This window comes from Shinella sp. 20P9.1.1, assembly GCF_057798995.1.
The window spans coordinates 170,189-227,859 of the sequence record NZ_JBYOLC010000008.1 but is presented as its reverse complement, the minus strand read 5'-3'; the positions used below and the strand labels follow the sequence as shown (position 1 = coordinate 227,859).

At 64.5% G+C, this 57,671-nt stretch carries 46 protein-coding genes and 1 riboswitch (2 of these 47 running past the window's edge); of the genes, 17 read left to right on the top strand and 29 right to left on the bottom strand.

What is annotated here, in order from left to right; translation table 11 throughout:
* The 3 genes from AC27VQ_RS15975 to AC27VQ_RS15965 form a co-directional block, all read right to left on the bottom strand.
* On the bottom strand, nt 1-47 hold the 5' end (the start) of the coding sequence (locus tag AC27VQ_RS15975; RefSeq protein ID WP_488717025.1) for a 4a-hydroxytetrahydrobiopterin dehydratase. The gene continues 262 nt to the left of window position 1, outside the view; 47 of the gene's 309 nt are visible here — the first part of the coding sequence; its start codon is at nt 45-47; its stop codon lies beyond the left edge, outside the window.
* Between the two features lie 77 nt (nt 48-124).
* Nucleotides 125-850: a beta-ketoacyl-ACP reductase gene (locus AC27VQ_RS15970; protein ID WP_313527479.1), complete on the bottom strand. Its 726-nt coding sequence runs from the start codon at nt 848-850 to the stop codon at nt 125-127.
* 132 nt (nt 851-982) lie between these two features.
* Nucleotides 983-2,164: an acetyl-CoA C-acetyltransferase gene (locus AC27VQ_RS15965; protein ID WP_488717024.1), complete on the bottom strand. Its 1,182-nt coding sequence runs from the start codon at nt 2,162-2,164 to the stop codon at nt 983-985.
* A gap of 289 nt (nt 2,165-2,453) precedes the next feature.
* On the opposite strand from AC27VQ_RS15965, the gene phaR reads away from it, so the two are divergent.
* Nucleotides 2,454-3,032, top strand: a complete 579-nt coding sequence (gene phaR / locus AC27VQ_RS15960; RefSeq protein WP_117371305.1) for a polyhydroxyalkanoate synthesis repressor PhaR — start codon at nt 2,454-2,456, stop codon at nt 3,030-3,032.
* Nucleotides 3,033-3,067: 35 nt separating this feature from the next.
* On the opposite strand, the gene AC27VQ_RS15955 is transcribed toward phaR, so the two are convergent.
* The 4 genes from AC27VQ_RS15955 to mtgA all read right to left on the bottom strand — a co-directional run bounded on the left by AC27VQ_RS15955 (nt 3,068) and on the right by mtgA (nt 5,438).
* The gene (locus tag AC27VQ_RS15955; RefSeq protein WP_313527472.1) at nt 3,068-3,475 is read right to left on the bottom strand and encodes a hypothetical protein; all 408 of its coding nucleotides are present in this window, start codon (nt 3,473-3,475) and stop codon (nt 3,068-3,070) included.
* Nucleotides 3,476-3,633: 158 nt separating this feature from the next.
* Nucleotides 3,634-3,819, bottom strand: a complete 186-nt coding sequence (gene rpmF, locus AC27VQ_RS15950) for a 50S ribosomal protein L32 (protein WP_024271259.1) — start codon at nt 3,817-3,819, stop codon at nt 3,634-3,636.
* A gap of 147 nt (nt 3,820-3,966) precedes the next feature.
* Nucleotides 3,967-4,614, bottom strand: coding sequence for a glutathione S-transferase family protein (locus tag AC27VQ_RS15945; RefSeq protein WP_488717023.1), 648 nt, complete (start codon nt 4,612-4,614; stop codon nt 3,967-3,969).
* Between the two features lie 68 nt (nt 4,615-4,682).
* Nucleotides 4,683-5,438, bottom strand: coding sequence for a monofunctional biosynthetic peptidoglycan transglycosylase (mtgA, locus tag AC27VQ_RS15940; protein ID WP_488717022.1), 756 nt, complete (start codon nt 5,436-5,438; stop codon nt 4,683-4,685).
* Nucleotides 5,439-5,574: 136 nt separating this feature from the next.
* Here mtgA and AC27VQ_RS15935 point away from each other — a divergent pair, with 136 nt between their 5' ends.
* The 3 genes from AC27VQ_RS15935 (at nt 5,575) to AC27VQ_RS15925 (ending at nt 8,323) form a co-directional block, all read left to right on the top strand.
* A complete protein-coding gene (locus tag AC27VQ_RS15935) occupies nt 5,575-6,492 on the top strand; it encodes a polyprenyl synthetase family protein (RefSeq protein ID WP_488717021.1) in 918 nt (305 codons plus the stop codon).
* Between the two features lie 4 nt (nt 6,493-6,496).
* Nucleotides 6,497-7,552, top strand: a complete 1,056-nt coding sequence (gene hisC / locus AC27VQ_RS15930; protein ID WP_488717020.1) for a histidinol-phosphate transaminase — start codon at nt 6,497-6,499, stop codon at nt 7,550-7,552.
* Nucleotides 7,553-7,678: 126 nt separating this feature from the next.
* Nucleotides 7,679-8,323: a LysE family translocator gene (locus tag AC27VQ_RS15925; RefSeq protein ID WP_488717019.1), complete on the top strand. Its 645-nt coding sequence runs from the start codon at nt 7,679-7,681 to the stop codon at nt 8,321-8,323.
* On the opposite strand, the gene ispG is transcribed toward AC27VQ_RS15925, so the two are convergent.
* The 6 genes from ispG to AC27VQ_RS15895 all read right to left on the bottom strand — a co-directional run bounded on the left by ispG (nt 8,324) and on the right by AC27VQ_RS15895 (nt 16,946).
* Nucleotides 8,324-9,577: a flavodoxin-dependent (E)-4-hydroxy-3-methylbut-2-enyl-diphosphate synthase gene (gene ispG, locus AC27VQ_RS15920; protein WP_488717018.1), complete on the bottom strand. Its 1,254-nt coding sequence runs from the start codon at nt 9,575-9,577 to the stop codon at nt 8,324-8,326.
* A 135-nt stretch (nt 9,578-9,712) separates the two neighbouring features.
* Nucleotides 9,713-10,903: an MFS transporter gene (locus tag AC27VQ_RS15915; RefSeq protein ID WP_488717017.1), complete on the bottom strand. Its 1,191-nt coding sequence runs from the start codon at nt 10,901-10,903 to the stop codon at nt 9,713-9,715.
* 26 nt (nt 10,904-10,929) lie between these two features.
* Entirely contained in the window at nt 10,930-11,694 is a 765-nt protein-coding gene (locus AC27VQ_RS15910) for a DeoR/GlpR family DNA-binding transcription regulator (RefSeq protein WP_488717066.1), read from the bottom strand.
* 169 nt (nt 11,695-11,863) lie between these two features.
* Nucleotides 11,864-12,415 carry a GNAT family N-acetyltransferase gene (locus AC27VQ_RS15905; protein WP_313527460.1) on the bottom strand — a complete coding sequence of 184 codons (552 nt, stop codon included), beginning with the start codon at nt 12,413-12,415 and terminating at the stop codon, nt 11,864-11,866.
* 124 nt (nt 12,416-12,539) lie between these two features.
* The gene (gene pyc / locus AC27VQ_RS15900) at nt 12,540-15,998 is read right to left on the bottom strand and encodes a pyruvate carboxylase (protein WP_488717016.1); all 3,459 of its coding nucleotides are present in this window, start codon (nt 15,996-15,998) and stop codon (nt 12,540-12,542) included.
* A gap of 207 nt (nt 15,999-16,205) precedes the next feature.
* Nucleotides 16,206-16,946, bottom strand: coding sequence for a helix-turn-helix transcriptional regulator (locus AC27VQ_RS15895; RefSeq protein ID WP_488717015.1), 741 nt, complete (start codon nt 16,944-16,946; stop codon nt 16,206-16,208).
* Between the two features lie 301 nt (nt 16,947-17,247).
* Between AC27VQ_RS15895 and AC27VQ_RS15890 the strand changes: the two genes are divergently transcribed.
* Entirely contained in the window at nt 17,248-19,005 is a 1,758-nt protein-coding gene (locus tag AC27VQ_RS15890) for a glucan ABC transporter ATP-binding protein/ permease (RefSeq protein WP_313527454.1), read from the top strand.
* A gap of 35 nt (nt 19,006-19,040) precedes the next feature.
* Here AC27VQ_RS15890 and AC27VQ_RS15885 read toward each other — a convergent pair whose 3' ends face one another.
* Nucleotides 19,041-20,192, bottom strand: coding sequence for an OpgC family protein (locus AC27VQ_RS15885; protein WP_488717014.1), 1,152 nt, complete (start codon nt 20,190-20,192; stop codon nt 19,041-19,043).
* 24 nt (nt 20,193-20,216) lie between these two features.
* Nucleotides 20,217-28,703: a glycoside hydrolase family 94 protein gene (locus AC27VQ_RS15880; protein ID WP_488717013.1), complete on the bottom strand. Its 8,487-nt coding sequence runs from the start codon at nt 28,701-28,703 to the stop codon at nt 20,217-20,219.
* A 408-nt stretch (nt 28,704-29,111) separates the two neighbouring features.
* Nucleotides 29,112-29,328: riboswitch (cobalamin riboswitch) on the top strand.
* A gap of 104 nt (nt 29,329-29,432) precedes the next feature.
* Between AC27VQ_RS15880 and AC27VQ_RS15875 the strand changes: the two genes are divergently transcribed.
* Both AC27VQ_RS15875 and metH read left to right on the top strand, forming a co-directional pair.
* Entirely contained in the window at nt 29,433-29,648 is a 216-nt protein-coding gene (locus AC27VQ_RS15875; RefSeq protein ID WP_488717012.1) for a hypothetical protein, read from the top strand.
* A gap of 85 nt (nt 29,649-29,733) precedes the next feature.
* Nucleotides 29,734-33,525 carry a methionine synthase gene (gene metH / locus AC27VQ_RS15870; RefSeq protein WP_488717011.1) on the top strand — a complete coding sequence of 1,264 codons (3,792 nt, stop codon included), beginning with the start codon at nt 29,734-29,736 and terminating at the stop codon, nt 33,523-33,525.
* Between the two features lie 5 nt (nt 33,526-33,530).
* Here metH and AC27VQ_RS15865 read toward each other — a convergent pair whose 3' ends face one another.
* Nucleotides 33,531-34,529 carry a YeiH family protein gene (locus tag AC27VQ_RS15865; protein ID WP_488717010.1) on the bottom strand — a complete coding sequence of 333 codons (999 nt, stop codon included), beginning with the start codon at nt 34,527-34,529 and terminating at the stop codon, nt 33,531-33,533.
* Between the two features lie 114 nt (nt 34,530-34,643).
* Here AC27VQ_RS15865 and AC27VQ_RS15860 point away from each other — a divergent pair, with 114 nt between their 5' ends.
* Nucleotides 34,644-35,516 carry a LysR family transcriptional regulator gene (locus AC27VQ_RS15860; RefSeq protein WP_488717065.1) on the top strand — a complete coding sequence of 291 codons (873 nt, stop codon included), beginning with the start codon at nt 34,644-34,646 and terminating at the stop codon, nt 35,514-35,516.
* On the opposite strand, the gene cobM is transcribed toward AC27VQ_RS15860, so the two are convergent.
* Together cobM and cbiE are read right to left on the bottom strand one after the other, a co-directional pair.
* Entirely contained in the window at nt 35,513-36,277 is a 765-nt protein-coding gene (gene cobM, locus AC27VQ_RS15855; protein ID WP_488717009.1) for a precorrin-4 C(11)-methyltransferase, read from the bottom strand. The genes AC27VQ_RS15860 and cobM overlap by 4 nt on opposite strands.
* 3 nt (nt 36,278-36,280) lie before the next feature.
* Nucleotides 36,281-37,540 carry a precorrin-6y C5,15-methyltransferase (decarboxylating) subunit CbiE gene (cbiE, locus tag AC27VQ_RS15850; protein WP_488717008.1) on the bottom strand — a complete coding sequence of 420 codons (1,260 nt, stop codon included), beginning with the start codon at nt 37,538-37,540 and terminating at the stop codon, nt 36,281-36,283.
* Between cbiE and AC27VQ_RS15845 the strand changes: the two genes are divergently transcribed.
* The gene (locus tag AC27VQ_RS15845) at nt 37,533-38,303 is read left to right on the top strand and encodes a cobalt-precorrin-6A reductase (protein WP_488717007.1); all 771 of its coding nucleotides are present in this window, start codon (nt 37,533-37,535) and stop codon (nt 38,301-38,303) included. The two genes, cbiE and AC27VQ_RS15845, sit on opposite strands and share 8 nt — an antisense overlap.
* Here AC27VQ_RS15845 and AC27VQ_RS15840 read toward each other — a convergent pair.
* The 6 genes from AC27VQ_RS15840 to AC27VQ_RS15815 form a co-directional block, all read right to left on the bottom strand.
* Nucleotides 38,267-39,031, bottom strand: coding sequence for a precorrin-3B C(17)-methyltransferase (locus AC27VQ_RS15840; protein ID WP_488717006.1), 765 nt, complete (start codon nt 39,029-39,031; stop codon nt 38,267-38,269). The two genes, AC27VQ_RS15845 and AC27VQ_RS15840, sit on opposite strands and share 37 nt — an antisense overlap.
* On the bottom strand, nt 39,028-39,756 hold the full coding sequence (locus AC27VQ_RS15835; protein WP_409530446.1) for a precorrin-2 C(20)-methyltransferase: 729 nt from the start codon (nt 39,754-39,756) through the stop codon (nt 39,028-39,030). Before AC27VQ_RS15835 ends, AC27VQ_RS15840 begins: the two co-directional genes overlap by 4 nt.
* A 2-nt stretch (nt 39,757-39,758) precedes the next feature.
* Nucleotides 39,759-40,391 carry a precorrin-8X methylmutase gene (locus AC27VQ_RS15830; protein ID WP_488717005.1) on the bottom strand — a complete coding sequence of 211 codons (633 nt, stop codon included), beginning with the start codon at nt 40,389-40,391 and terminating at the stop codon, nt 39,759-39,761.
* Entirely contained in the window at nt 40,388-41,728 is a 1,341-nt protein-coding gene (gene cobG / locus AC27VQ_RS15825; RefSeq protein ID WP_488717004.1) for a precorrin-3B synthase, read from the bottom strand. The genes AC27VQ_RS15830 and cobG overlap by 4 nt, the downstream gene beginning before the upstream one ends.
* Nucleotides 41,725-42,504: a precorrin-6A synthase (deacetylating) gene (gene cobF / locus AC27VQ_RS15820; protein WP_488717003.1), complete on the bottom strand. Its 780-nt coding sequence runs from the start codon at nt 42,502-42,504 to the stop codon at nt 41,725-41,727. Before cobF ends, cobG begins: the two co-directional genes overlap by 4 nt.
* Before the next feature lie 130 nt (nt 42,505-42,634).
* Nucleotides 42,635-43,456, bottom strand: coding sequence for an AraC family transcriptional regulator (locus AC27VQ_RS15815; RefSeq protein WP_488717002.1), 822 nt, complete (start codon nt 43,454-43,456; stop codon nt 42,635-42,637).
* Nucleotides 43,457-43,566: 110 nt separating this feature from the next.
* On the opposite strand from AC27VQ_RS15815, the gene AC27VQ_RS15810 reads away from it, so the two are divergent.
* Nucleotides 43,567-44,766, top strand: coding sequence for an MFS transporter (locus AC27VQ_RS15810; RefSeq protein ID WP_488717001.1), 1,200 nt, complete (start codon nt 43,567-43,569; stop codon nt 44,764-44,766).
* A gap of 70 nt (nt 44,767-44,836) precedes the next feature.
* Here the strand turns inward: AC27VQ_RS15810 and AC27VQ_RS15805 are convergent, their stop codons facing one another.
* Both AC27VQ_RS15805 and AC27VQ_RS15800 read right to left on the bottom strand, forming a co-directional pair.
* On the bottom strand, nt 44,837-46,120 hold the full coding sequence (locus tag AC27VQ_RS15805; protein WP_488717000.1) for an NAD(P)/FAD-dependent oxidoreductase: 1,284 nt from the start codon (nt 46,118-46,120) through the stop codon (nt 44,837-44,839).
* A gap of 121 nt (nt 46,121-46,241) precedes the next feature.
* Nucleotides 46,242-47,138: a LysR family transcriptional regulator gene (locus AC27VQ_RS15800; protein WP_117371334.1), complete on the bottom strand. Its 897-nt coding sequence runs from the start codon at nt 47,136-47,138 to the stop codon at nt 46,242-46,244.
* 117 nt (nt 47,139-47,255) lie between these two features.
* Between AC27VQ_RS15800 and hglS the strand changes: the two genes are divergently transcribed.
* From hglS to AC27VQ_RS15780, 4 genes are read left to right on the top strand one after another with little or no spacing between them, the layout of a single operon-like run.
* Entirely contained in the window at nt 47,256-48,653 is a 1,398-nt protein-coding gene (hglS, locus tag AC27VQ_RS15795; protein ID WP_488716999.1) for a 2-oxoadipate dioxygenase/decarboxylase HglS, read from the top strand.
* A 10-nt stretch (nt 48,654-48,663) separates the two neighbouring features.
* Nucleotides 48,664-50,082: an FAD-binding oxidoreductase gene (locus AC27VQ_RS15790; RefSeq protein ID WP_488716998.1), complete on the top strand. Its 1,419-nt coding sequence runs from the start codon at nt 48,664-48,666 to the stop codon at nt 50,080-50,082.
* Between the two features lie 21 nt (nt 50,083-50,103).
* The gene (gene amaB / locus AC27VQ_RS15785) at nt 50,104-51,627 is read left to right on the top strand and encodes an L-piperidine-6-carboxylate dehydrogenase (protein ID WP_488716997.1); all 1,524 of its coding nucleotides are present in this window, start codon (nt 50,104-50,106) and stop codon (nt 51,625-51,627) included.
* A 6-nt stretch (nt 51,628-51,633) separates the two neighbouring features.
* Nucleotides 51,634-52,866, top strand: coding sequence for a pyridoxal phosphate-dependent aminotransferase (locus AC27VQ_RS15780; protein WP_488716996.1), 1,233 nt, complete (start codon nt 51,634-51,636; stop codon nt 52,864-52,866).
* Between the two features lie 163 nt (nt 52,867-53,029).
* On the opposite strand, the gene AC27VQ_RS15775 is transcribed toward AC27VQ_RS15780, so the two are convergent.
* Nucleotides 53,030-54,130: a saccharopine dehydrogenase family protein gene (locus AC27VQ_RS15775; RefSeq protein ID WP_488716995.1), complete on the bottom strand. Its 1,101-nt coding sequence runs from the start codon at nt 54,128-54,130 to the stop codon at nt 53,030-53,032.
* 112 nt (nt 54,131-54,242) lie between these two features.
* Here AC27VQ_RS15775 and AC27VQ_RS15770 point away from each other — a divergent pair, with 112 nt between their 5' ends.
* A complete protein-coding gene (locus AC27VQ_RS15770) occupies nt 54,243-54,683 on the top strand; it encodes an Lrp/AsnC family transcriptional regulator (RefSeq protein WP_488716994.1) in 441 nt (146 codons plus the stop codon).
* Here AC27VQ_RS15770 and AC27VQ_RS15765 read toward each other — a convergent pair.
* Nucleotides 54,680-55,933 (bottom strand): NAD(P)/FAD-dependent oxidoreductase, encoded by a 1,254-nt coding sequence (locus tag AC27VQ_RS15765; RefSeq protein ID WP_488716993.1) that lies wholly within the window; start codon nt 55,931-55,933, stop codon nt 54,680-54,682. The two genes, AC27VQ_RS15770 and AC27VQ_RS15765, sit on opposite strands and share 4 nt — an antisense overlap.
* Before the next feature lie 160 nt (nt 55,934-56,093).
* Here AC27VQ_RS15765 and AC27VQ_RS15760 point away from each other — a divergent pair, with 160 nt between their 5' ends.
* Nucleotides 56,094-56,801, top strand: coding sequence for an MOSC domain-containing protein (locus AC27VQ_RS15760; RefSeq protein ID WP_488716992.1), 708 nt, complete (start codon nt 56,094-56,096; stop codon nt 56,799-56,801).
* Nucleotides 56,802-56,803: 2 nt separating this feature from the next.
* Here AC27VQ_RS15760 and AC27VQ_RS15755 read toward each other — a convergent pair whose 3' ends face one another.
* On the bottom strand, nt 56,804-57,457 hold the full coding sequence (locus AC27VQ_RS15755; RefSeq protein WP_199564248.1) for a GntR family transcriptional regulator: 654 nt from the start codon (nt 57,455-57,457) through the stop codon (nt 56,804-56,806).
* A 179-nt stretch (nt 57,458-57,636) separates the two neighbouring features.
* Between AC27VQ_RS15755 and AC27VQ_RS15750 the strand changes: the two genes are divergently transcribed.
* Nucleotides 57,637-57,671: the start of a glutamine synthetase family protein gene (locus tag AC27VQ_RS15750; protein ID WP_488716991.1), read on the top strand. 1,315 nt of this gene lie beyond the right edge of the window; 35 of the gene's 1,350 nt are visible here — the first part of the coding sequence; its start codon is at nt 57,637-57,639; its stop codon lies beyond the right edge, outside the window.

Here is a 57,671-nt window from a genome sequence, read left to right as displayed (position 1 = left end):
TCAAGCGCTTCGGAAATGGCGGCTTCGTCAAGCTTTTCCTGTTTCATGGCGCCCTCGCTTTTTCGCATCCTACCACATGAAAACGGCGCCCGAAGGCGCCGTGTTCCCTAGCCGGACAATGCGGTCAAACGAAGAACTGGCCGCCGTTTGCCGAAATCGTCGAGCCGGTGATGAAACCGGCATCGTCGGAGGCGAGGAAGACGACCACCCGGGCGATCTCTTCCGGTTCGCCGAGGCGGCCGACCGGGATCTGCGGGATGATCCGCTCGTTCAGCACCTTTTCCGGGATGGCGCGCACCATTTCCGTGCCGATATAGCCGGGGCAGATGGCGTTGACCGTAATGCCCTTGGCGGCACCCTCCTGGGCGAGCGCCTTGGTGAAACCGAGGTCGCCGGCCTTGGCGGCAGAATAGTTCGCCTGGCCCATCTGGCCCTTCTGGCCGTTGATCGAGGAGATGTTGATGACGCGGCCGAAGCTGCGGTCACGCATGCCGGACCAGACCGGATGGGTCATATTGAACAGACCGGTCAGGTTGGTGTTGATGACGGCGCCCCACTGGTCGGGCGTCATCTTGTGGAACATCGCATCCTTGGTAATGCCGGCATTGTTGACGAGGATTTCGACGGGGCCGAGATCGGCCTCCACCTTGGCGATACCCTCGACGCAGGATTCGTAGCTCGCCACGTCCCACTTGTAGACGGGGATGCCGGTCTCCGCCTTGAAGGCGTTGGCGGCGTCGTCATTGCCGGCATAACTTGCAGCTACCTTGTATCCCGCCGCCTTCAGCGCCACCGAAATGGCGGCACCGATGCCGCGCGATCCCCCAGTTACCAATGCTACCCTGCTCATGTGGCTCACTCCCCTAGTCTGTTTTTTTGAGTCGACCCGTCGCCCCGCCGGCGGCAGGTCATGGCAAAGCAGAATGTCAGTCGATGATCAGAGCGTTTCCGCAAAACCGCTAAGCGCTTTTGCGGGGGTTGCTCAGAGGCTCTCGACGCACATCGCCACGCCCATGCCACCGCCGATGCAGAGCGTGGCGAGGCCCTTCTTGGCGCCGCGACGCTTCATCTCGAAGAGGAGCGTGTTGAGGATGCGGGCGCCGGATGCACCGATCGGGTGACCGATGGCGATGGCGCCGCCGTTGACGTTGACGATATCGGGATTCCAGCCGAGATCCTTGTTGACCGCGCAGGCCTGCGCCGCGAAGGCCTCATTGGCTTCCACGAGGTCGAGATCGCCGATCTTCCAGCCGGCGCGCTCGAGCGCTTTGCGCGAGGCCGGGATCGGGCCGGTGCCCATGACCTTGGGATCGACGCCGACGGTCGCCCAGGACACGATGCGGCCGAGCGGCTGGATGCCGCGGCGCGAGGCCTCAGCCTCGCTCATCAGGAGGGCTGCTGCGGCACCGTCATTGAGGCCCGAGGCGTTGCCAGCCGTCACGGTGCCTTCCTTGTCGAAAGCCGGACGAAGCTTGGCCATGGAATCGAGCGTTGCGCCATGGCGGATATATTCGTCGGCGTCGACGCTCACGTCGCCCTTGCGGCCCTTGACGATGAAGGGAACGATCTCGTCCTTGAAGCGGCCGTCCTTCTGGGCGGCCTCGGCCTTGTTCTGCGAAGCGACGGCGAAGGCGTCCTGCTCGTCGCGCGACAGCTGCCACTGCTTGGCGACGTTTTCGGCCGTCGTGCCCATGTGGTAGCCGTAGAAGGCGTCGGTCAGGCCATCCTTGATCATCGTATCGACCATCTTGAAATCGCCCATCTTCACGCCGCCGCGCAGATGCGCGCAATGCGGCGCAAGCGACATGGATTCCATGCCGCCAGCCACGATGATGTCGGCGTCGCCGGTGGCGATCTGCTGCATGCCGAGCGCCACCGCGCGAAGCCCCGAGCCGCAGAGCTGGTTCATGCCCCAGGCCGTCGCTTCCTGCGACAGGCCGGCCTTCATGGCGGCCTGGCGGGCCGGGTTCTGGCCTTCGCCGGCCTGCAGCACCTGGCCGAGGATCACCTCGTTCACCTCGCCCGCCGCAACACCCGCGCGCTCCAGAACCGCCGAAATGACCGTCGCCCCGAGTTCGTGGGCGGGCGTATTGGCGAAGGCTCCGTTGAAGGACCCGACCGCGGTGCGGGCGGCGCTGGCGATGACGATGGACGGGGTGCTCATGGTGTGCTTCCTCAATTCTGCGACCGGGTGGTCGGTCTTGGAACCGGCCCGGCGCACGAACGGCGCGAGCCGGCGGTTCTCCCGAAATCAAAACTGGCAAAGCGAAGGGGGAGAGTCAAACAGGATATCCGGCCTCGCTAAAATTTCATGCCCGTGACATGCAGCATGAAAATCCATGTTGCGCAGCATTCCTCGCCGCATCGCACAATTCGATTGTCAGCCGCGGTCTTTTTGCGGATACTCTCGCCGACCAAAAAAGAAATGGAAATACGGGGATGAGGAGACCCTAATGGCCAGGAACGACGGTCAGATCGTCATCAAGAAATATGCGAACCGGCGCCTCTACAACACCGGTACGAGCACCTATGTGACGCTCGACGATCTCGCGGTCATGGTGAAGAAGGGCGAGGACTTCACCGTGCAGGACGCCAAATCCGGCGAGGACATCACCCATTCGGTGCTCACCCAGATCATTTTCGAGCAGGAATCCAAGACCGGCAACACGCTTCTGCCGATCTCGTTCCTGCGCCAGCTGATCTCCTACTACGGCGACCAGATGCAGATGGTCGTGCCGAGCTATCTCGAGCACTCCATGCAGGCCTTCACGGACCAGCAGGCGCAGATGCGCGAGCAGATCAACAAGACCCTGGGCGACACGCCGCTCGGCAAGAACCTGCAGGTGCCGATGGCGCTCATCGAGGAAACGACGCGGCGCAACACGGAACTCTTCCAGCAGGCGATGAAGATGTTCACGCCCTTCGCCGCAGCCGCGCCGCCGAAGGAAACGCGCAAGGCCGAGCCGAAGGACCTCGACGAACTGAAGGAACAGCTGCGCGCCCTCCAGACGAAGCTCGACAATCTGAGCTGAGAAGCCGGGATCGGCGCGGGGAAGCCCGCGCCGCCTCAAAGCCCGATGGAGACGTCGCGGCCCGCCGTGCGGATCGACACCGCAAAACCTGCGATGACGTCGATGAACGTGATCGTCATCAGGATGAAGAAGATCTGTGTCGCCGCGCCCTGCACCAGCAGGAATTCGACGAGAAACACCACGAACAGCACCATCGACAGCATGTGATCGAGCAGCGCGCGCGAGCCCGGCCGCGTGGCCTTGAGGATCTCCACGAACAGCAGCACCAGCGCGACGAGGATGAGCAGGTCGCCAAAGGCCATGGTCCAGGTCGTGCCGGAGAGCATGTTGACCGCCATCACCTCGCTGTCGAGCACGGCAACGCCGCCATCGCCGAAGAGACCGGTCATGGCAAGGTTGTAGAGGGCGAAGGGAATGATCAGCAGCGGAATGGCAAACAGCATCGGCAAAAAACTCCGAATAACCCGCCGGGCTGGCGGCCTTCGGATGGTCTTAGCCGAAGAATCGGCACAAGAAAATGTCGACGCACCGGAAAGGCCGGACCAAAAAGAAAAGGCCCGGGAAAATCCCAGGCCTTGATCTCAGCTGATGCCGAAAGCGCTTATGCGCTTTCCTTCGGCGTCAGAACCTGGCGACCGCGGTACATGCCGGTCTTCAGGTCGATATGGTGCGGACGGCGCAGTTCGCCCGAGTTCTTGTCTTCGACGTAGGTCGAACCCTTCAGAGCGTCTGCGGAACGGCGCATACCGCGCTTGGACGGGCTCGTTTTTCTTTTCGGTACAGCCATTTCACTAACTCCACTTATCGGGCAAACACATCCTCACGCCACCGAATGGCTGACAAGGACATGTCGTTATTTCGGAAATTTGGCCGGCTTATACACAGCAAAAGCCTGCTTGACCAGTCCTCGTGCTGTTTTTTTCGACTCGTGCCGTCAGACCTCGTCTTCCGGCACGATCCACGGCTCGGCTTCCGCCGCCGCCTGCCATTTCCGCCAGGCCGGATGCGCCTTCATGCGCGCCATATAGGCCAGTACCGTTTCGTCCGTCGTCAGGCAATACACTTCGAAACGGTTGACGACGGGCGCATACATCGCGTCTGCCGCCGAAAACCCGCCGAACAGGAAGGGGCCGCCGGAGCGGACCAGCGCATCCTTCCAGATCGTCTCGATCCGCGCGACGTCGTCCGTCACGCCGTCGGGCAGGTCGATGGCACTTGGCTTGCGGCGGATGTTCATCGGGCAGGCATTGCGGATGGCGCGGAAGCCCGAGAGCATTTCCATCGAGATCGACCGCGCCTCGGCGCGGGCCGCCGCATCCTGGGGCCAGAGGCCTTTTTCCGGGAAAAGCTCGGCGACATATTCGATGATGGCAAGCGATTCCCAGACCCTAGCCGCACCATGGTGCAACACGGGCACCTTGCCGGTCGGCGAAAGGTCGCGGAACTTTGGGTTGCCGGCGGCGAAGTCGAAGGGAATCACTCTGTCGGTGAAGGGCACGCCCGCTCCCTCCAGCGCGATCCACGGCCGGAAGGACCACGAGGAATAGTTCTTGTTGCCGACATAGAGGATGAGGTCTGACATTTTACGCTCCTTGCGAGCGCCGGACCCTACGGCTTCATCGAGGGCCGCACCAATGAAAAGGCCTGAACTCAGTCATAAAGGCATTTGATATAATCACCCGAACCGCTCGCCCGCCGCTCGATGAGCCGCGCCAGCCGTTGCAGCCCGCGCCCCGGCTTGCCAGCATTGCGCTCGATCGGATTGGGCAGCGAGACGGCAAGAAGGGCGGCCTGGCGGCGCGAGAGCTTTGCGGCCGGCACCTTGAAATGGTGCTGGGCGGCAGCCTCGATGCCGTAGATGCCCGGCCCCCATTCGGCGATGTTGAGATAGATCTCCATCAGCCGGCGTTTGCTCCAGACGAAATCCGCCGCCACCGCCAGTGGCAATTCCATCGCCTTGCGCACAAAGGAGCGGCCGTTCCACAGGAACAGGTTCTTGGCCGTCTGCATGGGAATGGTGCTTGCGCCGCGCGTCTGTTCGCCGGCCAGCGCCTCGTTGACAACGGCGCGCATCTGGCCCCAGTCGACGCCGGCATGGCGGCAATACTGCCCGTCCTCGGACATCATCACCGATTGCACGAGCGTGGGCGAGATATCCTCGAATTCCACCCATTGCCGGTCATAGCCGCGCAGCAGCACGAGATCGCGCAGCATCAGCGTGGAGACGGGGCGGATGAAATCGATCGCATAGAGCACGATCAGCACATAGGGCAGCGCAACGAGTGCGAGAACGGCAAGGACGATCCGTCGCCAGTTCCGGCGCAGGCGGGTCATCCAACCCTCCGTTTCGCCGGCGTCTGCCTCCGAATTATCCGTCTCTACCCGTGTTTCCGGTACGATGTCCAAGTGCCGGCGCCCATCCTTGCGTCGCTGCGCCTTCATACCGTCCCGGCTTGCCAAAAACCAGCGCTCCGCCGCGATTCTTTGCCGCCGTCCCGTCCTTCCCGTTGCCTCGGCCGGACACCCATGCCAAAGAGCGGCCATGAGCGCACGTCAACAGGAATTCCAGGCCCGCCTGAAGGGCAATGCCGAAGCGGTGGAAACGCTGCTGGCCGACCTGCTTTCCGGCGAAAGGCAGCCGGACGAGATCGCCCGCCCCGAACGCCTGATGGCCGCCATGCGCCATGGCGTGCTGAACGGCGGCAAGCGTCTGCGGCCCTTCCTCGTCATCGAATCGGCAGCGCTCTTTCCCGATGTTGCGCGCGAAACGGCGCTGCGCATCGGTGCGGCGCTCGAATGCATCCACTGCTATTCGCTCGTGCACGACGACCTGCCGGCGATGGACGACGACGACCTGCGCCGCGGCCAGCCGACCGTGCACATCGCCTTCGACGAGGCGGCGGCTATCCTTGCCGGCGACAGCCTGCTGACGCTCGCCTTCGATATCGTTGCGGCTCCAGAAACACGCCTGCCGGATGCCACCAAGACGGCGCTCATTCTGGCGCTGGCGCGCGCCGCTGGCATCGGCGGCATGGCCGGTGGCCAAGTGCTCGATCTGGCGGCGGAGAAAACGGCACCGGACGAGGACGGCATCGTCACGCTTCAGGCCATGAAGACCGGCGCGCTCCTGCGTTTCGCCTGCGAAGCCGGCGCGATCATCGCCGGCGCGTCCGAAGACGAACGGCAGGCGCTGCGCCGCTATGGCGAGACCGTGGGCCTCGCCTTCCAGATCGCCGACGATCTGCTCGATCTCACCGCCGATGCCGCAACCATGGGCAAGGCGACGGGCAAGGACGCCGAGCGCGGCAAGGCGACGCTCGTGTCGCGCCGCGGCCAGGCCTGGGCGGAAGATCGCCTTCAGGCGCTTGTGACGGAGGCCGAGGCGCTTCTTGCGCCGTTCAGCCATCGGGCCGGAATCCTGATAGAAACCGCCCATTTCATTGCCAATCGCAGGAACTGACGTCATGAGCAAATTCTGGTCGCCGATCGTCGCCACGCTCAAGCCCTATGTCGCAGGTGAACAGCCGCGCATTCAAAACCTCACCAAGCTCAACACCAACGAAAACCCCTATGGCCCCTCGCCCAAGGCGATCGCCGCCATGCAGGCCGCCGTCGCCGATAGCCTGAAGCTCTATCCCGACCCCTCGGCGCTGGCGCTGCGCCAATCGATCGCCCGTTTCTACGGCGTCGATGCAGACGAAGTCTTCGTCGGCAACGGTTCCGACGAGGTACTGGCACATGCCTTCGTAGCACTTCTCAAGCACGACAAGCCGCTCGCCTATCCCGATATCACCTACAGCTTCTACCCGACCTATTGCCGGCTGTTCGGCATCATGTCGGTCGAGATTCCGCTGAAGGACGATTTCACCATCGATCTCACGGACTATGACCGCCCCTGCGGCGCGATCATCATCCCGAACCCGAATGCGCCGACCGGCATCGGCCTGCCGCTTTCCGCCATCGAAAAGCTGGTCGCCGAGCATCCGGACCAGCCGGTCGTGATCGACGAGGCCTATATCGACTTCGGCGGCGAGAGCGCGATCCCGCTGACGAAAAAGTACGACAACCTGCTTGTCGTGCACACGCTGTCGAAATCCCGCTCGCTCGCCGGCCTGCGCGTCGGCTATGCCATCGGCCAGCGCCCGCTGATCGATGCGCTGGAGCGCGTCAAGGACAGCTTCAACTCCTATCCGCTCGACCGCGTCGCGCAGGCGGGTGCGGCGGCCGCCGTGGACGACCGCGCCTGGTTCGACGAGACGCGGGGCAAGGTCATCGAGACCCGCGAGCGCGTCACAGGCGCGTTGCGCCAGCGTGGCTTCGAGGTGCTGCCCTCGCAGGCGAACTTCGTCTTCGCCCGCCACCCGGCCCATAGCGGTGAGGCGCTCGCCAAGGGCCTGCGCGACCGCGCCGTGCTGGTGCGCCACTTCGCCAAGCCCCGCATCTCGGATTTCCTGCGCATCACCATCGGTACGCCTGACGAATGCGACCGGCTGATTGCGGCGATCGAAGAGATCGTCTGAGGTTTTTGGACAACTTCTTCTCATTCGGCCTGGGAAGGCCGGATGAGAGGGACATGTGGTGCAATTCTCCGGCTTGGAGCGGGAAAACCGATCGATTATCGTTCGCTGACATAGAAGCGGTGAACCATGACCGATCTTACACCCTATCTCCCGCAACTCGCCGTCGCCTGGACGGCCTATTTCATCGCGACGGCCTCGCCGGGGCCGGCGATCATCGCCATCATCGCCACCTCGATCAGTCAGGGACGACGCGCCGGTCTTGCGCTCGCCTCCGGCGTGCTGACCGGCTCCTATATCTGGGCGATCCTGACAGCCTCAGGCCTGTCCGCGCTCATCCGCACCTATGGCGAAGCGCTGATCGTGCTGAAGATCGTCGGCGGCTGCTATCTGCTATGGCTCGCCTGGAATGCCTGGCGCGCCGCCCGCAGGAGCGAGGAAACCTACCGCGCCCAGATGGCGGCGATGCCCACTCTTTCGCCGCGCCGGCAATACCTCAAGGGCCTCGGCATCCACATCACCAATCCCAAGGCGATCTTCAACTGGATCATGCTGACATCGCTCGGCATGCCGCCGGGCGCTCCGGGCGGCGTCATGGCGACCTTCATCGCCGGCTGCATGGTTTTGGGGGTCTGCGTCTTCCTCGGCTTCGCGCTCGTCTTCTCGCTTGGCCCTGTGCACCGCGCCTATCTGAAGTCGCGCCGCGCCATCGAAGGCGTCATGGCCGCCTTCTTCGCTTTCGCCGGGTTCAAACTTTTAACGACCCGCCTCTAATTATTCGGCAGCGGCCTGGCCCTGTCCGTAGCGCTTCTCGATATAGTCGTTGACCAGCGTCTCGAATTCACCGGCAATATTGGTGCCGCGCAGCGTCATCGCCTTCTTGCCGTCGACATAGACGGGCGCGATCGGCAGTTCCCCCGTGCCCGGAAGCGAAATGCCGATATCAGCATGTTTGCTCTCGCCCGGACCGTTGACGATGCAGCCCATGACCGCGACCTTGAGGCCTTCGACGCCGGGATATTTTTCCCGCCAGACCGGCATGTTCTTGCGGATATCGTCCTGAATTTTCTGCGCCAGTTCCTGGAAGACCGTCGAGGTCGTGCGTCCGCAACCCGGACAGGCAGCGACGACGGGAATGAACTGGCGAAAGCCCATGACCTGCAGCAGTTCCTGCGCGACCTGCACCTCGCGGGTGCGGTCGCCGCCGGGCTCCGGCGTCAGCGAGATGCGGATCGTATCGCCGATGCCCTGCTGCATGAGAATGCCGAGCGAGGCGGAGGAAGCGACGATGCCCTTGGTTCCCATGCCCGCCTCGGTGAGGCCGAGATGCAGCGCGTGATCGGAGCGGGAGGAGAGCATCGCATAGACGGCGATGAGGTCCTGCACGGCGGAGACCTTTGCCGAGAGGATGATGCGGCTCCTCGGCAAGCCGATCTCCTCTGCCATCTCCGCCGAGAGCAGCGCCGACTGGCAGATCGCCTCGCGCATCACCTGCTGGGCCGTCAGCGGAAAACCCTTGTCCTGGTTCTCGTCCATCAGCCGGGTCAGCAGTTCCTGGTCGAGCGAACCCCAGTTGACGCCGATGCGCACCGGCTTGTCGTAACGGATCGCCGTCTCGACGATGGCCGAGAACTGCCGGTCCTTCTTCTCCTTGAAGCCGACATTGCCGGGATTGATACGGTATTTCGCCAGCGCCTCGGCGCAGGCCGGGTGATCGGCGAGCAGCTTGTGGCCGATATAGTGGAAGTCGCCGACAAGCGGCACGTCGAGGCCGAGGCGCTCCAGGCGCTCGCGGATCTTCGGCACGGCCGCGGCACTCTCGTCACGGTCGACCGTGATGCGCACGATCTCGGAGCCGGCGCGATGCAGGGCGGCGACCTGCGCCACCGTGCCGTCGATATCGGCGGTATCCGTATTGGTCATCGACTGGACGACGACGGGCGCACCGCCGCCGACAAGCACGCCGCCGACATCGACGCCGACGGATTGACGCCGTGGCTTCGGTTCAAAGTCGAAGGAAAAGGACATTTTGGAGCCTCTTGCTCGAAAAGCGGCCAGCGCCCGAAAAGGCGCGGCCTTTGCCCTCAGGTGGATCAGGACGCGGGGCTTGTCAACAGCAAGAGCCGGCACGCGCGACGATTTGATCGCCGCGCGTGGTTCGTCTCAATCGTGCTCGCGCACATCCGCATGGATCGCGTGACGCGACAGGAGAAGCACGACGATGAACAGCACCGGCAGGAGCGTGAAGATGATAGCAAAGCCGGTGTGCTCGGCGATGAAGCCGATGACCGAAGGCGCGAAGAGCGAGCCGGAATACCCCATGACGGTCGCGACCGACAACGCCACGCCCTGCGCGAAGCCCGGCAGGTTGCCGGCCGCGGAAAAAGCGATCGGCACCATATTGGAAATGCCCACACCGCAGAGCGCGAAACCGACCATCGCGATATAGGCATTGGGTGCCTGACCGGCGATGATCATGCCGATGATCGCCATCACCGTGCAGAACCGCAGTGTCTTGACCGCACCAAAACGGTCGCGCACATGGTCGCCGGCAAAGCGCATGACGGCCATGGTGAGCGAGAAGGCGCCGAAGGCGAAGCCGGAAAGCGCCAGCGACGCGCCGAGTTCGTCGCGCATATAGAGCGCGCCCCAATCAAGGATCGCGCCTTCCGGCACCATGGAAAAAAGCGCCATGATGCCGATCAGCCAGGGCAACAGGGTCATCGGCAGGCGCACCTTCTGGCGTTCCTCGCTTGGATGCGGCGCATCGTGCAGCACGAAGGGCCAGATGACGACGAGCGCGACGATGCCGAGCCCCGTCAGCAGCAGGGCATGCCCCATGACGCCCATCGTCTCGATGAGGAAACCGCCGGTGGACGCACCGATGAAGGCGCCGAGGCTCCAGAAGGCATGGCAGGACGACATGATCGCCCGGCGCATCGATTTTTCCACCTCGACGGCATTGCCGTTCATCGAGACGTCCATCGCACCCATCAGGCCGCCGAAGAAGAAGATCGCGACGGCACCGACAGGAATGGTCGGCGCAATCGAGAGCAGCAGCATGGTCGTGAGAAAAAGGATCGTCGCACCCTTCACCGTGCGCGTCGTTCCGAAATGCGCAATCAGAATGCCGGCGATCGGCATCAGCACCAGCGAGCCGATGCCGAAACACATGATCATCAGGCCGAGGCCCGATTCGGAGAGATCGAGACGGCTGGCGAATTCCGGGATCTTCGGCGCCCAGGCGCCGGCGAAGGTGCCATTCAGCAAGAACAGGCCGGAGACGGCGAGCCGCGTCGAGGGGAAATAGGTCTTGGCGAAGGATTTGCCGGAAACGGCATTTTCGGGCGTCATCTTGGGAGTTCCATTGCTTGGGAGGGCTAGCTGGCCCGGATGGTTTCGATGCCGGCGCCCGCAAGCGCTACGGCTTCCGCGTCATCCGCATCGGCCTCGATGACGGCGCGCGTGACGCGGGCGAGCGGCACGACCGAATAAGGAGCCGCGGTGGAAAGCTTGTCGTTGGTGACGGCGATGAGCACGGACTTGCTACGCGAGGCGAGGAAACGCTTGAACTCGGCATCCTCGAAGGAATAGGCGGTGACGCCGGCTTCCACATCGATGCCGCAGACGCCGAGCACCAGGATGTCGGGGCGGAAGGCCTCCGCATCGCGCAGCGCCTTGGCGCCGACCGCACCGCCGACGGCCGGATCGATCACGCCGCCGAGCTGGATCGTCCGGATATCGCGCTCGAGCACGGCCGCCGCGATGGCGGGCGCGTTGGTCACCACCGTCAGGTCGGCGCCGATGGGCAGCGCGCGGGCGAGGGCGAGATTGGTGCTGCCGGCATCGAGAAACACGTTGGAGCCGGATGGAATGAGCGCCGCCGCGGTCCGTGCCAGCGCCGCCTTGCGCTCGCCGCCGATCGCGATGCGCTCGTTCATCGAGACCTGCGACTGGGAAACGCGCAGGGCACCGCCATAGACCCGGCGGCAGAGGCCGGCCGAGGCCATCTCGCGCAGATCCCGCCGGATCGTGTCTTCCGACACGCCCAGTTCCTGCGCCAGCTCCGCCGCGATCACCCGACCCGAAAGGTCGAGCCGCGTGCGGATAAGCGCCTGCCGCTCGCCGAGAAGAAGATCCTGTATCGACACCGCATCACCAAATCATGCACGATTGCGCTACAATGCGCATAACCAGGCATAAACGTCAATGAATGCGGGCGATCACGTTTGCTTGCACGACGTCGCTCGACATTCATCCGAGCGCGATCACGACGACGCATGGGCAGACCTTGGAAGCTGCTCTTGCGAGCTTTTACGGCATTGTGCCGGGATAGTCCGTCGCCGACGGCTCGTTTTCCGCGCCGTCGCCCAGTGCGCGCTGCATGAACACCGTGTCCAGCCAGCGCCCGTGCTTGAAGCCCGTCGCGGTCATTCGGCCGGAATGCGCAAAGCCGGCGGCACTGTGCACGGCGATCGAGGCCGGATGCGCGCCGCCGATGACGGCCACCATCTGGCGGAAACCGAGGTCGGTCGCGCGGCGGATCAGTTCGGCGAGCAGCGCCTTGCCGACGCCCTTGCCGCGCGCTTCCGGCGCCAGATAGACCGAATCCTCGACGAGCCAGCGATAGGCCGGCCGTGTGCGGAAGGCCGAGACATAGGCGTAGCCGAGGATGAGGCCAGTCTGCTCGACGGCAACGATATAGGGGTAGCCCTTGCCGGTGATCGCAGTGAAGCGCGCCTCCATCTCATCGAGCGAAGGCGGATCGATCTCGTAGCTCGCAACCCCGTTCAGCACGGATTCACGATAGATCTCGGTAAAGGCGGCGATGTCGCCGAGGGCGGCGGTGCGAATGACGAAGCTCATGGAAGCCAACATTTGTTGAACAATTCCGCCGCGTTGTGCGTCCGCGCTTTCCGGAAAGCAAGACGAAAAAAGGGATGGGGTTAATCCCCATCCCTCTCGTTCACGTGTCGCGTCCGTGGGCCGGTCAGGCGCCGTAGACGACCAGCAGGTCCTTGGCGTCGATCTGGTCGCCAGCGCGCACCAGCACTTCCGAGATCATGCCGTCCTTTTCGGCATGCAGCGCCGTTTCCATCTTCATCGCCTCGATGGAGAGCAGCACGTCACCGGCCTTGACCGCCTGACCAGCGGAAACCGAGACCGTCGAGATAACGCCCGGCATCGGCGCACCGAGATGGGCAGCATTGCCGATGTCGGCCTTGCGTCGCACGGCGGAGGTGGCGGCGCGGTTGCGATCCGGTACCTTGATGAGGCGCGGCTGACCGTTCAGCTCGAAGAACACCTTGACCATGCCCTGCGCATCCGGCTCGCTGATCGCCTGATGCAGGATGACGAGGGAAACGCCCTTTTCCAGTTCAGGCTGAAGCTCCTCGCCCGGCGCAAGCCCGTAGAAATAGGCCGGCGTCGGCAGGACGCTGACGGGGCCGTAGGTATCGACTGCCAGCGCATAGTCGGTGAAGACTTTCGGATACATCAGGTAGGAGGCGAATTCGAAGTCATCGACCGGGCGCTCCAGCTTGTCCTCGATCGCCTTGCGTTCGGCAGCAAGATCGGCCGGCGGCAGAAGAGAGCCGGGAACGGCGGTATAGGGCTCTTCGCCCTTCAGCACCTTCTTCTGCAGGGCTGCCGGCCATCCGCCCGGAGGCTGGCCGAGGTCGCCCTTGAGCATGGAGACGACCGAATCCGGGAAGGCAATGTCGCGCGCCGGGTTCTCGACATCGGCGACGGTAAGGTCCTGGCTGACCATCATCAGCGCCATGTCGCCGACCACCTTGGAGGACGGCGTCACCTTGACGATATCGCCGAACATGTGGTTGGCATCGGCATAGGCCTGGGCGACCTTGTGCCACTTGGTCTCCAGACCGAGCGAGCGGGCCTGTTCCTTGAGATTGGTGAACTGGCCGCCCGGCATTTCATGCAGATAGACTTCCGAGGCCGGCCCCTTGAGGTCGCTTTCGAAGGCGGCGTACTGAAAGCGTACTGCCTCCCAGTAGAAGGAGATGCGACGGATCCATTCCGGATCGAGACCCGGATCGCGCTCGGAGCCCTTCAGCGCCTCGACGATCGAGCCGAGGCAGGGCTGGGACGTGTTGCCAGAGAGCGCATCCATCGCCGCATCCACGACATCGACACCGGCATCGACGGCGGCAAGCACGGTCGCCGCGGCAATGCCCGACGTGTCATGCGTGTGGAAATGGATCGGAAGATCGGTCGCCTCGCGCAGCGCCTTGAACAGCACGCGGGCGGCGGCCGGCTTCAGGAGACCCGCCATGTCCTTCAGCGCGATCATATGCGCGCCGGCCTTTTCCAGCTCGCCGGCAAGGTTGGTGTAGTATTTCAGGTCGTATTTCGGGCGGGCGGCATTCAGGAGATCGCCGGTGTAGCAGATCGTCGCCTCGCAGATGCGGCCCTCTTCCGCCACCGCGTCCATCGAGACGCGCATGTTGTCGACCCAGTTCAGGCAGTCGAAGACGCGGAAGACGTCGATGCCGCCCTTGGCCGCCTGGCGGACAAAATACTTCACGACATTGTCGGGATAGTTCTTGTAGCCGACGCCGTTGGCGCCGCGCAGCAGCATCTGAAGCAGCAGGTTGGGCGCATCCTCGCGAATGCGGGCGAGACGCTCCCACGGGTCTTCCGTCAGGAAGCGCATGGAGACGTCGAAGGTCGCCCCACCCCAGCACTCGAGCGAGAAGAGCTGCGGCAGCGCCCGCGCATAGGTGCCGGCGACGCGGGCGATGTCATGCGTGCGCATGCGGGTCGCCAGCAGTGACTGGTGCGCGTCGCGCATCGTCGTGTCGGTCAGCAGCACCTGGTTCTGCGCGCGCAGCCATTCGGCGAATTTCTTCGGGCCGAGCTCGTCGAGCTTCTGCTTGGTGCCGTCAGGGATATCGCCGTTGATATAGGGCACGACGGGCTTGGCGACGTCGGACGGCGGCTTCGGCCGGCCCTTGACCTCCGGATGACCGTTGACGGTAACGTCGGCGATATAGGTGAGCAGCTTCGTCGCGCGGTCCTGGCGCTTCACCTGCTGGAAGAGCTCCGGCGTCGTGTCGATAAAGCGCGTCGTATAGGTGTTGGTGCGGAACGCCTCGTGGCCGATGATCGCCTCGAGGAAGGTAAGGTTGGTCGCCACGCCGCGGATACGGAATTCGCGCAGCGCACGGTCCATGCGGGTGATCGCCTCCGCCGCCGTGCTGCCTGAAGCCGTGACCTTGACGAGCAGGGGATCGTAATAGCGGGTGATATAGGCGCCCGTGTAAGCCGTGCCGCCATCGAGACGGATGCCGAAGCCGGCGGCCGAACGGTAACCGGTGATGCGGCCATAGTCCGGGATGAAGTTCTGTTCCGGATCCTCGGTGGTGATGCGGCACTGCAGCGCGTGGCCGTTGAGGCGGATGTTTTCCTGTGCGGGAACGCCCGATTCCGGGGTGCCGATTGCCTCGCCGTCGAGGATATGGATCTGCGCCTTGACGATGTCGATGCCGGTCACGACTTCCGTGACGGTGTGCTCGACCTGGATGCGCGGGTTCACCTCGATGAAGTAGAACTTGCCGCTTTCGACATCCATCAGGTACTCGACCGTGCCGGCGCCGATATAGTTCGTCGCCTGGCCGATCTTCAGCGAATAGGCGGCCAGTTCCTGGCGCTGCGCTTCCGAGAGATAGGGGGCCGGTGCGCGCTCGACGACCTTCTGGTTGCGGCGCTGGATGGAGCAGTCACGCTCGAAGAGATGCACGACATTGCCGTGGGTATCGCCAAGAATCTGGCTCTCGACGTGGCGGGCGCGCTCGACGAGCTTTTCGAGATAGACCTCGTCCTTGCCAAAGGCGGCCTTGGCTTCGCGCTTGGCTTCCGTCACCTCGCGGATCAGGTCCTTCGGGTCGCGGATGGCGCGCATGCCGCGTCCGCCGCCGCCCCAGGAGGCTTTCAGCATGACGGGATAGCCGATCTCGGCGGCGAGACGATGGATTTCCGCCTCGTCGTCGGGCAGCGGTTCGGTGGCCGGCACGACCGGCACGCCGACGGAAATCGCCAGATTGCGTGCGGCGACCTTGTTGCCGAGCTGGCGCATGGTGGCCGGACGCGGGCCGATGAAGGTGATGCCGGCGGCGTCACAGGCATCGACGAATTCCGGGCTTTCCGACAGAAGGCCGTAACCGGGATGGATCGCATCCGCCCCGGAAAGCTTGGCAACGCGGATCACCTCCTCGATGGAGAGATAGCTCTCGATCGGCCCGAGGTCCCGGGCCAGATGCGGGCCGCGGCCGATCTGATAACTCTCGTCCGCCTTGAACCGGTGCAGCGCCAGTTTGTCCTCTTCCGCCCATATCGCAACTGTTTTCAGACCGAGTTCATTGGCCGCGCGGAACACGCGGATGGCGATTTCGGATCGGTTGGCGACAAGGATCTTGGAAATGGGCAAGTCGAACTCCTCAAGACTTGGAAAACGGGAAATGCTGCACCCGCGAAGAGAATTATTAGCGCCTAATTTCCAAAGTGCAATTTTGTAGTCGTCATGGAACAAAAGATTTGCGCCGCCGGAAACAATCCAGCCAGCCGCCGAGGGCCGTTCTCCGCCATAGGTTGTTTTAAAACAAACAGTTGATGTCCGGAGGCGAAGCGCTCGCCGTTACGAGACGAGGCCGAGCCGGAAGGCGATGGCGACGGCATGGTGGCGATTGCGCGCGCCGAGCTTCTCCTGGATGCCGTTCATGTACCAGTCGACCGTATGGCTGGAGATGCCGAGAACCCTGCCAATGTCCGGCGATGTCATGCCTTCGGCCAGCAGGCTCAGCGCCTCCATTTCGCGACGCGTCAATTCGACATCGACGATGGCCGAAAGGCGCGCCGCCATGTCGGGGTCGGCGATATGGATCAATTTCCAGTACAGCCGCCGGGCAATGCTGTCGAAAAGGCCGACCTCAACGCTTTCTAGCTCGACCGGCTTGCCGCCCAGGCTGAGGCTGCCGACAAGGCCGCGCCGGCCATGCACCGGAAAAATGTAACCATCCTCCAGCCCGTTCTGCCGCGCGTCGACCATCATGCGCTCCATGCGCTTGCGGTGCGGGCTGGTGCGGAAGGCGCTCAGCGTATCGCGCCAGCGGAAACCGGTCTGCGCATGGCCGAGATAGCGCACGGTCGGATCGACCTGCATATAGCGCTTCTGAAGATAGGTTTCCGGCCAGCCCTGCGGCCAGCGTCCCGCAAGAATGAGGCCCGACAGGGTCTCCACCGGCTTGGGCGCCTGGTTCAGCCAGTAATATTCGAAACCGTACAGCGTCAGCAGACGCTCGAATTCGGCCGTCGTCTCGTGACGACCGCGCAACTCGTCGATCAGTGCAAGGAACTGCACCAGCAAGTTGATCTTCATATACCCTGCGCTGGAAGCGCCCCAATCCGAATTCCAGGAAATAACCGGCCCTGTTGCGGCCAGTCATGTCCCATTCATGTTACCCCGCATACACTTGGCAGGATCGAATGATGAAAATCAATCGGATAAGGACGTTGCGACGCGCAAATCTCAAGTCATCACGCAACATTTCATTTGCGTCATGAAATTTGCGCGGCCGCGAAGAACTTTCGCCCCTTGCGCTGCTTAATGCCTGTAGCGGAGGGATCGAGGGTGCGTATATCGCACTGCACAAAAGGTTTTGCCCGGAAAGGCCGCATTCGTGTCTTTGTTTCAGGTCTATGCAAGGGCGCTCAGCTATCTGAGCGTCTATAAGCTGAGGGTTGGCTCGGTCGTTGCCGCCAACGTCGTGCTCGCCGTGATCGCCATTGCCGAACCGATCCTGTTCGGCCGTATCATCGATGCCATTTCGTCCCAAGGCAATGTCACGCCGATGTTGCTGATGTGGGCAGGTTTCGGCCTGTTCAACACCATCGCCTTCGTGCTCGTCGCCCGCGAGGCCGACCGGCTGGCCCATGGCCGCCGCGCCAGTCTTCTGACGGAAGCCTTCGGCCGCATCATTTCCATGCCGCTCGCCTGGCATAGCCAGCGCGGCACCTCCAATGCCCTGCACACGTTGCTGCGCGCCTGCGAAACGCTGTTCGGCCTCTGGCTCGAGTTCATGCGCACGCATCTGGCGACCGCCGTGGCGCTCGTCCTGCTCGTGCCCACCGCCTTCGTGATGGACTATCGTCTGTCACTGGTGCTCGTCGTGCTCGGCGCGCTCTATGTGCTGATCGGCAAGGTGGTGATGAACCGCACCCGCGAGGGCCAAGCCTCTGTCGAGAACCACTACCACACGGTGTTCTCGCACGTGTCCGATTCCATCAGCAACGTTTCGGTCGTCCATAGCTACAACCGCATCGAGGCTGAGACGCGCGAACTGAAGCGTTTCGCCGAGCGGCTGATCAACGCGCAGTATCCGGTGCTCGACTGGTGGGCGCTCGCCAGCGCGCTGAACCGCATCGCATCGACCATTTCGATGATGACAATCCTCGTCATCGGCACGGTTCTGGTGCAGCGCGGCGAGATCAAGGTGGGTGACGTCATCGCCTTCATCGGTTTTGCCGGCCTGCTCATCGGCCGCCTCGACCAGATGAAAGCCTTCGTCACGCAGATCTTCGAGGCGCGTTCGAAGCTCGAGGACTTCTTCTCGCTGGAAGACGCCGTCAAGGAGCGCGAGGAACCGGCGGGTGCGAGCGATCTCGGCGACGTCAAGGGCCGGGTCGAGTTCCGCAATATCAGCTTCGACTTCGCCAATGCCACGCAGGGCGTGCGCGACGTCTCGTTCACCGCCGAAGCTGGCCAGACGGTCGCCATCGTCGGCCCGACGGGTGCGGGCAAAACGACGCTGGTCAACCTGTTGCAGCGCGTCTACGAGCCGCAGTCCGGCCAAATCCTCATCGACGGCGTCGATATCGCGACGGTGACGCGCAAGTCGCTGCGCCATTCGATCGCCACGGTGTTCCAGGATGCCGGCCTGCTCAATCGCTCGATCTCCGACAATATCCGTCTCGGCCGCGAGGGCGCGACGGAGGACGAGGTCATGCTGGCTGCGGAAGCGGCGGCGGCAAACGACTTCATCGTCTCGCGCCAGAGCGGCTACGACACCCATGTCGGCGAGCGCGGCAACCGCCTGTCGGGCGGCGAGCGCCAGCGCATCGCGATTGCCCGCGCCATCCTCAAGAACGCGCCGATCCTGGTGCTCGACGAGGCGACCAGCGCGCTCGACGTGGAGACGGAAGCGCGCGTCAAGGCGGCGATCGACCAGCTGCGGCGCAACCGCACGACCTTCATCATCGCGCACCGCCTCTCGACGGTTCGCGAGGCCGATCTGGTGGTCTTCATGGATCACGGTCAGATCGCCGAGATGGGCACGTTCAACGACCTCAGCCACAGCAATGGCCGTTTCGCCGCCCTGCTGCGCGCCAGCGGCATCCTGACGGACGACGATGTGCGCAAGAGCCACACGGCCGCCTGAACCTCCGGCCAGCACTTCGGGCTTAACCGCCCCTTCTAACCGGCAGGGCCTCGCACGCCCTGCCGTTTTGCATTGGTGCTGGCAATCACGGCGGCCTGCCAATCGAGATAACGCGCATAGACGAAATGCAGCGCGATGCCGGCCAGCGCATAGAGCGTGCCGAGGATGGGGTTCTTGCCCGTGACGAACATCATCACCTGCCCGACCATCGCGAGGATCGTGCCGAAGATGAAGACGGCGAGCGAATGCCGGCCTACGGCCACCAGCGGATGGGAAAGCGGCAATGCCGCCCAGTTCGACAGAACCGGGATCGTCGCCACCAGATAGGCGCCGGCAAGCACATGCAGGAGGCGGGTGGTGGAGAGAAAGGTCTTGTCGAAGCCGGTCAGCACGGCCGGCAGGCCGTAGGAGAAATCGATGTTCCACCAGGAGAACACGACCCAGAGCATCGAGACAAAGAGATAGGCGGCGGACAGCACCGTCAGCAGGCTGCTGCGGGGAATGCCCACTCGTTTCGCCCTGAGCACGCCGACGAAACCGATGACGAAGAGGAACTGCCAGGACAGCGGATTGAGGAACCACTTGCCGTCGTCGAGGAAGTTCGACGGCGCGATCTGCCAGATGCCGGCACAGAGCCAAAGCGTGCCCGAGACGGCGAGCAACAGCAGCGCGCTCTGCCGGTAGAGCCAGAGGAAGCCCGGCAGCATCAGGAACAGTACGGCATACATCGAGAGGATGTTGTTGTAGCCGAACTGGTGGCCGAGCAGCACCATGCTGACGACGCCTTGCTCCGTGCGGTCGACGACGGCGCGCAGGTTGATTTCCGAGATCAGGTCCGGTCGCTCGAACCACAGGGCGCCGCCCGCGAAAATGGCGAAGGTCAGGATGCTCGTCATGATATGCGCGATATAGAGCGTCAGCGCCCGGCGCAGGATGCGCAGCGTCACCGCCAGCCGCTCACCGACGGCAAAGCGCGCGCCATAGGCAAGGCCCACCGACATGCCGGAGATCAGCACGAAGGCCTCAGCCGAATCGGAAAAGCCGAAATTCTTGTGCGTGAGGTGTTCCAGATACTGGCCCGGAACGTGATTGACGAAAATCGTCAGGAGGGCGATGGCCCTGAAGACATCGAGGCGCGTGTCGCGTTGCCGCGGCACGGCGCCCGTCAGTCCAGCTTTGTCTGTCATGTCAGTCTGATCCACATGTGTGGATCAGAGCAAATAACCCTCGTTTGAAGATTTGATGACAGTGCCGTTCACATTTGCCTGCCATCCACCATCGTCGCCGCGATCCACGCGAATCGTGACCTTCTTGCCATCGAGGTTGAGCGTCGCGCCATAGCCGTTCCACGCCGAAGGCAGGACCGGATTGACGAAGAGACGACCGCCTTCCTTGCGGATGCCGAGGATACCCTCGACGGCCGCGCGGTAGAGCAGGCCCGCCGAGCCGGTGTACCAGCTCCAGCCGCCCTGCCCGGTACGCTCGCCTTCGCCATAGACGTCGGCGGCGACCACATAGGGCTCGACGCGGTAACGTTCGGCCGCTTCAGGATCGAGCGAATGCTTGACCGGGTTGAGCAGGTCGAGGCACGCAAAGGCGTCGTCGGCCCGGCCTTGGCGCGCCAAGGCCAGCACGACCCAGGTCGCGGCATGGGTATATTGCCCGCCGTTTTCGCGAACACCCGGCGGATAGGCCTTGATGTAACCGGGATCCTGCGGCGTCTCGGCAAGCGGCGGGGTGAACAGGCGGATGATGCCGTTTTCCCGGTCGACGAGATTTTCCAGGACGGCATCCATCGCCTGCCGCGAGCGCTCGGCATCGCCCTCGCCGGAAAGCACGCTCCAGCTCTGCGCGATGGAATCGATCCGGCATTCGGCGCTCTCGGAAGAGCCGAGCGGCGTGCCGTCGTCGAAATAGCCACGGCGATAGTAACCGCCGTCCCAGCCCGCCGTTTCCAGCGCCTGCTTGAGGCGGCCGAGATGGCCTTCCCAGGCTTCGGCGCGACCATTGTCACCGCGCTCACGGGCGATGGCGCTGAAGCCGCGCAGCGTGCCGGCGAGGAACCAGCCGAGCCAGACGCTGGTGCCCCGGCCGGCTTCGCCGACCCGGTTCATGCCGTCGTTCCAGTCCCCGCCGAGGATGAGCGGCAGACCGTTTTCGCCGGTGCGCTTGATGGCAAGATCGAGCGCGCGGGCGCAATGTTCGTAGAGCGAGGCCTCTTCGGAAGAACGGCCCGGCTTGTAGAAGGAATCGTGCTGTCCCTCGGCAAGCGGCTGGCCCTCGATGAAGGCAAGCTTTTCGTCAAGCACCGCGCGGTCGCCCGAGGCGCGGCAGTAATACTCCACGGCATTGGCAAGCCAGACCACATCGTCGGAGATCATGGTGCGCACACCGGCGCCGCTGTCCGGCAGCCACCAATGCTGCACATCGCCCTCGATAAACTGGCGCGAGGCGGCGTTAAGGATCTGCCGGCGGGCAAGTTCCGGCCGGTGCAGCACGAAGGCGAGCGTATCCTGCAACTGGTCGCGGAAGCCATAGGCGCCGCTTGCCTGATAGAAGGCAGAGCGCGCCATGATGCGGCAGCCGAGCGCCTGATAGGGCAGCCAGTCATTGACCATGCGGTCGAGCGCGGCATCGGGCGTCTTGACCTGCAAGGAACCGGTGAAGTCTTCCCAGAAGGCCCGCACCGCCACCATGACGGCGTCGAAATCGGCCGCACGGCTCTTCTCGGCCAGCACCTTAGCGCTGTCCGCATCCGCGGTATCGCCGAGCACGAAGATGAGCTCGCGCTTCTCACCGGGCTTCAGCACGATATCGACGGACAGTGCTGCGCAGGGATCCCCCATGCCATCGGCCGCACCCGAAAGGGCAAGGCCCGTCGCAAGGGCCGCCGGCGACGCGATATCGCCCTTGCCGATGAAATCCCGGCGCTTGGCCGTGAAGCCCGCAAGCGGCGCATCGACGGCAAAGAAGCTGGTCCGGCCGGCGAAATCGAAGCTGTAGGGATTGGTGGCGAAAAGAGCGCTGGTCTCTTCGTCATGGCTGGTCAGGATGAACGGCGCCGTCTTGACGGGATTGTTGCCAAGCACCCATTCGACATAGCCAAAGACCGAGAGATTGCGTTCCGTGTCACCGGTGTTCTTCAAGACGAGGCGCGAATATTTGACCGGATCCTCAGGATCGACCGTCTGCACGAGATCGAGCTCGATACCGTCCTCCCAGCTGCGGAAGGCGGTATAGCCGAGGCCGTGCCAGGTCTCGAACTTCACCGACGGGCGCTGCGACAGCGCCGCAAAGGGCGTCATGACGGTACCGCGGTCGCGATCCCTGACATAGAAGGCCTCGCCCGGACGGTTAACGACCGGGTCGTTGGTCCAGGGCGTCAGCTGGAAATCGCGCGAATTGCGGCTCCAGGTGAAGCCAGCACCCTCAGCCGAAACGTGGAAGCCGAACTCCTTGTTGGCGATGACGTTGATCCACGGCTGGGGTGTGGCCGTGCCACCGCGCAGGCGCACGGCATATTCGCGGCGATCGGCGTTGAAGCCGCCGAAACCGTTCCAGAAGGTCAGACCCTCGCCATCGATCGTCACCGGCTCCGCGGCAGCAGGGGCCGGCAGCTTTGGAACAACGATCTCGGCCTTCACATCGTCTTCACCACGCGGCGTGGAGAAGAGCATCGCCATGCGGTTGATCTGGTCGGACAGCGTGCCGTTGCGCGCATGGAAGACGGCGCGGGCGGTGGCCAGCAGCGCCTGCCAGGTGGAGACCTCCATCAGGTCGCGGCGAACCGCGAAGATGTGCTGGCGCATGCCGTCGGACTGGCCGCGCAGGCGAAGATTCTCGCACATCTGGTCGAGCGTGTGCTGCATATCCTGCGCATAGGAGGAGGCGCGCTCGTTGAGGATGACCAGATCGGCCGTCACGCCGCGGTGGCGCAGATACTCCTGCGCGCGCAGCGCCTCGCGGGCAACGTCGAGATCGATCTCGTCGTTGATGCGCAGGACGAAGATCGGGAAATCGCCGGAAATCGCCAGCGGCCACAGCGCCGACTGGGCCGTCAGCCCCGTCTGGATCGTGCCGGCATCGGCACGCAGGTGCATGTCGGGATAGGTGAGGTAGCGGCCGAGCGTCTGGAAGCTCGCCGCCTCCTGCGAGGTCACGCCGATATGGCGCATATGCACCTGCGAGCGCGTCCAGGCATGGATCATTTCCTGATTGAAGCTCTCCGGATGACGATAGAGGTCGATGGCCGCATCCACCTCGGCGCGGCTCGGGGCCGCAATCGTCCAGAAGATGACCTTGACCTTCTTGCCGGCGGGCACGCGCACCACGCGGCGTAGCGCCAGAACCGGATCGAGCGTAAAACCATCCGTACCGGACAGCTGCGCGCCCGGATCGAAGGCGGCGGCGGTGGCGAGTGTGCGGCCACGGCCGATGAAGCGGCGGCGGTCGGTCTCGACCTCGGTGCGGCGCGACGGGCCGGCATTGTCGACGATCAGATGGGCGATCGCCATGTCCGGCTCGTTCGGATTGCGCTTGTTGCGCTCGGCCCGGATGACGTCGCCGCGCTTGCCGATCTCGGTGCGGACGAACATTTTCGAGAACAGCGGATGGGCGCTGTCGGCGTCGTCGGTCGAGATGACGGGCTCCATATAGGAGGTCACTTCGATGAAGCGGTCTTCCGTGCCGGTGTTGAGCAGCGTCAGACGACGCCCCTCGGCATCGTGCTCGGTGGCGACGATGACCTCGACCTCGCTGGTCAGCGAGCCGATGGTTTTCACGAATTCCGCCTTGTCGTCGCCGAACTGCGTCTTGGTCTTCTCGCCCTCGATGCGCTTGGGTTCCGCCGTGGCGGACCACCACTCGCCGGAGACGGTATCGCGCAGGAAGAGGAACGAACCCCAGCGGTCTTCCGTCGGATCGGGCTTCCAGCGCGTGACGGACTGGCTGTTCCATCGCGAATAACCCGAGCCGTTCGCCGTCAGCATCACCGAATAGTGGCCGTTCGACAAGAAGACGGTTTCCCGCTCCTTCGCGAAGGGGTTCTCGATGATGCGGATTTCCGGGCGCAGCAGGTCGGCCTGCGTGCTGCCGACGGTTTCCGGCTCGCGCTTGGCGTTGATGATGGGGATGTCGCGCGGCGCCTTTTCCTGCAGCAGCAGTTCAGCGGCCTCGATGACCGGGTCGGCATGGAAGCGTTCGCGCAGCGCGCCGTTGAAGACGACGTTGGCGACAGCGGCAATCGACATGCCGTGATGGTGCGCCATGTAGTTCTTCACAACGGCGCAGGTCTTGCCTTCCGGCACGCGGGTCGGCGTGAAGTCGACGGCGTCGTGGAAACCATAGACACCGAGCGCGCCGAGCTTGCGCAGGCGCTCGAGGTTTTCGAGCGCTTCCTTCGGCGCATATTGCGCGGCGAGCAGTGAAGCGTAGGGCGCAATGACGGCGTTCTGGCCGAGACCGCGCTTGAGGCCGAGCGTCGGCACGCCGAAATTGGTGTACTGGTAGGTGAGCTCATGGTCGCGGGCGTTGAAGGCCGCTTCCGAAATGCCCCAGGGCGTGCCGAGACGGCGGCCGTGGTTCATCTGTTCCTTCACCACCAGATTGTTGGTCTGGTTGAGGATGCCGCCCTGGCGCTCCTGCATGACGAGCGGGGGCATGAGATATTCGAACATCGAGCCGGACCAGGAGACCAGCGCGCCCCGCGAACCGACCGGCACGACCGGACGGCCGAGCTTGTACCAGTGCTCGGTGGGCAGGTCGCCCTTGGCGATGGCGAAGAGGCTGGTGAGACGGGCTTCGGACGCGAGAAGGTCGTAGCAGGCCTCGTCGAGTTCGTTGGTCTCGACGCGGTAGCCGATGGACAGCAGGCGCCGTTCCGGGCGGAACAGGAAGCCGAAATCCATCGAGAAGGCGATGTCGCGGGCGCGGTCGCGCAGCACGATGAGACGGTTGCGCAGGCCCTCGATCGAGCCGAGGTCGAAGACGCTGTCGGCAATATGCGCCTCGCAGGTCGCGACCAGCGCGCCCGCCCATTTGGCCAGCTCGCCGCTGTCGGCCGACTTGATCTCGTGGTCGAGATTGACGATCAGCTTGTTGACGTCGCGTGCCAGCACCGAGAGGTTGATGACGCGGATGGAGGCGAATTCGTGCTCGCGCTTGACGGCAGCGAGCGCGTTCTGGAAGCCGACGATGCGCTCCTCGATGAGGCGACGCAGCGGGCGCACGGTCTTGCGGTCGTCCGGCAGCTTCTTCAGCGTTTCAGAGAGGATCGAGGCGACGTCGCCGATGCCGTCGAGACTGCCCTGCAGATGCGCCGAGGGCGCTTCCGCCCATTCGCGGCACATGGAGGAGACGGCGATAAGATGGCCGGCGAGATTGCCGCTGTCGACCGCCGAGACGTAACGGGGACCGAGCGTTTCCAGCGTGTTGGTGCGGTACCAGTTGTAGAGATGGCCGCGATATTTCGGCATCCCGTCGATGGTGGCGATGGTCTGCTCGAGGCGGCGGACCGTTTCCTCGAAGCTGATCCAGCCGAAATCGCGCGCGGAAATCGCGGAAAGCAGGTAGACGCCGATATTGGTTGGTGACGTGCGTTCGGCGAGAACCGGCTGCGGCGTTTCCTGGAAATTGTCCGGCGGCAGATAATGCTGCTCGGCGGTGACGAAATCCTCGAAATAGCGCCAGGTGCGGCGGGCGTATTTGCGCAGTTCCATCGCGACATAGTCGGACACGACGAGCTGGTCTTCGGTTTCGGCCGTCTGGCTGACATACCAGGCAATGGCCGGAGAGAGCGCCCAGACGAGCGCGAAGGGCACGCCGATGAAGGGCAGGCCCGTATCCGAGATCGTAGCAAGCGCCACGGAAAGCACGGCGAGCGCCGGCGCCTGCCACATCGCCTTGTAATGGTCGAGAATGCCGCCGCGTGCGGCGCTGTCGGCCTGCGCGGCCGTGCGCCATTCCAGCATCAGCTTGCGGCTGACGAAGGTGCGGTAGATCGAGCGCACGATGGCGTCCGCCATCAGCGCCGCCGAATGGGCGATGAAGGCGATGCGCAGCGCGACCTGCGCATTGGAGGCGCGGATATCGGAGATGACCCGGTGCACATGGGCGCGCGCGACGATGTCGCCGCGGCGCGGCATGATGCCCGAGATCAGCGACAGGGTCGGCGCGACGAAGAGCAGGAAGATCAGCACGAGCTGCCAGATCAACGCCTGACGCGGTTCCATATAGTACCAGCCCATGACGGAGGCGACGAGCCAGCCGATGGGGATGAGGCTGCGGCGCAAGTTGTCGTACATCTTCCAGCGGCCGAGCATGGAAATGCCGTTGGCCGGGTTGAAAAGGTAGGGCAGGAGCTGCCAGTCGCCACGCGCCCAGCGATGCTGGCGCGAGGTTTCCGTGCCGTAGCGGGTCGGGAAGTCCTCGATGAGTTCGACGTCGGTAACCAGCGCGCAATGCGACAGCGAGCCTTCAAGCAGATCGTGGCTGAGCACTTCGTTTTCGCCGATGCGGCCCTTCACGGCCGCCTCGAAGGCGTCGACATGGTAGAGGCCCTTGCCGGTAAACGTGCCTTCTCCGGCGAAGTCCTGATAGACGTCCGAGACGGTGAAGACGTAAGGGTCGACGCCGCGGTCGGCGGAGAAGATGCGCTGGAAGGTCGAGGCTTCCTTGCCGGTCGTCAGCGACGGCGTGACGCGCGGCTGGAGAATGCTGTAGCCGGCGGTGACCTTGCCTTTTTCGGCATCGATGACCGGGCGGTTGATCGGGTGGTGCAGCTTGCCGACGAGCTTCGTCACGGCATCGCGCATCAGGCGCGTGTCGGAATCGAGCGTCATGACGTATTTGACGTCAGGCGGCACCACATTGGCGCCTGGCAGGAAGGTTGTGTCGCCGTCGCCGCGCAAAAGCAGGTTCAGTTCGTGCAGCTTGCCGCGCTTGCGCTCCCAGCCCATCCAGGCGCCCTCGGAGGGATTGTAGAGGCGGCGGCGGTGCAGGAGGTAGAAGCGCGTGCGGCCGTCATAGGCATAACGCGCCGAAAGCGCCGCGATCTCGCGCTTGGCGTATTCCAGCACTTCGAGGTCTGCGGGGGTTTCCTCGACTTGGGCGTCCGTCCAGTCGCTGACCAGCGAGAAATAGATCTCGCCGCGCGGGTTGGCGAGGTAGTGCACCTCGAGATTGCGCACGAGTTCGTCGACATGGTCGCGCTTGGCGATCAGACAGGGCACGACGACGAGCGTGCGCGCATCGTCCGGAATGCCGTCCTTGAATTCGTAGCCGACGAGCCGCGAGGGCGTGACGAAGAAGGTGACGAGCGTGTTGAACAGGCCCGACGCGCCTTCCGAGGCCGGCAGCGCGAAGAGCACCAGCATGATCAGCCAGGCGCCGTTCGGGATATCGAGCTGATCGAGGAAATAGAAGACCGCGATCATCGCCAGAAGCGTCAAGAGGATGTTCGGCCCGGCAATGGCGAACCAGTCGAGCTTGCGGCCGAAGCGCACGATGCGCTGCACGATGGAGGGACGGTAGCCGATACGCTTTTCAAGCTGCTTGCGCTTCTTGCCGACGAGGAAGGCGGCGACATTGGCCTTGTAGTCGAGATCTTCGACATGGGCGGTCGCATCTTCCGCCGTCATGGCGAGCGCGATCTCCGTGACTTCAAGCTCCGTCTTGCCGGAGCGGCGGGCGAAACGCTCGATCGTGTTGCGGTATTTGTTGCGCGAGCCGAAATCGAGGTCGGAATAATCCGAGCCCTGGCGCAGCGCCTCGTCGAGGCGGCTGACACTCTCGAACCAGACGGGCCATTCCGTATCGTCGACGGTGCGCAGGCTCTTGATGAGCGAGCTCATCGTCGCGTTGCCGGAGGACAGGCGGTTGTTTTCCGAGACGATCAGTTCTTCGAGATCACTGCCGCGGCTCTCGATCTTGCGCTCCAGCCACTGGATCACCACACCGGACGCCTGCAGGCCATCCCGCAGCCGGTAGAGCAGCTGCGTGACGAAGGTGTTGTCCTCGACGAAGTTCTCGATCGAGCGCAGATACTGGATGCTCTTTTCGGGATCGTTCAGGCGCACCAGCTCGTCGGCGACGTCATTGGCCTTGAAGCGCATCTTGCGGGAGCGCTCGACACGGCTGGAGATGCGGCGCAGGTTTTCGAGCAGCACGAAGCGGATGAAGGACGGCAGCGCCCAGAGTTCACCGATCTTCAGCGCATCGATCTTCTGGAAACCCTGCACGAAGGCCGTCAAGCTTTCATGCGAGATGTTGCTCTGGGTATGGGCGACGTAGAGCCAGGCCAGCACCAGCGTGCGCGGCACCGCCTGCCCGTCGATCTCGACGGTCGGCAGCTGGCGATAGAAACGGCGCGGGAAGTCGCGGCGGACCTCCTGGATGGCCTCTTCGATGACGTAATAATTGTCGAGCAGCCATTCGGCGGCGGGTGTGATCTGCGCGCCCGACTCCACGTCCTTGGCCGTCGCCTGATAAACGCGGAAGATTTCCTTCTCGTTTTCCTTGTGCCGGGCGCGGAATTCGAAGGGCCGGAAACCGGGCAGCGGCGCGGTCTTGTCGCGCGCCAGCGCCTCGCCGCATTCGGCCAGCTCCTCCAGCGTCAGATAGGTGGCGCGGATCGAATCGTTATAGTCGATCTGCTTGGCGTCTGCGTCGCGGGCGGCGTGCGGCGTATTATGAAGGGACATATTTCTTAATCTGGATCCGGCCATGTTGAGCCATCCGGCAAAGGCCTGTGCGCCGGAGGGTTTTTTGCGGGCAGGTTTCGTCTCTGTGCCGCGATCAGCCATGACACCATGCGACGCCCTCATGGCGCTGACGGAAAGAACATGGCTCAGGCGACACGCTGATTGGCATCCTGGCCGCGTGGTGCATGAAAACGGCATTTTTTAGCCGTAAGGACAGAGACTTGCAACATCTGAGCGTATCGGGATGGCTCGGCATTGGCCCTCATCTGCGGTTTTGGTGAATCACGCCCTCGCCGGCGAGATGAGCGAGGGGCAGGAGGCAGGCGGAAGCCCAAATGCATTGCTGAGAAAAAAGTTCCGGGCCTGTGCATCGTGTTCCCGCATCCTTGACTTACTTACCGCGTCACGCCAGTCTCCGGCCGTCAGGGTCTTCCGAGTCGCATGCGGCTCGGAGGCTAAGAGGGAAGCCGGTGCGATGCTCCAAGGAGGATCAAGACCGGCGCTGCCCCCGCAACTGTGAACGGCGAGCCGATGTCGCTCCATGCCACTGGTGTGAACCACCGGGAAGGCGAGACAAAGGCAATGACCCGCAAGCCAGGAGACCTGCCCTGACACGTCTGTAACGTCCATGGGCGGGGTGTCCCAAGGGTGCGCTTGTTGTCGCCCGCGGGCGAGTTTTTCAGCAGCGTGCGTCCGGTCATCCCCCAATTTTCAATTGGGGAAAAAGAAATGTTTCAATTCACCGATATCCAGCCGTCCGGCACCGGCAAGCCGGAATCCGTCTTCATCTCCTGGCTGCTCTGGCAACCGCGCGGCGCCGATCTTCCGGTCGAGGCGCTGAAGGAGGTGGACAAGCTTGCCCGTTGCCAAAGCGCCGACCCTGACATCATCCGCCTCAAGGCGCTGTTCGCCTCGCTTGCTGGGGCGAATGAACCGATGCACTAGGGCCAAACCACATAAAGATATATTGACATAAAGATATCTTTATGTGAACTCCGATGCAGACGATACTGCATCGGAGGGTTTCCCCATGGCCACTTCCCACCTGGACGACCTGTTCGGCCCCGAACAGCCGAAGCGGGACGGTCGCGAGATCCGCGCCGCCCTCGAAGCCGCCGCCCGCGAACGCATTCTCGTGCTCGACGGCGCCATGGGCACGGAAATCCAGACGCTGAAACTGGTCGAGGACGATTTCCGCGGCGACCGTTTCGGCGATTGCGCCTGCCACCAGCAGGGCAACAACGATCTGCTGACGCTGACCCAGCCCGGCGCCATCGAGGACATCCACTATCGCTACGCGCTCGCCGGCGCCGATATTTTGGAAACCAACACCTTCTCCTCCACCACCATCGCCCAGGCGGACTATGGCATGGAGGACATGGTCTATGAGCTGAACCGCGACGGCGCGCGCCTTGCCCGCCGCGCCGGCCTGCGTGCCCAGCAAAAGGACGGCCGACGCCGCTTCGTCGCCGGTGCGCTCGGCCCGACCAACCGCACCGCCTCCATCTCGCCCGACGTCAACAATCCCGGCTACCGTGCCGTGACCTTCGACGATCTCAGGATCGCCTATGCCGAACAGCTGCGCGGCCTCATCGACGGCGGTGCCGACATCATCCTGATCGAGACGATCTTCGACACGCTGAACGCCAAGGCCGCGATCTTCGCCACGCGCGAGGTCTTCGAGGAAAAGGGCATCGACCTGCCCGTCATGATCTCGGGCACCATCACCGACCTTTCCGGCCGCACGCTGTCCGGCCAGACGCCGGAGGCTTTCTGGAATTCCGTGCGCCATGCCGATCCCTTCTCCATCGGCCTCAACTGCGCACTCGGGGCCAATGCCATGCGCGCCCACCTCGCCGAGATTTCCTCCGTGGCGCAAACCTTCGTCTGCGCCTATCCCAATGCCGGCCTGCCCAACGCCTTCGGCCAGTATGACGAGACGCCGGACGAGATGGCCGCCCAGATCGAAGGGTTCATGCGCGACGGCCTGGTCAATATCGTCGGCGGCTGCTGCGGCTCGACGCCGGACCATATCCGCGCCATCGCCGAGGCGGCGTCGCGCCACAAGCCGCGCCAGATCCCGGATATTCCGCGCCACATGCGCCTTTCCGGCCTCGAACCCTTCACGCTGACCGAAGCCATTCCCTTCGTGAATGTCGGCGAGCGCACCAATGTCACGGGCTCGGCGAAATTCCGCAAGCTGATCACGGCGGGCGACTATGCAGCCGCTCTCGACGTCGCGCGCGACCAGGTGGCGAACGGCGCGCAGATCATCGACATCAACATGGACGAGGGCCTGATCGATTCCGCCAAGGCGATGGTGGAATATCTCAACCTCATCGCCGCCGAGCCCGATATCGCCCGTGTTCCCGTGATGATCGACAGTTCGAAATGGGAGGTGATCGAGGCCGGCCTGAAATGCGTGCAGGGCAAGCCGCTGGTCAATTCCATCTCGCTGAAGGAAGGCGAAGAGGCCTTCCTGCACCATGCCAAACTGGTGCGCGCCTATGGTGCCGCCGTCGTCGTCATGGCCTTCGACGAGAAAGGGCAGGCTGACACCAAGGCGCGCAAGGTGGAAATCTGCACCCGCGCCTACACGCTGCTCACCGAAATCGCCGGCCTTGCGCCGGAAGATATCGTCTTCGACCCCAATATCTTCGCGGTGGCGACCGGCATCGAGGAGCACGACAACTACGGCGTCGATTTCATCGAGGCGACCGCCGAGATCACCGCTACCCTGCCGCATGTCCATATCTCGGGCGGCGTCTCCAACCTCTCCTTCTCCTTCCGCGGCAACGAGCCAGTGCGCGAGGCGATGCACGCCGTCTTCCTCTACCACGCCATCCAGGCGGGCATGGACATGGGCATCGTCAATGCCGGCCAGCTCGCCGTCTATGACACGATCGAGCCGGACCTGCGCGAGGCCTGCGAGGACGTGGTGCTGAACCGCGTGCCGAAGGCCGGCGGGACCGCGACGGAACGCCTGCTCGACATCGCCGAGCGCTTCAAGGGCGCGGCCGGCAAGGAGGCTCGGGAGCGCGACCTCGCCTGGCGCGAATGGCCGGTGGAAAAGCGGCTGGAACATGCCCTCGTCAACGGCATCACCGAATTCGTCGAGGAAGACACCGAAGAGGCACGTCAGAACGCGGAGCGTCCACTGCACGTCATCGAGGGTCCCTTGATGGCCGGCATGAACGTCGTCGGCGACCTTTTTGGCGCAGGAAAGATGTTCCTGCCGCAGGTGGTGAAATCCGCCCGTGTGATGAAGCAGGCCGTCGCGGTGCTGCTGCCTTATATGGAAGCCGAAAAGCGCGCCAATGGCGGCAGCGGCGAACGGCAGAGCGCGGGAAAGATCCTGATGGCCACCGTCAAGGGTGACGTGCACGATATCGGCAAGAACATCGTCGGCGTCGTGCTCGCCTGCAACAATTACGAGATCATCGACCTCGGCGTCATGGTGCCGGCAACGAAGATCCTTGAGACGGCGAAAGCCGAAAAGGTCGATATCATCGGCCTCTCCGGCCTCATCACCCCCTCGCTCGACGAGATGGTGCATGTCGCCGCCGAAATGGAGCGCGAAGGCTTCGACATCCCGCTGCTCATTGGCGGCGCGACGACGAGCCGTGTTCATACCGCCGTGAAAATCCACCCGCGCTACGACCGTGGCCAAACGGTCTATGTCACCGATGCGAGCCGCGCCGTCGGCGTGGTCGGCAGCCTGCTGTCGCCCGAGATGAAGCCCGGCTATGTCGAGACGCTGAAGGCGGAGTACCGCAAGGTCGCCGACGCCCATGCCAGAAGCGAGGCCGAAAAACAGCGTCTGCCGCTCGCCAAGGCCCGCGAAAACGCCTTCAAGGCCGACTGGTCCGTCTACCGGCCGAAGACGCCGTCCTTCCTCGGCACCCGCGTCTGGCAGGACTGGGACCTCGCAGACCTTGCCCGCTACATCGACTGGACGCCCTTCTTCCAGACCTGGGAACTGAAGGGCGTCTATCCGAAAATCCTCGACGACGAGAAGCAGGGCGCCGCCGCCCGCCAGCTTTTTGCCGATGCGCAGGCCATGCTGGAACAAATCATCGCGGAGAAATGGTTCACGCCCAAGGCCGTCGTCGGTTTCTGGCCGGCCGGCACGGTGGGCGACGATATCAGGCTCTTCACCGACGAGACGCGAACCAGGGAACTCGCCACCTTCTTCACGCTGCGCCAGCAGCTGTCCAAGCGCGACGGCCGGCCGAATGTCGCGCTCGCCGATTTCGTTGCGCCTGCCGACAGCGGCAAACAGGATTATCTCGGCGGTTTCGTCGTCACGGCCGGCATCGGCGAGATCGCCATTGCCGAGCGCTTCGAGCGGGCGAACGACGACTACAACTCGATCCTCGTCAAGGCGCTCGCCGATCGCTTCGCCGAAGCCTTTGCCGAGCGCATGCACGAAGTCGTGCGCAAGGAACTCTGGGGCTACGCCGCCGATGAAACCTTCGCTCCGACCGATCTGATCGGCGAGCCCTATATCGGTATTCGCCCCGCGCCCGGCTATCCCGCCCAGCCCGACCACACGGAAAAGACGGCCCTCTTCCGCCTCCTCGATGCGGAAAAGGAAATCGGCGTGACGCTGACGGAGAGCTTTGCCATGTGGCCCGGCTCCTCCGTCTCCGGCCTCTATATCGCGGCGCCCGAAAGCTACTATTTCGGCGTCGCCAAGGTCGAGCGCGACCAGGTGGAGGACTATGCGCGGCGCAAGGGCATGACGGTCGGCGAGGTCGAGCGCTGGCTGGGGCCGGTCCTCAACTACATACCGGCGACCGCGCGGGAAAACGCGGCCTGAGATTTTCAGGCCGTCGCAAGGTCGAGCAGCAGCACCATGGCATAGCTCGCAGCTATGAGCACGCCGAGCGACAGCACGACCGCGGCCGTCACCCGCGGCCCGGCGCGCATCACCCGGCGCAGGTCGATGTCGAGACCGAGCGCCGCCATCGACAGGATCGTCAGCACCGTCGCCACGCCATTCATGCGCGCGGCCAAGGCGGCATCGACGAGGCCGGTGCTGCGGGCAAAGAGCAGCGCGAGAAAGCCGAGGATGAACCAGGGCACCATCAGGTGCAGCGCCGGGCGTTTGCCCCGCGCCTTGCCCGAGGCGAGCGACAGCAGGAAGATGACCGGGCCGAGCATCAGCACCCGCACCAGCTTGACGAAGGTGCCGATCTGGATGCTGAGCGCAGAGACCGGCGCGGTGGCGGCCAGCACCTGCGGCACCGCATAGACCGTCATGCCGGCCATGACGCCGTAACCCGTCGCCGAAAGCCCGAGCAGCGGCACCAGCACCGGCAGAGCAAGCACGGTCAGCATGCCGAGAACCGCGGTGAAGGCGATGGAGGAGGCGATATCCTCCGCATCCGCCCGGATGACCGGCGCGGTCGCGGCGATCGCCGAATTGCCGCAGATCGAGTTGCCGCAGGCGACGAGCAGCGCGACGGGGCGGGACAGGCCAAGCCCCCGGCCGATCGCATAGCTTGCGATGAGAGCGATACCCACGACAACCGCGATGGCCGCGATCAGCGGCAGGCCCATCTCCGTTACTGCCGCCGCACTCACGCTTGCACCGAGCAGCACGATGGCAATCTCCAGAAAATACTTTGCCGAAAAGGCGGTGCCGGGGTCGAAGAGAGCGGGCCGGCGCAACATGAGGCGGCAGAGCGCACCGATCAGGATCGCCAGCACCAGCGCCTCAACCCAGGCACCGCCCGTCAGCCACCGTTCCAGCCACTCGGCACTGAGCGCGAGGCCGGAGACCAAGGTGGAGAGCAGCACGCCCGGAAACAGGGATGCCATTCCAAAATTTCTACGATTCCTGACTAAATTTTCCATGCGCCAAAAGTGCGCTTGAAAATCCGTTCGATCTATCGGCAAATATCGGATGTTTCATTCGATTTTATCAAACAGATGATGACGCTCGACCAGCTCCGTATCTTCATCGCCGTGGCCGAGCGCGAGCACCTGACCCAGGCGGCCGAGGCGCTCAACCTCACGCCCTCGGCCGTCAGCTCCGCGATCCGCGTGCTGGAGGAGCGCTACGGCATCGCATTGTTCCACCGCACGGGGCGGCGCATCGAACTCACGGAGACCGGGGCGGCCTTCCTGCCCGAGGCGAAGGCCACGCTGGCGCGGGCGGCGGGCGCGGACCTCTTCCTCACCGAGATCGGCGGCCTGAAGCGCGGCACGCTGACGCTTGCGGCCAGCCAGACCGTCGCCGGCTCCTGGCTGCCGCCGCGGCTGATGCGCTTCAAGGCGGACTATCCGGCCATCGATATCAGGCTCGGCGCCAGCAACACCGAGCAGGTGGCCGACGCCGTGCTCGAAGGGCAGGCGGAACTCGGCTTCGTCGAGGGTATCGTGGATCATCCCGCCCTTGCCCAGCGCGTCGTCGCCCATGACCGGGTGGTGATCGTCGCCCCGTCAGGCCATCCGCTTGCCGGCCGGCCGGCGGATGCGGCGATGCTGACCACAGCCCGCTGGGTGCTGCGCGAACCGGGCTCCGGCACGCGCAGCGCGCTCACCGCGACGCTTGCCGATCATGGCGTGACGGAGGATGCGCTGGATGTGGCGCTGTCGCTCCCCTCGAACGAGGCGGTGCGCAGCGCGGTGCTGACCGGCGGTGCGCTGACGGCGGTGTCCTTTGCCGTGGTGGAGGACGACATCGCCGCCGGCAGGCTCATGCCCGTCGGCTTCGCCCTGCCGGAACGGGCCTTCCGACTGCTGCGGCACAAGGAGCGCTATCGCTCCAAGGCCGCGCGTGCCTTCGAGGTGATGCTGCCTTAAAACCCGTCGCGGCCGCGGAAGCGGCGCTGATAGGCGGGATCGTAGAGCGAGCTTTCGCGAAAATCCTCCGCCGCCAGCGAGCGGCCGACGAAGATCAGCGCCGTGCGCTCGATCGGCTCTTCCGCCACCTTCGCAGCGATATCGGAAAGCGTGCCGCGCACCACGCGCTCATCCGGCCAGGAGGCCTTGACGACGATCGCGACCGGGCAATCGGCGCCGTAGAGCGGCGTGAGTTCCGTCACCACCTGGTCGAGCGCATGGATGGCGAGGTGAATGGCGAGCGTCGCCCCCGTCGCGCCAAATCCCTGCAGGGTCTCGCGGTTCGGCATAGGCGAGGCGCGGCCTGAAACGCGGGTGAGTACAAGGCTCTGCGCAACGGCGGGAATGGTGAGTTCGCGGCCAAGTGCTGCAGCCGCCGCCGCGAAGGAGGGCACACCCGGCGTCATCGTATAGGCGATGCCATTCTTTTCCAGCCGCCTTATCTGCTCGGCAACGGCGCTCCAGACCGAGAGATCGCCGGAATGCAGCCGCGCCACATCCTCGCCCGCCGCAGCCGCGCGGACATATTCCACCTCGATCTCGTCGAGCGACATCGGAGCCGTATCGACGATGCGCGCACCGGGCGGGCAATATTGCAGAAGCTCCGGCGAGACGATCGAGCCGGCATAGAGGCAAACGGGGCATTTGCCGATGAGATCGCGGCCGCGCACGGTGATGAGGTCGGCGGCGCCGGGGCCGGCGCCGATGAAGTGAACGGTCATGTCTTAGTCCTCAAACTGTTTAGCCGGCTTGACCCAGCTCCATTGCGTGACCGGCATGGCCGGCCGCCAGCCCGTCATCTGCCCGACGGGCGATGCGCGGGCGATATCGATGCGGGTGAGCGATCCGCCGAGCCGGGCATGGTGGGCAAGCAACACCGCCTCCATCTCCGTCGTCACCGCATTGGCAACCAGCCGGCCGCCGGGTTTCAGGCCGGCCAGCGCCGCCTCCATCACGCCCGCCTCGCTGCCGCCGCCGCCGATGAAAATCGCATCGGGGCACGCAAGCCCTTCCAGCGCATCAGGCGCTACGCCCTCAACGACCACGAGACTCGGCACGCCGAAATTCTGCGCATTGCGCCGGATGCAGGCCGCGCGCTCGGCATGGCCTTCGATGGCAATGGCCCGAAGCGAGGGATCGGCCAGCATCCATTCGATGCCGATGGAGCCGGAGCCGCCGCCGACATCCCACAGAAGCTCGCCCCGTTTCGGCGCCAGCGCCGAAAGGGTCAACGCCCGGACCTCGCGCTTGGTGATCTGCCCGTCATGCTCGAAAAGCGTATCGTCGAGACCCGGCGTGAAGGCGAGCACGCGCGCTGCCGGGTTGTCGGCCGAAACCTCCACCGCGCAGACATTCAGCATGTCGGCATCGGCAAGCGCAAAGCTTTGCGCCTGATGGCTGCTCACCCTTTCACGCGCGCCGCCGAGCGCTTCGAGAACGGTGAGCGCCGAACCGCCGAAGCCGCTTTCGGAGAGCAGTGTCGCCAGTGCCGCTGGGCCGTCGCTGTCGGAGGTCAGCGCAAGGATGCGGCTGCCGGGATGCAGATGCGGGCGGATAAGATCGATTGGGCGGCCATGCAGCGAGACGCAGACCGTATCCTGCAAGGCCCAGCCCATGCGTGAGGCCGCAAGGCTGAACGAAGAGGGTGCGGGGAAAACCCGCATTTCCGCGCGCGAAACGCGGCGCGACAGCGTCACACCGACGCCGTAGAAGAAGGGATCGCCCGAAGCGAGCACGGCGACCGGTCGCCCGCGCGCGGCAAGCACCGTCTCGATGGAGCGCTCGAAGGGGCTCAGCCAGCCGTGCCGCTCGCCACGGATGGCAGCGTCCGCGAGTTCCAGATGCCGCGCGCCGCCGAAGACCAGCTCGGCGCGGCTTATCGCGGCCTTGGCCTCGTCGCCGAGACCGGCTAGACCGTCCTCGCCGATCCCGACGATGGAGAGCCATGGGGCGGTGGGCAAAAGGGATCGATCAGGCGTGGACAAGCGACGCATCCTCATTCTGGGCGGCACGACGGAAGCGCGCGACCTGGCCGATCGCCTTGGGGAACACCCCGATCTCGCCATCACGCTGTCGCTCGCCGGCCGCACGCTCGATCCCGCACCGCAGCCAGTACCGGTACGCACGGGCGGTTTTGGCGGCGCCGAGGGGCTTGCCGCTCATCTTGCATCGCATGCGATCGATCTTCTCATCGACGCCACGCATCCCTTCGCCAAGCAGATTTCCGCCAATGCCCGCGCGGCCAGCGGTATCACCGGTATTCCGCTGCTCCGGCTGGAGCGGCTCGGCTGGGAAGAGATTTCCGGCGATCGCTGGACGCGCGTCGCGTCGGTTGCCGATGCGGTGGCGGCGCTGGGCGAAGCACCGCGCCGTGTCTTCCTGACCATCGGCCGGCAGGAGGCGAAGGCCTTCGATGCCGCCCCGCAGCATCACTATCTCGTGCGCAGCGTCGATCCCGTCGATCCGCCACTCGCCGCCCCCGATGTCGAATACCTGCTCGCCCGCGGCCCCTTCGCGATCGAGGACGAAATCGCCTTGCTGCGCGCCCACAGGATCGATGTGGTCGTCAGCAAGAATTCCGGTGGCGACGCCACCTACGGCAAAATCGTTGCCGCACGCGCACTCGGCCTTCCAGTCGTGCTCATCGAGCGCGCGGCGGTCGCGGACGACCACCGCGCCGAAACGGTCGAGGATGCGGTGCGGCTTGCCGATCATCTGCTCGCGTCCTTCAGGAAGCGCGGCGTATAGACAAGGTCGGCCAGGCCGGGGCGGGCGATGACGCGGGTTTCCGGCGAACCGATGACGACGCAGGTCGCCATGTCGGCGCTGTCAGCTTCGGCCTCGCCGAGCGGCATGACCAGCATGCACTCATCCGGCCGGCCGGCGGCGCGGCCGAAGATGACGGGCGTCGTGGCCGGCAGCGTCTCGCGCAGTATCTCGAAGGCCCGTCCAAGCTGCCAGGGCCGCGCCTTGCTGATCGGGTTGTAGAGCGCGATCACCAAGCCCGCTTCGGACACCATGCGCAGGCGCTTCTCGATGATATCCCAGGGCTTGAGATTGTCCGACAGCGAAATGGCGCAGAAATCATGCCCGAGCGGCGCCCCGATGCGGGCGGCGACGGCGAGCATCGCGGTCACACCCGGAACGACCGTCAGATCGACCGATTTCCACTCCTCCGGCCCGGCATCGATGGCCTCGCAGACGGCGGCCGCCATAGCGAAGACACCGGGATCGCCGCCCGAGACGACGCAAACGTCGACGCCTTCGGCGGCCCGCGTCAGAGCTGCCTGCGCACGGTTCAGTTCCTCGCGGTTGTCGGAAGCGACCTTGATCTGGTCCGGCCGAAGGTTCAGCCGGTCGATATAGGGAAAGTAGCCGAAGAATTCGGTCGATGCGGCGACGGCAGCAAGCGCTTCCGGCGTCAGCTGGTCCGGATTGCCGGGACCGGTGCCGATGACGAAGAGTTTGCCGGTCATGCCCGCGCGCTCCAGCCCGGCACGAGCACCAGCGAGAAATAGGGCGCGGTGTCGTCGAGCTTTTCCGAAAGGCGCATGGACTTGCTCGTCGCCATGGTGCCGCGCTCGACATAGACGGCCTCACCGAGACGGCCGGCTTCCGAAAGCGCGCGACGGATCTTTGGTAGATTGCGGCCGACCTTCATGATGACGGCCGCCTCGGTATCGCCGAGCCGGCGCGACAGTTCTTCCTCGCGCATCGTGCCCGGCAGCACGGAGAGCACGTCATCGCCCTGCACGATGGGCAGGCCCGACAGCGACCAGCAGCCGGACATCGCGGTGATGCCGGGAATGACTTCCGTCGGGAAGCGGTCGGCAAGGCGCACATGCAGGTGCATATAGGAGCCGTAGAACATCGGATCGCCCTCCGACAGGATCGCGACCGTGCGGCCGGCGGCAAGATGCTCCGCCACGGCAGCGGCGGAGGCATCGTAGAAGGCCGTGATCTGGCTCTTGTAGTCGTCGTGATCCTTGTCGATTTCCGTGGTGACCGGATAGTAGAGCGGCAGTTCCGCCATGCCGGGCTTCAGCAGGCCTTCGACGATCGCGCGACCATTGCCCGAGCGGCCGGCCTTGGCGAAATAGGCGAGCACGTCGGCCTCGCCGATCGCCCGCACCGCCTTCAGGGTCAGAAGCTCCGGATCGCCCGGCCCCGTGCCCACGCCATAAAGTCGTCCCGTCGTCATCGTCATACTCCCGGCCGTGCGAGCGAATTGAGAGCGGCGGCCGTCATGGCGCTGCCGCCGAGGCGGCCGCGCACGATGGCGAAGGGCACGCCGTAGGAATTGTCCGCCAGCGCATCCTTGGATTCCGCCGCCCCGACGAAGCCGACGGGCATGCCCAGGATCGCCGCCGGTTTTGGCGCGCCATCGCGCAGGAGCTCGAGCAGGTAGAACAGCGCGGTCGGCGCATTGCCGATGGCAACGACGGAGCCGGCCATGCGCTCGAGCCACAGGCGGATGGCGGCCGCCGAGCGGGTGTTGTCGATCTCTTTGGCGATGTCGGGCGTGCGCGGATCGCGCAGCGTGCAGATGACATCGTTGTTGGCCGGCAGGCGGGCGGCGGTGACGCCGCGCGACACCATTTCGGCATCGCAAAAGATCGGCGCGCCGGCCTGAAGGGCGGCGCGGGCCGAAGCAACGAAATCTGGCGAGAAGACGAAATGTGGGGCGGCCTCGACGAGACCGGCGGCATGGATCATGCGCACGGCCACGTCGGCCTCCTCCTCGGAGAAGCGCGTGAGATCGGTCTCGGCGCGGATGATCGCGAAGGATTTTTCATAGATGGCCGTGCCATCCTTGATGTAGTCGTAATCGGTCATTGTTGGCCTTGATATGCAGAAACGAAAGTGGCGGGCGCGGTGCGGTCGATCAGGTTCTTGGTCGTCTCATCCGTTGCACGGCGCTGGCGGCGCCAGAGGGCACCGAAACGCTGGATCGCCGCCACGAGATCACCGGCGGGAACGGTCGCCAGGGGTACGTCAGATGCCTTGCCATTCAGCACAAGTCCGACGCCCTCGGCCGTGCCGCACAGCGTGACGGCGGCGCGTGCCGGATGGGCGCAGCCCTTGGGGCAGCCGGAAACATGCACGTCGGCGGAGCCATCCAGCAGTTCGGCCGCGTGGGCGACAAGCGCATCGGCGGCGGCATGGGTATCGAAGCTGGCGGAGGCGCATCCCGCAGCACCGGCGCAGATCGAAACGGAGCGACCGGGCGCGCTGTCCGTGCACCAGAAGCCTTCGCTCTGCGCAGCATCCTGTGCGGCGGCCAGCGCAGGATCGGAAAGGCCGAGCACCAGCAGCGTGCGGTGCGGCGCAAGGCGAAACTCCGTGGCGCCGCAGGCCGAGAGGCTGCGTACCAGGGCGGCAAGGCGGTCTGCATGCAACTGGCCATAGGCCGGGGAGACGCCAAGAACGGGCTGACCATCGATGCGGTGGACGCCAATCGGATGGGGCGGAATGGTGCCCGCAAGGGGCAATGCCGGCGCGTTGAAGCGCGCGGCCAACGCTGCGGCATCGAGATCGCGGCCACGGGTGCCCGCACCGGCCGCAGCCAGCGCCGCCACGACCGTCATCGCGCCTTCAACCACCATTTCAGACGATAGCAGAGCGAGAGGCTGCGCCATTTCCCGGTCGCCGCCAACCGACAGGCGCCAGGCCACCGCACCACTGACCTCGACGGCATCGAGCCTGATATCAGCGACCATATCGGCAAGCGACAGCACGCCGCCGCCATCGACGACGATGGCGAGTTTTGGCGCGAGCGTGAGCGCGGCGGCAGCGATAGCGTTGCGCAATGCATCGGCAATCGGCGTCGCGTCGGCAATCTCGGAGGGGTCGATGCCTGACAGCGCCGGCGTTTCGATGGCGACACCCGTCTGGGGCACGATGCCGGCAGCCGCGAGACCTTCGGCAAGACGCAGCACAGTCTCCAGCGTCAGGCCGCGCAGCTGGATGTTGCCGCGCGCGGTGATTTCGATGAGGCCATTGCCGTTTTCGCGGGCAAGATTGGCAAGCGCGAGAAGATCATCCGCCGTCAGCGCCGCCGCGACCGGGCGCAGGCGCACGAGAAAACCGTCGCCGGTGCGCATGGGCGCGGCAAGCGATGGGCAGGCGCCACGCCGTAGAGTGCCGGGATCGCAGGCGAGCACCGTGGTCATGCCGCGCCCTCCTCGCTTTCCACGACAGGGCGGCGGATCAGGTAGGTGTCCATGATCCAGCCGTGTTCCTCCCGCGCCGCGCGGCGGGTTTCGGCAATGGTCTCCGCCATCTCGGAAAGACGGCCGGAGAGCAGGATTTCGTGCGGCGTACCGAGATAGGCGCCCCACCAGATTTCGGCTTCCGGATCCTCGACGGTGCGGAACGCCTGCACGCCGTCGAGCATGACCAGCGCATCGCGCGCGCCCTCCGGCCAGCCCTCGGACAGCCGGCGGCCGGTGGTGATCTCGACGGGAAGGCCGATGCGGTTGAGCGCGATGCCGTGGCCGGCGCAGAGCGCCTGCACGCTGGTGATGCCGGGAATGACCTCCATCTCGAAGGCGACGCGGCCGGTGGCTCGCACATGCTCGACGATGCGCAGCGTGCTGTCATAAAGCATCGGATCGCCCCAAACGAGCAGGCCCAGCATCTGGTCGTCGCCCACTTCATGCGCGAGCGTGCGCTCATAGATCGCGGCGATGGCATGGTGCCAGTCGTGGACGCCGTCCTCGTAAGAGCCGTCGGCGCGGCGCACCGGCACGGCGTAATCGAGGATGCGGCAGGCGGAATTGGTGAGGAAACGATCGCAGATGTCGCGGCGCGCGTCGGCGAGAAAGGCCTTTTCGGCTCCCTTGGTGGGGATCAGCAGCACATCCGCCCGGTTCAGCGCATTGATTGCCTGAACGGTCATGTGCTCGGGATTGCCCGCGCCGATCCCGATGACCAGTATCTTTCTCAAAATCCGTCTCCCGTGCGGCTCGCGCTCCCGGTTTGCGGCCCGGTGTGGGTCCCGCATCCCCTTCCTAATCCCAAATGCGACAGGAAAACAGCCCCCGGATCGCGTCCTTTGCCGGTCTGTTTGAGACGCCTCACGCCGCTTTGCGGCTGGTGAGGTAGGCGCGCGGCGAGGTGCCGAGCATGCGCTTGAACATGGTGGTGAAGGCCGGCACGCTCTCATAACCGGCTTCGAGCGCCACGCGCGTCACCGGCTCGCCGGCGGCAAGCCGCGGCAGGCAGGCGAACAGGCAGGCCTGTTGCCGCCAGGTGACGAAGCTCACCCCCATCTCCTCGCGGAAGAACCGCGTGAAGGTGCGCCGGCTCATGTGGAGATGCCGCGCCCAGTCGTCGATCTTGGCCGCAGGCGAGGGCGTCTCGACGAAAGCGCGACAGAGGCCGGCAAGCCGCCCGCTCGCCGGAAAGGGCAACCCAAGGCGGCGCTCCGGCAGGCGGCCGATCTCGTCGAGCAGTAGCGCCATCACCAACTCTCCGCGTCCGCGATCCTCCGCCAACGCCCCCTTGCGCACGGCCTCGGCGAGGAGTTGGCGCGCCAGATCTGTTACTTCGAGCACCGTAGGCTCTTCGGAGGCAGCGCGCCCCTCCGGCGAATAGATATAGACCGAGCGCATGCTGACATCGCTCGCCATCTCGACGGAATGCTCCAGTCCGCGCGGGATGAGCAGCGCATGGCCGGGCGGGATCATCCAGCGCCCGCGGTTGGTCGCAACCAGCACCACCCCGGAGAAGACGCAGAGAAACTGCGTGCGGCGATGGCGGTGCGGCGGCACGGTATAACCGCCCGGAATATCCGAACTGTGGACCAGGACGTCCTCGTTCGACTGTTCCATGCGGGAGAGATTGCGGATGTGGTCGTCATCGAGCGCTTTCAGGCGCGCCGGCGTCAATTTTTCCATCTTTGGCCCACTCGCGTAAGAAATGGACCTCAGCACAAAAGCAGGCCGCGCGCAATCCTTGTATGGAACGGCAAATCGCGCCGCCTGCGGCGAACATTTCGAGGCTCCCCATGTCGACAGTCGTCCCGGCCGCGCCCTCCCGCGCCGCCGCCACCACCTATTCCATCATCGTCGCGGTCAGCGCCTGCCATATGCTGAACGACATCATGCAGTCGCTGCTGACGTCGCTCTATCCGCTGCTGAAGGAAAACTACGCGCTCGATTTCGTGCAGATCGGCCTCTTGACCATGGCCTTCCAGGTCACGGCCTCGCTGCTGCAGCCGGCGGTCGGCATCGTTACAGACCGCTGGCCGATGCCCTTCTCGCTGCCGATCGGCATGGGCAGCACCTTCGTCGGCCTCATCATGCTGGCTTACGCGCATTCCTTCCCGGTCCTGGTCTTCGGCGCCTGCCTGATCGGCCTGGGGTCGGCGATCTTCCACCCGGAATCCTCGCGCGTCGCGCGTCTTGCCTCGGGTGGCCGCCACGGCCTTGCGCAGTCGATGTTCCAGGTCGGCGGCAATGCCGGCACGGCGCTCGGCCCGCTGCTCGCCGCCTTCATCGTGCTGCCCTTCGGCCAGACGAGCGTCGCGTGGTTCTCGGCAATCGCCCTTGTCGGCATGATCATCCTGACCTGGGTCGGCAATTGGTATGCCGGCGAGCGCCGTTCGTCGGCCGGCCGCCCGGCCGCCAGCCGCGAGCTGCCGCTGCCGCGTGGAAAGGTCGCCTGGGCGCTGGCCGTGCTCGTGCTGCTGACCACCACCAAGAACGCCTATCTTGCCAGCATTTCGAGCTATTTCACGTTCTACACGATCGGCCGCTTCGGTCTGGACGTGCAGCAGGCGCAGCTGATGCTGTTCCTCTTCCTCGGCTCCTCGGCACTCGGCGTCTTCATGGGCGGCCCGATCGGCGACCGGTTCGGCACGCGATTCGTGATCTGGTTCTCGATCCTCGGCGTCATCCCCTTCGCGCTGATGCTGCCCTATGCCAACCTGTTCTGGACGGGCGTGCTAACGGTGATGATCGGCCTGATCTTCTCTTCGGCCTTCTCCAACATCGTCGTCTTCGCGCAGGAACTGGTGCCGGGCCGCGTCGGCATGATCGCCGGCATCTTCTTCGGCTTCGCCTTCGGCGCCGGCGGCCTGGGTGCAGCCTTGCTCGGCGGCGTTGCGGACCGTCACGGCATCGACTTCGTCTTCCAGGTCTGCTCGTACATGCCGCTGCTCGGCATTCTCACGATCTTCCTGCCGCGCCTGCCGGCCAAGCACTGAGACTTTTGCCTCCAGCAAACAAAAACGCCCGGCAGCAATGCCGGGCGTTTTTGTTTGGAGCGTTTTGCTTTTAAAGCCGGGCGCCCGCGAAATGGGCGATCTGGGCGCCCAGTTCGTAATAGCCTTCGCGCGCCGAACGGAAGGACTGGGCTTCAGGATCGGTGATCGGCAGCGGCAGATCCTTTTCGGCGATCTCGCCGGTGATGAGTTCGGCCAGCGTGCGGCCGAAGACCGTGCCCGGCGCGATGCCGCGGCCGTTATAGCCGGAAAAGCCGATGACGTTTTCGGCCAGGCGATGGAAGCGCGGCAGGTTATCGGTGGTCATGCCGATCTTGCCGTACCATTCCGCCTCGAAGGCGACGTCGCCGATTTCAGGAAACAGCTTCTTCAGCGCGCGCCGCGCCCAGGCCTTGTGGATGCCGGTGCCCGTGCCGCGCAATGCGCCAACGCTGCCGAACACGAGACGGCCGCGCTTGTCGAAGCGGAAGGAGGAGAGCACTTCCTTGGTATCCCAGGCGCCCTGCTTTTCGGGAAGGATCTTTGCCTGAAGCTCCGGCGAAAGCGGCACGGTGGCGAAATTGAAATAGGGCAGGTGCACGAGCTCGGCGCGCACCTCGTTCCACGGCGCCACCGTATAGGCATTGGTGGCGACCACCACCCAGTCGGCCGTCACCGAACCGCGGGCGGTGTTGACCGTCCAACGTTTGCCGCTGCGCTCCGCACCCGTCACCGGGCTTGCGGTGAAGACCTGGGCGCCCGCCGCAATCGCCGCGCGGGCGAGGCCGCGCGCATAGGCGAGCGGCTGGATCGTGCCGGCGCGCATGTCGAGCAGCGAACCGCTGTAAGCATCCGTGCCGACCTTGACCGCCGTTTCGGCTGCGTCCAGCAGGCGCACCGGCGCGCCACGACGCGCCCATTGTTCGGCACGCTGCTTCAGCTCGTCGAGGCCGGACTGGCCGACGGCGCAATGCAGCGTGCCGACCGGGTTGATCTCGCAATCGATGGCATGCTTTGCGACGAGATCGAACACGGCGCGCGGCGCATTGCCGAGCAATTCGAGCAGGCGGCTGCCGTGCAGGTCGCCCAGAACACCCGGCAACTCGTCGGGCATCACCCACATGCCGGCATTGACGAGGCCGACATTACGGCCCGAACCGCCATAGCCGATCTCCGCGCCCTCCAACAGGATGACGCGCGTGCCGCGCTCGGCCAGATGCAGTGCCGTCGAAAAGCCGGTGTATCCGCCGCCGACGATGACGACATCCGCCTCGGCCTTGCCCGAAAAGGCAACCGTTTCGGGGGCGGGCGGGGCAGTCATCTCCCAAAGGCCATGGGAGCGCGGATCGTTGAGCATGGTGGTCTGTCTTTTCGGAAAAGGAGGATGTTTCGCCGCACAATCGGCCATGCGGCACGCCGACTAAAGCAAAAAATCAGAACGGGGTCATGCCCCGTCCGCATGATCGGTCGCTGGAATTCTAAGCCGGGAGCTCTTTGGCGATCCAGGCGCGAAACGCCTGGCTGAGCGGGTTTTCCAGCTTGCCCTCGGGCACGACGAGATAATAGTTGTTCTCCGTCTCCATCGGCCGGTCGAAGACCAGTGCGAGACGGCCGCTCGCAAGCTCCTGCTCGATGAGATATTTCGGCAGGAGCGCAAAGCCGAGGCCGGCGACGGCAGATTCGATCACCATGGCGAACTGATCGAAGCGGTGGCCGCGATAGGCCGTCTCCGAGGCGGCACCGTTCAGCTCGAACCATTGCGCCCAGAGCTTTGGACGCGTCGCGAGATGGAGCAGCGGCGCCGTTTCAAGATCTTTCGGATCGGTCAGATCCCAGGATTTCAGGAGTTCCGGGCTTGCCGCCGGCAGGATGATCTCGCTGCAGAGATAGGAGCAGGCCGCGCGCGCCCAGACGGGCTGGCCGTAGTGGATCGCGAGATCGAAATTCTCCTCGTCGAAATCGAACGGGGCCGAACGCGACGCGATGTTGATGATCGTGCCGGGGTTTTCGGCGAGAAAACCCGGAATGCGCGGCGTCAGCCAGCGGCTGCCGAAGGTCGGCAGCGTCGCGATGGCAAGGCTGTGTTCGGAGGAGGCCGACGCCATGGCGCGCAGCATCGTCTCTTCCGTCTGGTGCAAGAGCTTGCGCACCTCCGGCAGGAATCGACGGCCGTCGTCGGAGAGCACCACGCGCTGGCGCACGCGCTCGAAGAGCAGGACACCGAGCTGTTCCTCAAGGTCTTTTATCTGACGGCTGACGGCGCTCTGGGTGAGGTTCAGCTCATGCGCCGCCTGCGTGAAACTGCCATGGCGCGCAGCGCATTCGAACGCTTGCAGCGTGGTGACGTCGGGGATCAGCCTTCGACTGAGCTTCATTCATTCCTCGCATCAACATAGTCAGAACGGTCGCAATCGCTTGGAGAAACGATCGAGTATGATCCGTTTTGAGAATGAACAGGGCCTCCCCACCCTTGTAAGATGAGACCGCTTCCTATGAAAGCAAATTCGTACGTATCCGCGGATATGATCCGCTCGAATTTCTCCGCCGCCATGTCGGCCATGTATCGCGACGAGGTTCCGGCCTATGGGACGCTGATGTCGCTGGTCGCGAAAGTGAACGACGAGACGCTCGCCGCCGACCCGCAACTGAAGACGCGCCTGGAAGCCACCGATTTGCTCGACCGCATTTCGGAAGAGCGCCACGGCGCCATCCGCCTCGGCACGCCGGAAGAACTGTCCCTGATGCGCCGCGTCTTCGCCGTCATGGGCATGTTCCCGGTCGGTTATTACGATCTCTCGACCGCCGGCGTTCCCGTGCACTCCACCGCCTTCCGCCCGGTCGGGGCCGAAAGCCTCAGCCGCAACCCCTTCCGCGTCTTCACCTCGCTGCTGCGCCTCGACCTGATCGCCGATGAAAAGCTGCGTGAAGAGGCCGCCTCGGTTCTGGCAGCGCGCAAGATTTTCACCGGCGAAGCCGTCCGGCTGGTCGAAAAGGCCGAGCGTGACGGCGGCCTCGATGCCGCCGATGCCGCCCGTTTCGTGACCGAAGTGCTCGAAACCTTCCGCTGGCACGACCACGCCATCGTCAGTACGGACATGTACAAGCGCCTGCATGACGCGCATCGCCTGATCGCCGACGTCGTCTCCTTCAAAGGCCCGCACATCAATCACCTGACGCCGCGCACGCTCGATATCGACAAGGTGCAGGCTCGCATGCCGGAAGAAGGCATCGCGCCCAAGGCCATCGTCGAGGGCCCGCCGACCCGCACCTGCCCGATCCTGCTGCGCCAGACCTCGTTCAAGGCGCTGGAAGAGGCCGTCTCCTTCATCGGCGAGGACGGCAGCTGGCAGAAGGGCTCGCACACCGCCCGCTTCGGCGAGATCGAACAGCGCGGCGTTGCTGTCACGCCAAAGGGCCGCGCGCTCTACGACAAGCTGCTCAACGACACCCGCGCCCACGTGCGCCCCGCCGCCGACGGTTCCAACGCCGCCGAATACGAGGCGGCACTCGCCGATGTCTTCAAGGCCTTCCCGGACACGTGGGACGGCATCCGCAAGGCGGGCCTCGGCTATTTCCGCTACTCGCTGACGGAGAAGGGCCAGTCCGTCACGGGCCGCAACGCCGATCTTGAGACCGCCATCGAAGCCGGCCTCATCCAGTTCGACCCGATCGTCTATGAAGACTTCCTGCCGGTCAGCGCCGCGGGCATCTTCCAGTCGAACCTCGGCGACGACGCGACGCAGGATTTCGTCGCGAGCCCTAACCAGGTGATGTTCGAGCGCGATCTGGGTGCTGCGGTTCTGGACGAATTCGCCCATTATGCCGGCATCCAGCGCGCCTCGCTTGAAATGTGCCTCGGCATCGTCAACATGGCGGCCGCCGCGGAGTGACAGCATCAGCATGATCGCAACAAGCCATATCGAGGTCTTGAAAAGCCTGCTCGGCGAGAAGGGTCTTCTCACCGAGCCTGCCGATCTGGCCGCCTACGAGACCGGCGCGCGCTACGACAAGGGCCGCGCCGCCTTCGTTGCGCGCCCGGCAACAACGGCCGAAACCTCCGCCATTGTGTCTTACTGCGTGAAAAACGGTATCGCCCTCATTCCCCAATCCGGCAATACCGGCCTCGTCTCCGGCTCGACGCCCGACGACAGCGGCCGCCAGGGCATTCTCAGCCTCGACCGCCTGACCGCCCCCTTCGAGCTCGACCGCGTCAACCGCACGATCAAGGCCGGCGCGGGCGTGCGCCTCTCCGACCTCAACGGCAAGCTCGAAGACACCGGCTTGTTCTTCCCGCTCGATCTCGGCGCCGACCCGCGCCTTGGCGGCATGATCGCAACGAACACCGGCGGCTCGCGCTTCCTGCGCTACGGCGACGTGCGTCGCAACACGCTGGGCCTTACGGTGGTTCTCGCCGACGAGGCCGGCACCGTGCTCGACCTCTGCTCGGACCTACGCAAGAACAACACCGGCGTCGACTGGAAGCAGCTGTTCATCGGCACCTCAGGCGCTTTCGGCATCGTCACCGAATGCGTGCTGAACCTGGAACCCGCGCCGAAACAGTCGGCAACCGCGCTTCTCGTGCCCTCTTCGCCGGAGCAGGTCGCGACGCTGCTGGTTGCCATGGAAGACGCACTCGGCAGCTATCTCTCGGCCTTCGAGGGCATGTCCGGCAACGCCATCAGTGCTGCGCTCGATCATGTGCCCTCGCTGCGCAACCCCTTCCAGGGCGGCATCGTGCCGGATTTCGTCATTCTTGCCGAAATCTCCCGCTCGACCCCGCCGCGCGACGGCGAGCAGCCGCTCGACGCGGTGCTGGAGGAGGTGCTGGCCGCCATCTGGGAGCGCGAGGATGCGCCGCTCGCCGACGCCTTCGTCGGCCCGCCGCACGAGATCTGGTCGCTGCGCCATGCGCTGTCCGAGGGCGTGAAGCATAGCGGACGATTGATCGCCTTCGATCTGTCCTTCCGCCGGGGTGACATCATGCCCTTCCTCGCCCATATGAAGGCGGAAATGCCCGATCACTTCGAAGACGTGACGATCTGCGATTTCGGGCACATCGGCGATGGCGGCGTGCACTTCAACCTCGTCGTCGCCAAAGACGATCCGCGCCTGGCCGATCCCGATTTCGAGGCGGATCTGCGCGCCTGGGTCTTCACCGTCGCCGTCGAAAACTTCGGCGGCAGCTTCAGCGCGGAACATGCCATCGGCCGCAAGAACCAGGCCTTCTACGACCAATACACCCCGGAAAAAATCCGCGACCTCGCGGCCGGGCTGAAAACCATCACCTCGCCGGGTCCGCTCGGCACTATCACCTTCTAAGAAACAACAGGGAGTTACCCCATGACGAACGTCGACGTGAAAAAGGAAACCGAAGCCCTTCTCGACAAGCTCGGCGTTGCCCGCAGCGCCTGGCAGGGTGGCGACATGGCCTCCTTCAGCCCGGTCAGCGGCGAAGAGATCGGCAAGCTGAAGACCGTTTCGGGCGCCGAGACCGACAAGGCCATCGACGCCGCCCATGAAGCTTTCAAGGCCTGGCGCCTCGTGCCAGCCCCCAAGCGCGGCGAACTCGTTCGCCTGCTCGGTGAAGAGCTGCGCGCCGCCAAGGCCGATCTCGGCCGCCTCGTTTCCATCGAAGCCGGCAAGATCACCTCCGAAGGCCTCGGCGAAGTGCAGGAAATGATCGACATCTGCGATTTCGCCGTCGGTCTCTCCCGCCAGCTCTACGGCCTCACCATCGCCACCGAGCGCCCCGGCCACCGCATGATGGAAACCTGGCACCCGCTCGGCGTCGTCGGCATCATCTCGGCCTTCAACTTCCCGGTCGCCGTCTGGTCGTGGAACGCCGCACTCGCGCTCGTCGCCGGCAACTCCATCGTCTGGAAGCCCTCCGAGAAGACTCCGCTGACCGGCCTTGCCTGCCAGGCGATCCTTGATCGTGCGCTGGCCCGCTTCGGCGATGCTCCGGCAAACCTCAGCCAGGTCCTCATCGGCGACCGCGCCATCGGCGAAGCCCTCGTCGACAACCACAAGGTCGCGCTCGTCTCGGCCACCGGCTCCACCCGCATGGGCAAGGAAGTCGGCCCGCGTCTCGCCAAGCGTTTCGCCCGCTCGATCCTCGAGCTCGGCGGCAACAATGCCGGCATCGTCTGCCCCTCGGCCGACCTCGACATGGCGCTGCGCGCCATCGCCTTCGGCGCCATGGGCACCGCCGGCCAGCGCTGCACGACGCTGCGCCGCCTCTTCGTGCATGACAGCGTTTACGACCAACTCGTACCGCGCCTGAAGAAGGCCTATACCAGCGTTTCCGTCGGCAACCCGCTGGAAACCTCGGCCCTCGTCGGCCCGCTCGTCGACAAGCAGGCTTTTGACGGCATGCAGAAGGCTCTGGCGGCCGCCAAGGCCGAGGGCGGTTCCGTCACCGGCGGCGAGCGCGTTGCAGACGCCGGCAAGGACACGGCCTACTACGTCAAGCCCGCCATCGTCGAAATGCCGAAGCAGGCCGGCCCGGTTCTCGAAGAGACCTTCGCGCCGATCCTTTACGTCATGAAGTATTCCGACTTCGACGCCGTTCTGGAAGACCACAACGCCGTTTCGGCCGGTCTCTCCTCGTCGATCTTCACGCTCAACGTTCAGGAAGCCGAGCGCTTCCTCTCGGCCGACGGTTCGGACTGCGGCATCGCCAATGTCAACATCGGCACCTCGGGCGCTGAAATCGGCGGCGCGTTCGGCGGCGAGAAGGAAACCGGCGGCGGCCGCGAATCCGGCTCCGACGCCTGGAAGGCCTACATGCGCCGCGCCACCAACACGGTGAACTACTCGAAGGCCCTGCCGCTCGCCCAGGGCGTCTCCTTCGACATCGAGTAAGCCGATATGAACAGCCAGACCAAGGTTGAGGAGGCGGGCTTTACGCCCGCCTCGCGTATCGCCGCCATCGGCGTTTCCAAAATCCTGCAGATCGGCGCCCGCGCCTCTGCCATGAAGAAGGAAGGCCTGCCGGTCATCATCCTCGGCGCCGGCGAGCCTGATTTCGATACGCCCGACACCATCAAGGCCGCCGCCAAGGCCGCCATCGACCGCGGCGACACGAAATACACCGCGCTCGACGGCACCCCGGAGCTGAAGAAGGCGATTTCGGAGAAGTTTCGGCGCGAAAACAACGTCGACTATGCAATCGACGAAGTCACCGTCGCGACGGGCGCCAAGCAGATCCTGTTCAACGCCTTCATGGCGACGGTCAATCCGGGCGATGAGGTGATCATCCCGACGCCCTACTGGACGTCCTATTCCGACATCGTGGAAATCTGCGGCGGCGTGCCGGTGCTGATCCCCTGCGATGCCGAGGCCGGGTTCCGCCTGAAGGCCGAGCAGCTGGAAAAGGCGATCACGCCGAAGACCCGCTGGGTGCTGTTTAACTCGCCGTCCAACCCGTCGGGCGCCGCCTACAGCGAAGCGGACTACCACCCGCTGCTTGACGTGCTCCTGAAGCACCCGCATGTCTGGCTGATGGTCGACGACATGTACGAGCACATCGTCTATGATGGCTTCAAGTTCGTGACCCCGGTCGCCATCGAGCCGCGCCTGAAAAGCCGGACGTTGACGATCAACGGTGTCTCGAAGGCCTATGCGATGACCGGCTGGCGCATCGGCTATGCCGGTGGCCCGAAGGCGCTGATCAAGGCCATGGCGGTGATCCAGAGCCAGGCGACCTCCTGCCCCTCCTCCGTCAGTCAGGCAGCTTCCGTGGAAGCGCTGAACGGCCCGCAGGAATTTCTGAAGGACCGCCAGGCAAGCTTCAAGCACCGCCGCGACCTCGTCGTCTCGGCCTTGAACGCCATTCCCGGCCTTGCCTGCCGCACCCCGGAAGGCGCCTTCTACACCTTCTCCGGCTGCGCCGGCGTGATCGGCAAGACCACACCGAACGGCAAGCGCATCGAAGCCGACAGCGACTTCACGGACTATCTCCTCGAAGACGCAAACGTCGCCGTCGTGCCCGGCTCCGCCTTCGGCCTCTCGCCCTATTTCCGCATCTCCTACGCCACATCGGAAGCGGAACTGAAGGAAGCGCTGACGCGCATCGCGGACGCCTGCGCCAAGCTCGCCTGAGCCGCGCAAAGACGATCAGGCAAAAGAAAAGGGGCCTCGTAAGAGGCCCCATTTTTATGTCTGCGCGCCTTGTGGCGTTCTTCTCTCTTCCCCGCGGCTTTGGGCCACAGATGCGAAAACGCCCCGGCCCTTTTGGAGCCGAGGCGTCTGAAGTCTTTGGAAATCAGGCGGCGTGGGCGCCGCGGTGTTCCTGGGCGTAGTAGTGGCCGAAGCGGTTGGCGAGGAAGGCGTCGAGGGCGATTTCTTCCTGGCGGATGAAGCCTGTAGCGCGCAGCGAGCCATCGGCCAGCATGTCGAGCACGGCGCAGATCGAGCCTGCGGTGGTGATCTGGATGGCGGAATGCAGGGCGCCGGCAACCGGGGCGCTGTAAACCTTGTTGGCGTAGGTTTCCTGGATCAGGCGGCCGTTCTTGCGGCCCGAAACGGTCACGAAGATGATGACGACGTCCTGTGTGGTGGTCGGCAGGGCGTTTTCGAAGATGTCCTTGAGGACTTCGCGGCGATGACGGAGACCCAGGTCGTTGAGCAGCGCCTTCATTATGGCGGCGTGGCCGGGGTAGCGGATCGTGCGGTAGTTCAGCGTGCGAACCTTGCCCTTCAGCGTCTCGCAGAGCGTGCCGAGGCCACCCGACGTGTTGAAGGCTTCGTACGTGACGCCGTCGAGCGAGAATTCTTCACGCTCTTCGAGCGCCGGAACCTCGATCAGCGCGCCTTCGACGATGGCTTCGCAGGGCTCGATATATTCGTTGATGACGCCGTCCGTGCTCCAGGTCAGGTTATAGTTCAGAGCGTTGGACGGGTACTGCGGCAGGGCGCCGACGCGCATACGCACGCTGTCGAGCGTGTCGAAGCGGCTGGCGAGATCGTTGGCGACGATGGAGATGAAGCCCGGTGCGAGGCCACACTGCGGAATGAAGGCAGTCTTGGCGTTTTCGGCGATGCGCTTGACCTGGCGGGTGGATTCGACGTCTTCCGTGAGGTCGAGATAGTGCACGCCTGCGGCAGCAGCTGCTTCGGCGATAGCGACCGTCAGATGGTAGGGGGCGGCCGAGAGAACGGCGAACTTGCCGGTCAGAAGGGCCTTCATTGCAGCGGCATCGGCGATATCGACGACGGCCGTGGTGACGACAGCATGCTTCTCGATGGCAGCGAGCTGATCTTCCGCACGGTCCGCGACGGTGACGCGGTAATCCCCGCTGTGAGCCAGCATGCGCGCGATGGTCGAGCCGATCTTGCCTGCGCCGATGACGACGATGTCCTTCATGTGATTTCCCTCCGGCATGAATTGATGCACTTATTTTGCAAGGAAGGACTGTCGATTTAAAGCGCCATATCTGGCATAATCAATCATCGATATCGGCAGAATGACGGTGAAAATGAGCATTTCGACGCTAGGCGCCAAGGATCGCGAGCTTCTCTCCATCCTCAGCGAGAACGCCCGCGAGCAGACCGCGACCATCGCCCGCAAGCTCGGCCTATCCCGCACGACCGTGCAGGCGAAGATCGACCGGCTGGAACGGGATGGGGTGATTGCCGGCTACGGCGTGAAACTGTCCGACGCCTATGAAAGCGGCATGGTGACGGCCCATGTGCTCATCACTATAGCGCCGAAGACGCTGGCGCGCATCACCACGGAGCTGCACGCCATTTCCGCCGTGCGCACGCTGCATTCGGTAAGCGGCAGCTTCGACCTGATCGCCGTCGTCGAGGCGGCCTCGATCGCTGAGCTCGACCATCTTATCGACCGCATCGGGGCGATCGACGGCGTGGAACGCACGCTGTCGTCGATCATCCTATCGACGCGAATCCGCCGTTAAGCGATGAAGCGTTCCGGTCGGTAGGGACCGATATTGATCACCGTGCGCTCGCCCAGCATCTTTTCCGCCAGCACGCGGCCGGTGATGGGGCCGAGCGTCATGCCGTGATGGGCGTGGCCGAAGGCGAACCACAGGCCGGAATGGCGGGGGGCCTTGCCGATGACGGGCATCATGTCGGGCGTGCACGGGCGGCAGCCCATCCACGGCTCTTCGTCGCGGCGCTCGGCGAGCGGGAAGAATTCACGCGCTACCTTTTCGGCGCGGCGCAGCTGCACCGGGGTCTTGCGCGTATCACGCCGCGCGAATTCGGCGCCCGTGGTCAGGCGGATGCCGCGCTGCATCGGCGCCAGGAAATAACCGCGTTCCGCGTCGAGCACCCAGTTGTTGAGCTTCGCGCCCTCTTCGGCGCCATAATGCATGTGGTAGCCGCGCTTGACGGCGAGCGGGAAGTGATAGCCGAGTTTGCGCGTGACGGTATCAGCCCAGGGGCCGAGCGCCACGACGACTTCCTTGCCCTCCAGCGGCCCCTCGGGGGTGGCGATACGCCAGCCTTCGCCTTCCAGCACATGTTCGATGGTCGCCGCATCGCCGGACTTCAACTGGCCGCCGAGCGACTGGAAATAGGCGAGATAACGCTTCATCAGGCTCTGCGGATCGAGGATCGACCACGGATCGGTCCAGCGCAGGCCGCCGGTCAGCTCCGCGCGGATGGAGGGCTCCATCTGCCCCACTTCCGCCGTCGTCAGCTTCTGGTGGTTGACGCCGAAATTGGCCGAGAGTTTTTCAGCCTCGGCGTAAGCCGCATCACGCGCCTTCTCAGACCGGAAAACCTTCATCCAGCCGTCCTTGCGGATGAGGTCCTCGGCGCCGGAGGCTGCGATCAGGTCGGCATGTTCGGAAATCGAGTTCTCGATGAGCGGCGCATAGAGATGGGCGATGCTCTGGTGCTGGCGGAAGCCGGAATGCCACCAGTAGCGGGCGAGGAACGGAATGATGCCCGGGATCGCCGAGGGGTGGTAATGCGCGTCGATCGTGTTGTTCAGCGCATAGCGGAACAGCGCGCCGAAATCGTGCGGGAAGCCATAGGGGAAGACGCCCTCGCGCTGGATGAGGCCGGCATTGCCGTAGGATGTCTCTTCGGCAGCGCCACGCCGGTCGACGAGCACCACCGACTTGCCGCGTCGCGCCAGATGGATGGCGGCCGAAATGCCGATCACGCCCGCGCCGAGAACTATGACATCCGTCTTCATGTGCTGCCCCATATTCCACATTCACATGTCGTGATCCATTGCATGGCCCGAACGGCGGATGCAAGACGCTTGCTTGCGTCAAAGCGACATCAAGGAAGGTAGATCGACAGTGCGCGGCCGGACGGCTAGCTTCACGCTGTTATGGACGGGGAGAAACGGCATGCAGCTCGGTACGGTACGGGAACTCTGGCGCTATCCGGTCAGCTCATTGACCGGCGAACGCCTCAATGCCGTCGACCTTGACGAGACGGGCGTTGCCGGCGACAGGCAATGGGGCCTGCTCGATGCCGGCGGCACGGATGTCGCGGCCCCCGAGAGCGAGCGGCGCTGGCGGCCCGTGCCGGGGCTGCGGTCGCGGATGGCGGCCGGCGGGCCGCAGGTCAGCCAGGACGGTGCGATCTGGCATGCCGTACCGTCACCGGACGCCGACCGGGCCGCTTCGGACCATCTGGATTTTCCGGTGCGGTTCCGGCGTTTCGGCGAGACGAATGCGGCACCACGCTATGATCGTGGTCACCTGCATATCCTGACGACCGGGTCGCTTGCCCGCTTGCAGGCACTGCTGCCCGCGGCGGTCATCGATACGAGGCGCTTCAGGCCCAACATCCTGGTCGAGACCGATGCGGGGGACATTGATTTCGTCGAGCAACGCCTCATCGGAAAGCGGCTGACCGTCGGAGACGCGGTTATCGAGATGACCGAGCCCTGCACGCGCTGTGCCTTCACCGCGCTCGGGCAGCCGGACATCCCCTTCGACAAGGATGTGCTGCACGCCATCGCCAAACATGGCGGCGGCGGTTTTGGTGTGTTGGCAAAGGTCGTCACGGCGGGCCGGATCGCATCCGGCGATACCGTCAGCGTCGAATAGGCCTACTGGCCGGCCAGCCGCAGCAGGTTTTCGATCGCTGTGCGTTCGAAACCGCCGATGCCCTCGGAAATATCGGCCTTGATGGCGGCCGCCACCGCATCCTCGTCACGTTTGCGCAGGGCCGCGATCGCCTCCTGATGGCGGTCGACGAAATAGAGCTGCGCGACATGTTCCATGGCGATGCCAAGGAAGGGACCGAGCTGGAGCCAGATGCTCTCCACCATCGGCATGATCACCTGCTCGGGATTGGCGGAATAGAGCGTGCGATGGAATTCCTGGTTCAGGAGCAGCGCGGCCGCGTTGTCCTTGCGCGCGATCGCCTCGTCCTGCGCCCTATCGACCTCCTCAAGCCTGTCGATACAGCGCTCGGTGATGTGCGGCACGGCGCGGCGGGCGGCATGCTGCTCCAGCACGGAGCGCAGCGAGACAAGCTCGCTGAACCGGTCGGCCGTCATGCGCGGCACCATGATGCGCCGGTTGTCGAGCACCCGCAGCGCCCCTTCCGACGAGAGACGGCGCAGCGCCTCGCGCACCGGCGTGGGGCTGCTCTCCATCGCCTCGGCAATGCCGCGGATCGTCAGCGATTCGCCCGGCCGGATCGAGCCGACCATGATGGCCTGGCGCAGGCGCCGATGCGCATATTCATGCGTCGTCATGCCGTCCGGTCGGTCCAGCGGTTCCAGCGCCAAATTGCCCAATCCATCCCTCCTGTGACAGGCTGTTCGTTGCTAACCTATCCTTAGTGACAGGTTCTAGCAGCTTGACCGGCGACAAGAAAGTGTGCATATTTTGAAAATGTGATCACAAAAATAATTATGTGATAGGGAAGGGACCCATGGCTCTGAGCGAAGATTCCGAGTGGCTGATCAG

What these genes read in the sequence shown, in the direction of transcription:
- AC27VQ_RS15970 (WP_313527479.1), bottom strand. Translation starts at nt 850, where the DNA reads ATGAGCAGGGTAGCATTGGTAACTGGGGGATCGCGCGGCATCGGTGCC.
- AC27VQ_RS15965 (WP_488717024.1), bottom strand. Translation starts at nt 2,164, where the DNA reads ATGAGCACCCCGTCCATCGTCATCGCCAGCGCCGCCCGCACCGCGGTC.
- phaR (WP_117371305.1), top strand. Translation starts at nt 2,454, where the DNA reads ATGGCCAGGAACGACGGTCAGATCGTCATCAAGAAATATGCGAACCGG.
- AC27VQ_RS15955 (WP_313527472.1), bottom strand. Translation starts at nt 3,475, where the DNA reads ATGCTGTTTGCCATTCCGCTGCTGATCATTCCCTTCGCCCTCTACAAC.
- rpmF (WP_024271259.1), bottom strand. Translation starts at nt 3,819, where the DNA reads ATGGCTGTACCGAAAAGAAAAACGAGCCCGTCCAAGCGCGGTATGCGC.
- AC27VQ_RS15945 (WP_488717023.1), bottom strand. Translation starts at nt 4,614, where the DNA reads ATGTCAGACCTCATCCTCTATGTCGGCAACAAGAACTATTCCTCGTGG.
- AC27VQ_RS15935 (WP_488717021.1), top strand. Translation starts at nt 5,575, where the DNA reads ATGAGCGCACGTCAACAGGAATTCCAGGCCCGCCTGAAGGGCAATGCC.
- hisC (WP_488717020.1), top strand. Translation starts at nt 6,497, where the DNA reads ATGAGCAAATTCTGGTCGCCGATCGTCGCCACGCTCAAGCCCTATGTC.
- AC27VQ_RS15925 (WP_488717019.1), top strand. Translation starts at nt 7,679, where the DNA reads ATGACCGATCTTACACCCTATCTCCCGCAACTCGCCGTCGCCTGGACG.
- ispG (WP_488717018.1), bottom strand. Translation starts at nt 9,577, where the DNA reads ATGTCCTTTTCCTTCGACTTTGAACCGAAGCCACGGCGTCAATCCGTC.
- AC27VQ_RS15915 (WP_488717017.1), bottom strand. Translation starts at nt 10,903, where the DNA reads ATGACGCCCGAAAATGCCGTTTCCGGCAAATCCTTCGCCAAGACCTAT.
- AC27VQ_RS15905 (WP_313527460.1), bottom strand. Translation starts at nt 12,415, where the DNA reads ATGAGCTTCGTCATTCGCACCGCCGCCCTCGGCGACATCGCCGCCTTT.
- AC27VQ_RS15895 (WP_488717015.1), bottom strand. Translation starts at nt 16,946, where the DNA reads ATGAAGATCAACTTGCTGGTGCAGTTCCTTGCACTGATCGACGAGTTG.
- AC27VQ_RS15885 (WP_488717014.1), bottom strand. Translation starts at nt 20,192, where the DNA reads ATGACAGACAAAGCTGGACTGACGGGCGCCGTGCCGCGGCAACGCGAC.
- AC27VQ_RS15880 (WP_488717013.1), bottom strand. Translation starts at nt 28,703, where the DNA reads ATGTCCCTTCATAATACGCCGCACGCCGCCCGCGACGCAGACGCCAAG.
- AC27VQ_RS15875 (WP_488717012.1), top strand. Translation starts at nt 29,433, where the DNA reads ATGTTTCAATTCACCGATATCCAGCCGTCCGGCACCGGCAAGCCGGAA.
- metH (WP_488717011.1), top strand. Translation starts at nt 29,734, where the DNA reads ATGGCCACTTCCCACCTGGACGACCTGTTCGGCCCCGAACAGCCGAAG.
- AC27VQ_RS15865 (WP_488717010.1), bottom strand. Translation starts at nt 34,529, where the DNA reads ATGGCATCCCTGTTTCCGGGCGTGCTGCTCTCCACCTTGGTCTCCGGC.
- AC27VQ_RS15860 (WP_488717065.1), top strand. Translation starts at nt 34,644, where the DNA reads ATGACGCTCGACCAGCTCCGTATCTTCATCGCCGTGGCCGAGCGCGAG.
- cobM (WP_488717009.1), bottom strand. Translation starts at nt 36,277, where the DNA reads ATGACCGTTCACTTCATCGGCGCCGGCCCCGGCGCCGCCGACCTCATC.
- AC27VQ_RS15840 (WP_488717006.1), bottom strand. Translation starts at nt 39,031, where the DNA reads ATGACCGGCAAACTCTTCGTCATCGGCACCGGTCCCGGCAATCCGGAC.
- AC27VQ_RS15835 (WP_409530446.1), bottom strand. Translation starts at nt 39,756, where the DNA reads ATGACGACGGGACGACTTTATGGCGTGGGCACGGGGCCGGGCGATCCG.
- AC27VQ_RS15830 (WP_488717005.1), bottom strand. Translation starts at nt 40,391, where the DNA reads ATGACCGATTACGACTACATCAAGGATGGCACGGCCATCTATGAAAAA.
- cobG (WP_488717004.1), bottom strand. Translation starts at nt 41,728, where the DNA reads ATGACCACGGTGCTCGCCTGCGATCCCGGCACTCTACGGCGTGGCGCC.
- AC27VQ_RS15815 (WP_488717002.1), bottom strand. Translation starts at nt 43,456, where the DNA reads ATGGAAAAATTGACGCCGGCGCGCCTGAAAGCGCTCGATGACGACCAC.
- AC27VQ_RS15810 (WP_488717001.1), top strand. Translation starts at nt 43,567, where the DNA reads ATGTCGACAGTCGTCCCGGCCGCGCCCTCCCGCGCCGCCGCCACCACC.
- AC27VQ_RS15805 (WP_488717000.1), bottom strand. Translation starts at nt 46,120, where the DNA reads ATGCTCAACGATCCGCGCTCCCATGGCCTTTGGGAGATGACTGCCCCG.
- AC27VQ_RS15800 (WP_117371334.1), bottom strand. Translation starts at nt 47,138, where the DNA reads ATGAAGCTCAGTCGAAGGCTGATCCCCGACGTCACCACGCTGCAAGCG.
- hglS (WP_488716999.1), top strand. Translation starts at nt 47,256, where the DNA reads ATGAAAGCAAATTCGTACGTATCCGCGGATATGATCCGCTCGAATTTC.
- AC27VQ_RS15790 (WP_488716998.1), top strand. Translation starts at nt 48,664, where the DNA reads ATGATCGCAACAAGCCATATCGAGGTCTTGAAAAGCCTGCTCGGCGAG.
- amaB (WP_488716997.1), top strand. Translation starts at nt 50,104, where the DNA reads ATGACGAACGTCGACGTGAAAAAGGAAACCGAAGCCCTTCTCGACAAG.
- AC27VQ_RS15780 (WP_488716996.1), top strand. Translation starts at nt 51,634, where the DNA reads ATGAACAGCCAGACCAAGGTTGAGGAGGCGGGCTTTACGCCCGCCTCG.
- AC27VQ_RS15775 (WP_488716995.1), bottom strand. Translation starts at nt 54,130, where the DNA reads ATGAAGGACATCGTCGTCATCGGCGCAGGCAAGATCGGCTCGACCATC.
- AC27VQ_RS15770 (WP_488716994.1), top strand. Translation starts at nt 54,243, where the DNA reads ATGAGCATTTCGACGCTAGGCGCCAAGGATCGCGAGCTTCTCTCCATC.
- AC27VQ_RS15765 (WP_488716993.1), bottom strand. Translation starts at nt 55,933, where the DNA reads ATGAAGACGGATGTCATAGTTCTCGGCGCGGGCGTGATCGGCATTTCG.
- AC27VQ_RS15760 (WP_488716992.1), top strand. Translation starts at nt 56,094, where the DNA reads ATGCAGCTCGGTACGGTACGGGAACTCTGGCGCTATCCGGTCAGCTCA.
- AC27VQ_RS15755 (WP_199564248.1), bottom strand. Translation starts at nt 57,457, where the DNA reads ATGACGACGCATGAATATGCGCATCGGCGCCTGCGCCAGGCCATCATG.